The sequence below is a fragment of the Corynebacterium sp. genome (assembly GCF_030532965.1).
In the GTDB taxonomy this organism is placed as follows: domain Bacteria; phylum Actinomycetota; class Actinomycetes; order Mycobacteriales; family Mycobacteriaceae; genus Corynebacterium.
Genome location: NZ_JAUNKC010000014.1, coordinates 1 through 54,399 on the forward strand (window position 1 = coordinate 1; position 54,399 = coordinate 54,399).

The 54,399-nt window shown below is 56.3% G+C and carries 63 protein-coding genes, 3 tRNA genes and 1 pseudogene (1 of these 67 only partly in view); 26 read left to right on the forward strand and 41 right to left on the reverse strand.

Translation table 11 applies throughout. From position 1 onward, the window contains the following. The 3 genes and pseudogenes from Q4D85_RS07630 to Q4D85_RS07640 all read left to right on the forward strand — a co-directional run. Positions 1–353: pseudogene (locus Q4D85_RS07630) on the forward strand (hypothetical protein); the annotation flags it as partial. A gap of 72 nt (positions 354–425) precedes the next feature. Continuing rightward, entirely contained in the window at positions 426–923 is a 498-nt protein-coding gene (locus Q4D85_RS07635; protein WP_303199427.1) for a hypothetical protein, read from the forward strand. Between the two features lie 131 nt (positions 924–1,054). Further along, positions 1,055–1,495 (forward strand): hypothetical protein, encoded by a 441-nt coding sequence (locus tag Q4D85_RS07640; protein ID WP_303199429.1) that lies wholly within the window; start codon positions 1,055–1,057, stop codon positions 1,493–1,495. 28 nt (positions 1,496–1,523) lie between these two features. On the opposite strand, the gene cbiB is transcribed toward Q4D85_RS07640, so the two are convergent. The 3 genes from cbiB to Q4D85_RS07655 all read right to left on the reverse strand — a co-directional run bounded on the left by cbiB (position 1,524) and on the right by Q4D85_RS07655 (position 3,046). Beyond that, on the reverse strand, positions 1,524–2,432 hold the full coding sequence (gene cbiB, locus Q4D85_RS07645) for an adenosylcobinamide-phosphate synthase CbiB (RefSeq protein WP_303199430.1): 909 nt from the start codon (positions 2,430–2,432) through the stop codon (positions 1,524–1,526). 17 nt (positions 2,433–2,449) lie between these two features. After that, positions 2,450–2,522, reverse strand: a tRNA-Val gene (locus Q4D85_RS07650). A gap of 98 nt (positions 2,523–2,620) precedes the next feature. Next, on the reverse strand, positions 2,621–3,046 hold the full coding sequence (locus Q4D85_RS07655) for a DUF3052 domain-containing protein (protein WP_047262584.1): 426 nt from the start codon (positions 3,044–3,046) through the stop codon (positions 2,621–2,623). Positions 3,047–3,297: 251 nt separating this feature from the next. On the opposite strand from Q4D85_RS07655, the gene aceE reads away from it, so the two are divergent. Further along, positions 3,298–6,033, forward strand: a complete 2,736-nt coding sequence (gene aceE, locus Q4D85_RS07660) for a pyruvate dehydrogenase (acetyl-transferring), homodimeric type (protein WP_303199434.1) — start codon at positions 3,298–3,300, stop codon at positions 6,031–6,033. A 27-nt stretch (positions 6,034–6,060) separates the two neighbouring features. Here the strand turns inward: aceE and Q4D85_RS07665 are convergent, their stop codons facing one another. Further along, positions 6,061–6,300 (reverse strand): hypothetical protein, encoded by a 240-nt coding sequence (locus Q4D85_RS07665; protein WP_303199436.1) that lies wholly within the window; start codon positions 6,298–6,300, stop codon positions 6,061–6,063. Between the two features lie 11 nt (positions 6,301–6,311). Here Q4D85_RS07665 and Q4D85_RS07670 point away from each other — a divergent pair, with 11 nt between their 5' ends. Beyond that, the gene (locus Q4D85_RS07670; protein WP_303199437.1) at positions 6,312–6,686 is read left to right on the forward strand and encodes a hypothetical protein; all 375 of its coding nucleotides are present in this window, start codon (positions 6,312–6,314) and stop codon (positions 6,684–6,686) included. A 441-nt stretch (positions 6,687–7,127) separates the two neighbouring features. Here Q4D85_RS07670 and Q4D85_RS07675 read toward each other — a convergent pair whose 3' ends face one another. The 4 genes from Q4D85_RS07675 to Q4D85_RS07690 all read right to left on the reverse strand — a co-directional run bounded on the left by Q4D85_RS07675 (position 7,128) and on the right by Q4D85_RS07690 (position 9,494). Continuing rightward, complete coding sequence (locus Q4D85_RS07675) at positions 7,128–7,592, reverse strand: hypothetical protein (RefSeq protein WP_303199438.1); 465 nt, start codon at positions 7,590–7,592, stop codon at positions 7,128–7,130. Positions 7,593–7,650: 58 nt separating this feature from the next. Beyond that, the gene (locus tag Q4D85_RS07680) at positions 7,651–7,929 is read right to left on the reverse strand and encodes a hypothetical protein (RefSeq protein WP_303199440.1); all 279 of its coding nucleotides are present in this window, start codon (positions 7,927–7,929) and stop codon (positions 7,651–7,653) included. Positions 7,930–8,020: 91 nt separating this feature from the next. Next, on the reverse strand, positions 8,021–8,422 hold the full coding sequence (locus tag Q4D85_RS07685) for a DUF4259 domain-containing protein (RefSeq protein WP_303199442.1): 402 nt from the start codon (positions 8,420–8,422) through the stop codon (positions 8,021–8,023). Positions 8,423–8,546: 124 nt separating this feature from the next. Continuing rightward, positions 8,547–9,494 carry an alpha/beta fold hydrolase gene (locus Q4D85_RS07690; RefSeq protein ID WP_303199444.1) on the reverse strand — a complete coding sequence of 316 codons (948 nt, stop codon included), beginning with the start codon at positions 9,492–9,494 and terminating at the stop codon, positions 8,547–8,549. Positions 9,495–9,578: 84 nt separating this feature from the next. Between Q4D85_RS07690 and Q4D85_RS07695 the strand changes: the two genes are divergently transcribed. Further along, positions 9,579–9,878: an acyl carrier protein gene (locus Q4D85_RS07695; RefSeq protein ID WP_303199445.1), complete on the forward strand. Its 300-nt coding sequence runs from the start codon at positions 9,579–9,581 to the stop codon at positions 9,876–9,878. On the opposite strand, the gene Q4D85_RS07700 is transcribed toward Q4D85_RS07695, so the two are convergent. The 4 genes from Q4D85_RS07700 to Q4D85_RS07715 form a co-directional block, all read right to left on the reverse strand. After that, positions 9,867–10,241, reverse strand: coding sequence for a hypothetical protein (locus Q4D85_RS07700; RefSeq protein ID WP_303199446.1), 375 nt, complete (start codon positions 10,239–10,241; stop codon positions 9,867–9,869). The genes Q4D85_RS07695 and Q4D85_RS07700 overlap by 12 nt on opposite strands. Positions 10,242–10,368: 127 nt before the next feature. Further along, positions 10,369–11,187, reverse strand: a complete 819-nt coding sequence (locus Q4D85_RS07705; RefSeq protein WP_303199447.1) for a serine hydrolase — start codon at positions 11,185–11,187, stop codon at positions 10,369–10,371. A 1-nt stretch (position 11,188) separates the two neighbouring features. Continuing rightward, positions 11,189–11,938 (reverse strand): trimeric intracellular cation channel family protein, encoded by a 750-nt coding sequence (locus Q4D85_RS07710; RefSeq protein ID WP_303199448.1) that lies wholly within the window; start codon positions 11,936–11,938, stop codon positions 11,189–11,191. A gap of 106 nt (positions 11,939–12,044) precedes the next feature. After that, entirely contained in the window at positions 12,045–12,455 is a 411-nt protein-coding gene (locus tag Q4D85_RS07715; RefSeq protein ID WP_303199451.1) for a VOC family protein, read from the reverse strand. A 194-nt stretch (positions 12,456–12,649) separates the two neighbouring features. Between Q4D85_RS07715 and Q4D85_RS07720 the strand changes: the two genes are divergently transcribed. After that, the gene (locus Q4D85_RS07720) at positions 12,650–12,928 is read left to right on the forward strand and encodes a hypothetical protein (RefSeq protein WP_303199452.1); all 279 of its coding nucleotides are present in this window, start codon (positions 12,650–12,652) and stop codon (positions 12,926–12,928) included. A 3-nt stretch (positions 12,929–12,931) separates the two neighbouring features. Here the strand turns inward: Q4D85_RS07720 and Q4D85_RS07725 are convergent, their stop codons facing one another. The 3 genes from Q4D85_RS07725 to Q4D85_RS07735 all read right to left on the reverse strand — a co-directional run bounded on the left by Q4D85_RS07725 (position 12,932) and on the right by Q4D85_RS07735 (position 14,431). Continuing rightward, positions 12,932–13,696 (reverse strand): ATP-binding cassette domain-containing protein, encoded by a 765-nt coding sequence (locus Q4D85_RS07725; RefSeq protein WP_303199455.1) that lies wholly within the window; start codon positions 13,694–13,696, stop codon positions 12,932–12,934. A 111-nt stretch (positions 13,697–13,807) separates the two neighbouring features. After that, positions 13,808–14,080, reverse strand: coding sequence for a hypothetical protein (locus tag Q4D85_RS07730; RefSeq protein WP_303199457.1), 273 nt, complete (start codon positions 14,078–14,080; stop codon positions 13,808–13,810). A 277-nt stretch (positions 14,081–14,357) separates the two neighbouring features. After that, positions 14,358–14,431, reverse strand: a tRNA-Ile gene (locus Q4D85_RS07735). 204 nt (positions 14,432–14,635) lie between these two features. Between Q4D85_RS07735 and Q4D85_RS07740 the strand changes: the two genes are divergently transcribed. The 4 genes from Q4D85_RS07740 (at position 14,636) to Q4D85_RS07755 (ending at position 16,097) form a co-directional block, all read left to right on the forward strand. Next, positions 14,636–14,708 (forward strand) — tRNA-Asn (locus tag Q4D85_RS07740). Between the two features lie 120 nt (positions 14,709–14,828). Beyond that, complete coding sequence (locus Q4D85_RS07745; protein WP_303199458.1) at positions 14,829–15,077, forward strand: hypothetical protein; 249 nt, start codon at positions 14,829–14,831, stop codon at positions 15,075–15,077. A 99-nt stretch (positions 15,078–15,176) separates the two neighbouring features. Continuing rightward, complete coding sequence (locus Q4D85_RS07750) at positions 15,177–15,737, forward strand: neocarzinostatin apoprotein domain-containing protein (protein WP_303199459.1); 561 nt, start codon at positions 15,177–15,179, stop codon at positions 15,735–15,737. A 180-nt stretch (positions 15,738–15,917) separates the two neighbouring features. Further along, positions 15,918–16,097 carry a hypothetical protein gene (locus tag Q4D85_RS07755; RefSeq protein WP_303199461.1) on the forward strand — a complete coding sequence of 60 codons (180 nt, stop codon included), beginning with the start codon at positions 15,918–15,920 and terminating at the stop codon, positions 16,095–16,097. Positions 16,098–16,139: 42 nt separating this feature from the next. Here Q4D85_RS07755 and dnaG read toward each other — a convergent pair whose 3' ends face one another. Beyond that, positions 16,140–18,038, reverse strand: a complete 1,899-nt coding sequence (gene dnaG / locus Q4D85_RS07760; RefSeq protein WP_303199463.1) for a DNA primase — start codon at positions 18,036–18,038, stop codon at positions 16,140–16,142. 187 nt (positions 18,039–18,225) lie between these two features. Between dnaG and Q4D85_RS07765 the strand changes: the two genes are divergently transcribed. Further along, positions 18,226–19,263: a hypothetical protein gene (locus Q4D85_RS07765; protein WP_303199464.1), complete on the forward strand. Its 1,038-nt coding sequence runs from the start codon at positions 18,226–18,228 to the stop codon at positions 19,261–19,263. Between the two features lie 47 nt (positions 19,264–19,310). Then, positions 19,311–19,622, forward strand: a complete 312-nt coding sequence (locus Q4D85_RS07770; RefSeq protein ID WP_303199465.1) for a hypothetical protein — start codon at positions 19,311–19,313, stop codon at positions 19,620–19,622. Here the strand turns inward: Q4D85_RS07770 and glmS are convergent. Beyond that, the gene (gene glmS / locus Q4D85_RS07775) at positions 19,583–21,451 is read right to left on the reverse strand and encodes a glutamine--fructose-6-phosphate transaminase (isomerizing) (protein WP_303199466.1); all 1,869 of its coding nucleotides are present in this window, start codon (positions 21,449–21,451) and stop codon (positions 19,583–19,585) included. The two genes, Q4D85_RS07770 and glmS, sit on opposite strands and share 40 nt — an antisense overlap. A gap of 202 nt (positions 21,452–21,653) precedes the next feature. Between glmS and Q4D85_RS07780 the strand changes: the two genes are divergently transcribed. Continuing rightward, the gene (locus tag Q4D85_RS07780; protein ID WP_303199468.1) at positions 21,654–22,253 is read left to right on the forward strand and encodes a ribonuclease domain-containing protein; all 600 of its coding nucleotides are present in this window, start codon (positions 21,654–21,656) and stop codon (positions 22,251–22,253) included. A gap of 101 nt (positions 22,254–22,354) precedes the next feature. Here the strand turns inward: Q4D85_RS07780 and Q4D85_RS07785 are convergent, their stop codons facing one another. Together Q4D85_RS07785 and Q4D85_RS07790 are read right to left on the reverse strand one after the other, a co-directional pair. Beyond that, positions 22,355–23,635 carry a deoxyguanosinetriphosphate triphosphohydrolase gene (locus tag Q4D85_RS07785; RefSeq protein WP_303199564.1) on the reverse strand — a complete coding sequence of 427 codons (1,281 nt, stop codon included), beginning with the start codon at positions 23,633–23,635 and terminating at the stop codon, positions 22,355–22,357. A gap of 20 nt (positions 23,636–23,655) precedes the next feature. Then, a complete protein-coding gene (locus tag Q4D85_RS07790; RefSeq protein ID WP_303199469.1) occupies positions 23,656–24,333 on the reverse strand; it encodes a YdcF family protein in 678 nt (225 codons plus the stop codon). An 80-nt stretch (positions 24,334–24,413) separates the two neighbouring features. On the opposite strand from Q4D85_RS07790, the gene Q4D85_RS07795 reads away from it, so the two are divergent. Then, positions 24,414–26,507, forward strand: a complete 2,094-nt coding sequence (locus tag Q4D85_RS07795; protein WP_303199471.1) for a TPM domain-containing protein — start codon at positions 24,414–24,416, stop codon at positions 26,505–26,507. Here Q4D85_RS07795 and Q4D85_RS07800 read toward each other — a convergent pair. Genes Q4D85_RS07800 through Q4D85_RS07810 form a run of 3 tightly spaced genes read right to left on the reverse strand, consistent with a single transcriptional unit; the run spans position 26,504 to position 28,923 of the window. Beyond that, positions 26,504–26,971 (reverse strand): hypothetical protein, encoded by a 468-nt coding sequence (locus Q4D85_RS07800; RefSeq protein ID WP_303199472.1) that lies wholly within the window; start codon positions 26,969–26,971, stop codon positions 26,504–26,506. The two genes, Q4D85_RS07795 and Q4D85_RS07800, sit on opposite strands and share 4 nt — an antisense overlap. Positions 26,972–26,977: 6 nt before the next feature. Next, complete coding sequence (locus Q4D85_RS07805; protein WP_303199473.1) at positions 26,978–27,526, reverse strand: hypothetical protein; 549 nt, start codon at positions 27,524–27,526, stop codon at positions 26,978–26,980. 11 nt (positions 27,527–27,537) lie between these two features. After that, a complete protein-coding gene (locus Q4D85_RS07810; protein ID WP_303199474.1) occupies positions 27,538–28,923 on the reverse strand; it encodes a glycine--tRNA ligase in 1,386 nt (461 codons plus the stop codon). Between the two features lie 697 nt (positions 28,924–29,620). Here Q4D85_RS07810 and Q4D85_RS07815 point away from each other — a divergent pair. Beyond that, on the forward strand, positions 29,621–29,986 hold the full coding sequence (locus Q4D85_RS07815; protein ID WP_303199476.1) for a helix-turn-helix transcriptional regulator: 366 nt from the start codon (positions 29,621–29,623) through the stop codon (positions 29,984–29,986). A 525-nt stretch (positions 29,987–30,511) separates the two neighbouring features. Next, on the forward strand, positions 30,512–30,937 hold the full coding sequence (locus Q4D85_RS07820; protein ID WP_303199478.1) for a Fur family transcriptional regulator: 426 nt from the start codon (positions 30,512–30,514) through the stop codon (positions 30,935–30,937). Between the two features lie 66 nt (positions 30,938–31,003). Here Q4D85_RS07820 and Q4D85_RS07825 read toward each other — a convergent pair whose 3' ends face one another. From Q4D85_RS07825 to pdxY, 5 genes are all read right to left on the reverse strand, one after another. Then, a complete protein-coding gene (locus Q4D85_RS07825; RefSeq protein WP_303199481.1) occupies positions 31,004–32,113 on the reverse strand; it encodes a VIT1/CCC1 transporter family protein in 1,110 nt (369 codons plus the stop codon). 1 nt (position 32,114) lies between these two features. After that, the gene (locus Q4D85_RS07830; protein ID WP_303199483.1) at positions 32,115–32,852 is read right to left on the reverse strand and encodes an isoprenyl transferase; all 738 of its coding nucleotides are present in this window, start codon (positions 32,850–32,852) and stop codon (positions 32,115–32,117) included. A gap of 73 nt (positions 32,853–32,925) precedes the next feature. Beyond that, the gene (recO, locus tag Q4D85_RS07835; RefSeq protein WP_303199484.1) at positions 32,926–33,690 is read right to left on the reverse strand and encodes a DNA repair protein RecO; all 765 of its coding nucleotides are present in this window, start codon (positions 33,688–33,690) and stop codon (positions 32,926–32,928) included. Positions 33,691–33,728: 38 nt separating this feature from the next. Next, positions 33,729–34,658 carry a GTPase Era gene (gene era, locus Q4D85_RS07840; RefSeq protein WP_303199485.1) on the reverse strand — a complete coding sequence of 310 codons (930 nt, stop codon included), beginning with the start codon at positions 34,656–34,658 and terminating at the stop codon, positions 33,729–33,731. Positions 34,659–35,006: 348 nt separating this feature from the next. Beyond that, the gene (pdxY, locus tag Q4D85_RS07845) at positions 35,007–35,858 is read right to left on the reverse strand and encodes a pyridoxal kinase PdxY (protein ID WP_303199487.1); all 852 of its coding nucleotides are present in this window, start codon (positions 35,856–35,858) and stop codon (positions 35,007–35,009) included. A 193-nt stretch (positions 35,859–36,051) separates the two neighbouring features. Here pdxY and Q4D85_RS07850 point away from each other — a divergent pair, with 193 nt between their 5' ends. The 5 genes from Q4D85_RS07850 to Q4D85_RS07870 all read left to right on the forward strand — a co-directional run bounded on the left by Q4D85_RS07850 (position 36,052) and on the right by Q4D85_RS07870 (position 40,336). Continuing rightward, positions 36,052–37,248, forward strand: coding sequence for an ABC transporter substrate-binding protein (locus Q4D85_RS07850; RefSeq protein ID WP_303199489.1), 1,197 nt, complete (start codon positions 36,052–36,054; stop codon positions 37,246–37,248). 155 nt (positions 37,249–37,403) lie between these two features. After that, complete coding sequence (locus tag Q4D85_RS07855) at positions 37,404–38,432, forward strand: iron ABC transporter permease (protein WP_303199565.1); 1,029 nt, start codon at positions 37,404–37,406, stop codon at positions 38,430–38,432. Further along, complete coding sequence (locus Q4D85_RS07860) at positions 38,426–39,181, forward strand: ABC transporter ATP-binding protein (protein ID WP_303199490.1); 756 nt, start codon at positions 38,426–38,428, stop codon at positions 39,179–39,181. Before Q4D85_RS07855 ends, Q4D85_RS07860 begins: the two co-directional genes overlap by 7 nt. 21 nt (positions 39,182–39,202) lie before the next feature. Continuing rightward, positions 39,203–39,838, forward strand: coding sequence for a 5,6-dimethylbenzimidazole synthase (bluB, locus tag Q4D85_RS07865; protein ID WP_303199491.1), 636 nt, complete (start codon positions 39,203–39,205; stop codon positions 39,836–39,838). Between the two features lie 231 nt (positions 39,839–40,069). Further along, complete coding sequence (locus Q4D85_RS07870) at positions 40,070–40,336, forward strand: hypothetical protein (RefSeq protein WP_303199493.1); 267 nt, start codon at positions 40,070–40,072, stop codon at positions 40,334–40,336. Positions 40,337–40,510: 174 nt separating this feature from the next. On the opposite strand, the gene Q4D85_RS07875 is transcribed toward Q4D85_RS07870, so the two are convergent. Next, entirely contained in the window at positions 40,511–41,164 is a 654-nt protein-coding gene (locus tag Q4D85_RS07875; RefSeq protein ID WP_303199495.1) for a YceI family protein, read from the reverse strand. A 179-nt stretch (positions 41,165–41,343) separates the two neighbouring features. Here Q4D85_RS07875 and Q4D85_RS07880 point away from each other — a divergent pair, with 179 nt between their 5' ends. Then, positions 41,344–42,012: a suppressor of fused domain protein gene (locus tag Q4D85_RS07880; RefSeq protein ID WP_303199496.1), complete on the forward strand. Its 669-nt coding sequence runs from the start codon at positions 41,344–41,346 to the stop codon at positions 42,010–42,012. Positions 42,013–42,027: 15 nt separating this feature from the next. Here the strand turns inward: Q4D85_RS07880 and Q4D85_RS07885 are convergent, their stop codons facing one another. From Q4D85_RS07885 to Q4D85_RS07895, 3 genes are read right to left on the reverse strand one after another with little or no spacing between them, the layout of a single operon-like run. Then, complete coding sequence (locus Q4D85_RS07885) at positions 42,028–42,774, reverse strand: ABC transporter permease (RefSeq protein ID WP_303199498.1); 747 nt, start codon at positions 42,772–42,774, stop codon at positions 42,028–42,030. A 14-nt stretch (positions 42,775–42,788) separates the two neighbouring features. Further along, positions 42,789–43,502, reverse strand: a complete 714-nt coding sequence (locus tag Q4D85_RS07890; RefSeq protein WP_303199500.1) for an ABC transporter permease — start codon at positions 43,500–43,502, stop codon at positions 42,789–42,791. A gap of 5 nt (positions 43,503–43,507) precedes the next feature. Further along, the gene (locus Q4D85_RS07895) at positions 43,508–44,422 is read right to left on the reverse strand and encodes an ABC transporter ATP-binding protein (RefSeq protein WP_303199501.1); all 915 of its coding nucleotides are present in this window, start codon (positions 44,420–44,422) and stop codon (positions 43,508–43,510) included. A gap of 200 nt (positions 44,423–44,622) precedes the next feature. Between Q4D85_RS07895 and Q4D85_RS07900 the strand changes: the two genes are divergently transcribed. Beyond that, the gene (locus Q4D85_RS07900) at positions 44,623–44,811 is read left to right on the forward strand and encodes a hypothetical protein (RefSeq protein WP_303199502.1); all 189 of its coding nucleotides are present in this window, start codon (positions 44,623–44,625) and stop codon (positions 44,809–44,811) included. A gap of 149 nt (positions 44,812–44,960) precedes the next feature. On the opposite strand, the gene Q4D85_RS07905 is transcribed toward Q4D85_RS07900, so the two are convergent. After that, positions 44,961–45,173, reverse strand: a complete 213-nt coding sequence (locus Q4D85_RS07905) for a DUF2283 domain-containing protein (RefSeq protein ID WP_303199504.1) — start codon at positions 45,171–45,173, stop codon at positions 44,961–44,963. Positions 45,174–45,325: 152 nt separating this feature from the next. On the opposite strand from Q4D85_RS07905, the gene Q4D85_RS07910 reads away from it, so the two are divergent. Continuing rightward, the gene (locus Q4D85_RS07910; RefSeq protein WP_303199505.1) at positions 45,326–45,682 is read left to right on the forward strand and encodes a VOC family protein; all 357 of its coding nucleotides are present in this window, start codon (positions 45,326–45,328) and stop codon (positions 45,680–45,682) included. A 4-nt stretch (positions 45,683–45,686) separates the two neighbouring features. Further along, positions 45,687–46,097 (forward strand): SMI1/KNR4 family protein, encoded by a 411-nt coding sequence (locus Q4D85_RS07915; RefSeq protein WP_303199506.1) that lies wholly within the window; start codon positions 45,687–45,689, stop codon positions 46,095–46,097. On the opposite strand, the gene Q4D85_RS07920 is transcribed toward Q4D85_RS07915, so the two are convergent. From Q4D85_RS07920 to Q4D85_RS07960, 9 genes are all read right to left on the reverse strand, one after another. Continuing rightward, positions 46,094–47,434 (reverse strand): hemolysin family protein, encoded by a 1,341-nt coding sequence (locus Q4D85_RS07920; protein WP_303199507.1) that lies wholly within the window; start codon positions 47,432–47,434, stop codon positions 46,094–46,096. The two genes, Q4D85_RS07915 and Q4D85_RS07920, sit on opposite strands and share 4 nt — an antisense overlap. Then, the gene (ybeY, locus tag Q4D85_RS07925; RefSeq protein ID WP_303199508.1) at positions 47,435–48,043 is read right to left on the reverse strand and encodes an rRNA maturation RNase YbeY; all 609 of its coding nucleotides are present in this window, start codon (positions 48,041–48,043) and stop codon (positions 47,435–47,437) included. Beyond that, entirely contained in the window at positions 48,040–49,062 is a 1,023-nt protein-coding gene (locus Q4D85_RS07930; protein WP_303199510.1) for a PhoH family protein, read from the reverse strand. Before Q4D85_RS07930 ends, ybeY begins: the two co-directional genes overlap by 4 nt. A 57-nt stretch (positions 49,063–49,119) precedes the next feature. Further along, positions 49,120–49,899 (reverse strand): 16S rRNA (uracil(1498)-N(3))-methyltransferase, encoded by a 780-nt coding sequence (locus Q4D85_RS07935; RefSeq protein WP_303199512.1) that lies wholly within the window; start codon positions 49,897–49,899, stop codon positions 49,120–49,122. A gap of 8 nt (positions 49,900–49,907) precedes the next feature. Beyond that, the gene (dnaJ, locus tag Q4D85_RS07940) at positions 49,908–51,032 is read right to left on the reverse strand and encodes a molecular chaperone DnaJ (RefSeq protein WP_303199514.1); all 1,125 of its coding nucleotides are present in this window, start codon (positions 51,030–51,032) and stop codon (positions 49,908–49,910) included. A 218-nt stretch (positions 51,033–51,250) separates the two neighbouring features. After that, complete coding sequence (gene hrcA / locus Q4D85_RS07945) at positions 51,251–52,306, reverse strand: heat-inducible transcriptional repressor HrcA (RefSeq protein WP_303199517.1); 1,056 nt, start codon at positions 52,304–52,306, stop codon at positions 51,251–51,253. 48 nt (positions 52,307–52,354) lie between these two features. Further along, positions 52,355–53,560: a radical SAM family heme chaperone HemW gene (gene hemW / locus Q4D85_RS07950; RefSeq protein WP_303199519.1), complete on the reverse strand. Its 1,206-nt coding sequence runs from the start codon at positions 53,558–53,560 to the stop codon at positions 52,355–52,357. 59 nt (positions 53,561–53,619) lie between these two features. Beyond that, on the reverse strand, positions 53,620–54,042 hold the full coding sequence (locus Q4D85_RS07955) for an NUDIX domain-containing protein (RefSeq protein WP_303199535.1): 423 nt from the start codon (positions 54,040–54,042) through the stop codon (positions 53,620–53,622). A 99-nt stretch (positions 54,043–54,141) separates the two neighbouring features. Further along, positions 54,142–54,399, reverse strand: the 3' portion of a protein-coding gene (locus Q4D85_RS07960) for a hypothetical protein (protein ID WP_303199566.1). It continues 435 nt past the right edge of the window; 258 of the gene's 693 nt are visible here — the last part of the coding sequence; its start codon lies off the right edge, out of view; its stop codon occupies positions 54,142–54,144.

Here is a 54,399-nt window from a genome sequence, read left to right on the forward strand (position 1 = left end):
GAATAGCCGCAGCGCAACACATCGACGAAGTAGCACACCTCATCAAACCACTCGGGATGGTAGGCCATGTTGGAAACGTAGTCAGTTTTTATAATAGCTACGAGGATGCCAAAGCTACAGATCAACTTACCCCACTGATAGAAGCAGGCGGATCAATAGCAGGAGGTAGCTTGGGCGGAATGGCTGGCGGCGCCTTAGCAGAATCAGTCGTAGCAGGTCCTATCGGTGCGATAGTTGGTGGCGCAGTCGGCGGCATTGCAGGCTCAGAGCTAGGCAAAAAACTCGGACACGAAATCGGCGAAGCAATTGAGGATACTGCTGTTGGAAAATTTGCAACTGAACATCTACTTTAAAAGTCAATGAAAGATAAAGCCGGGGTTTAATTCAATATTGCCCACTTTGATGGAGGGAAATAGAAACGATAGATGGGCGCTTTCAACTATACTGCCTTAGTTTTTTTTCTGGGTTTTTTGCCTGCACTTTTTTATATTTTTACATTTTCCGATCAAAAAAAGCTGCAATTAAAATCCAACCATTTTGGAGGATGGTATTTCCTCTTTGAATTTTCTTTGTACTTTATTTCTGGCCTTTTCCCAGCTTTGTTGATCGATGCGTTTTTCTTCTCCGCCTCCATGTCTCCGATACGGAGACTCACGTTTTCCCTATCCGCATTTATTATAATTTACCTGTCTTTTACCTTATCTACATGGATTCGATTATCCGGATTTCATTACAAAACCCGTTTGCGCGATTTTCGGCCTTTTATGCGTGAAATTATGGGCAAAAACCCTTACCCAGATTCTGCCGTAGCTTCGGAAGTAGCGGAAACAAATTCCACCTGGCTATTTAAAGGCTGCGCGACATTGTTCTTTGCAATACCGGTCACGATAGTCGTGCTAACCCTCGTACTGAGACACCTTTAGACTGAGGTTTTCTCACCGAATAATTCTAGATATTTAGCCCACCAATAAAACTACTTTCAGCATTCTTAATTGGCGAAATGGACATACTTAAACCGGAAATTATCTTTTTGACTATTAGCATAATTCCGCCAATGATCTATGCTTTTCACCTCAGCATCAGCAGAGAAGATGAATTAAAGCAGATTCCTTTTGGCGGGTGGTATTTCATTTTTGAACTAACCTTATCTTTTATGATGGGATTAGTTCCCGCATCGTTATTGAGCCTAATTTTCTTCTACGATTTTTGGATCGTTGAAGAAAAAATACCTTTTTTAATAAAGCTGGCAGTGGGAACAACTTCTGTGGTGTTAGTACTTGAATGGTTCAGAATCAGTGGATATACGCTCCCATTTGGAAAAGGATCGTTCATGCCTTTTATCCGGGAGAATTTAGGTAAAAAACCGTATCCGGAAACTGATGAAGATGGAATTGAAAAAGTGCGGTTGAGTCCGCTTTTTATGGGGTGCGGAATCTCGTTTGTTAGTGCGTTGTCCATAATAATTTTCCTGTTATTAATATGGGCACATTCGTGAGGATTAATTAGCAAGATCGGCCAGCGTCTTAACGTAAACGCCGACGGGCGAAACTGACCGCTATTACTCCGGCGGCAACGATAAGCTGCGTGGTGCGCGATAGCCGGACGGCGTCGTGGATCGTCGAAAAGCTAGGGCTTGGGCCCTGCCCTAATATTGGGCGCTGCTCTATTCCGTGTGCGTAAGCCGTGGGCCCGCCTAATTGCACCCCGAGGGCTGCGGCGGCGGTCGCCTCCACCGGGCCCGCGTTCGGACTTGGATGGTGCGGCGCGTCCTTAACCCACGCGCGAATGGCCGCCCGGAACCGACCCTTCGTTGCAGCGATGGCAACGTGCGTGATGGCGGTTATCCGGGCGGGTATAAACGCCAACGCGTCATCGAGTGTCGCTGCGGCCCAGCCGAACTGGGCGTATTTGTCATTGCGGTAGCCAACCATCGCGTCCAGTGTGTTTACCGCCCGGTGCAATACCACCCCGGGTGCGCCGAAACTCGCCCACACCAGCGGCGCGATTGCCGCATCGGAGGTGTTCTCCGCCAGGGATTCGACCGCTGCCCGGGCCATGCCGGTTTCGTCTAATAGCTGAGGGGCACGCGAGCATAGCCACGGCACCAGCGCCCGCGCTGCTTCATTGTCGCCGCGTTCCAGGGCCGCTGCCATGGCGGTTCCGATCCGTTCCAATGTTGTCCCACCCAAGGCCCAGTACAGCGCCACCGCAGTCGACGCCTGCGGCCACCGCCGGTGCGCAACGATCGACGCCGCCACGGGTGGCATGACGCAGCCTGCGACGTAGAAGATCCCGGCGCGCCGGTTCGGTTGGTACATGTGGGTTTCCAGCCAGCTGGCGTATTTGCCAAACAATGCCACTGGGTGCCATTTCCCCCCAGGGTCCCCCAAAAGCCGATCGGCGGCTATGCCTAGGAAAATTCCTAACGACATAGCCGCCAACCTTTCTGTGCGCCCTGACGGGCTCGAACCGCCGACCTGCTGGGTGTAAACCAGCTGCTCTCCCAGCTGAGCTAAAGGCGCATGTGATGCTTAACTGCATCGCTGGTAGATAGTAACAGCAAAATCAAGCAACACACAAAACGTAAGGTGAGAGCGGATTTTTGCTTCTCGTAACCGGGTTACTTGTTTCCGCGTGGAACCAGGCAGCTGCCTTGCCAGTCGCCTAGGCGTTCTGCTTTGGTTTGCACCATTCCGGCCAATTGTGCAGATTCGGCGATCTCACCCGGCGCTAGGGCATTGGGTTTTCCGGCGCCTGGGGTAAGCAGCCACACCACACCGTTGTCGGCAAGTGGGCGAACTGCGTCTACGAGGCCGTCTACCAGGTCGCCGTCGTCAGCCCGCCACCAGAGCAGGACTACGTCGCAAATTTCGTCGGTGTCTTCGTCGAGAAGTTCCGACCCGATGATGTCTTCAATTGCTTCGCTTAACGACGAATCGCAATCATCATCCCAACCAACTTCTTGAACCGAAATTCCGTCCTTGATGCCTAACCGGGCGGCGAGGGCGGACACGGTGTTCTTCTCCTTAGAATCTTGAACGTTCATCAACGGCTAAGAATACAGGCAATCTGCCAGTTTCTCTCGTATAACACCAAAAATTCTTCTCACATTTTCCGCTGTTTCCCCAGTTCGCCCCTCAAACTTCCCCTATGAGATACCCCGTAATTATATGCGTAAAGAGCAAAAAAGGACCGGCACAACGTAAAGTAGAGGGGTATTGCCACATGAATAGCGCCACAAATGTGTATCACGTGGTTTTTCACCTAAAAATCAACTTACCCCTTTGGAGGTGTGGAATGGCAGACCCGAACTTCGGGAAGCCCATCGAGGACACGAACTTTGCGCTCATCCGCGATGGTGTCGCGTCCTATCTCAACGACGCTGATCCGGAAGAAACCCACGAGTGGATGGAATCCCTCGACGGGCTGCTGGAGCAATCCAGCCCAGATCGCGCCCGTTACCTCATGCTCCGCCTGTTGGAGCGCGCGTCGGCGAAGCGGGTTCCGCTGCCACCGATGACGTCCACCGATTACGTCAACACCATCCCCACCACGATGGAGCCGGAGTTCCCCGGCGACGAGGAAATTGAAAAGCGCTACCGCCGGTGGATTCGGTGGAACGCCGCCATCATGGTGCACCGCGCTCAGCGTCCCGGCATTGGGGTGGGTGGGCACATTTCCACCTACGCTGGTGCTGCCCCACTGTACGAAGTTGGTTTCAACCACTTCTTCCGGGGTAAGGATCACCCCGGTGGTGGCGACCACATCTTCTTCCAGGGCCACGCCTCCCCTGGCGTGTACGCACGTGCATTCATGGAAGGTCGGTTGACCGAGGATGATCTTGATGGTTTCCGTCAGGAAGTCTCCCGCCCGCAAGGCGGCCTGCCGTCCTATCCACACCCGCATGGAAAGCCGGACTTCTGGGAATTCCCCACCGTATCCATGGGCTTGGGCCCGATGGATGCCATCTACCAGGCACGCTTCAACCGCTACCTGCACAACCGTGGCATCAAAGACACCTCCGAACAGCACGTGTGGGCGTTCCTCGGTGACGGCGAAATGGACGAGCCGGAATCCCGCGGCTTGATTCAGATGGCTGCGCTGAACAACCTGGATAACCTCACCTTTGTTATCAACTGTAACTTGCAGCGTCTTGACGGCCCGGTTCGTGGTAACACCAAGATCATTCAGGAGCTGGAGTCCTTCTTCCGGGGTGCTGGCTGGTCGGTTATCAAGGTTGTGTGGGGCCGCGAATGGGATCAGCTGTTTGAGGCTGATAAGGACGGCGCTCTGGTTCACCTGATGAACACCACCCCCGACGGTGATTTCCAGACTTTCAAGGCCAACGATGGCGCATATGTCCGCGAGCACTTCTTCAACCGCGATCCACGCACCGCCAAGCTGGTGGAAGACTGGACCGACGAGGAGATTTGGAAGTTGCCGCGCGGTGGTCACGACTACCGCAAGATCTACGCCGCATACAAGCGCGCGTTGGAGATCAAGGACCGCCCAACCGTTATCCTCGCCCACACCATTAAGGGCTATGGTCTCGGCCATAACTTCGAGGGTCGGAACGCAACTCACCAGATGAAGAAGCTCACGCTGGATGATTTGAAGCAGTTCCGCGACAAGCAGGGCATTCCGATTTCCGATGAGGAGCTGGAGAAGGACCCGTATCTGCCGCCGTACTACCACCCAGGTGAGGACTCTCCGGAGATCAAGTACCTCCAGGAGCGTCGCCGCGAACTCGGCGGCTACGTGCCGGAGCGCCGCGAGAGCTACACCCCAATTGAGGTTCCTGGTATCGACAAGCTCCGCAGCCTGCGTAAGGGTTCCGGCAAGCAGGAAGTCGCTACCACCATGGCTGTGGTGCGTGGCTTCAAGGAGCTCATGCGTGACAAGGAACTGGGCAAGCGCTTCGTTCCGATCATCCCCGACGAGGCCCGTACCTTCGGCATGGACTCGTGGTTCCCAACCATGGGTATTTACAACCCACACGGCCAGAACTACGTGCCGGTGGACCACGACTTGATGCTGTCCTACAAGGAGGCTGTCGACGGCCAGATCATGCACGAAGGTATCAACGAGGCGGGTTCCACCGCAGCGTTCATCGCCGCAGGTACGTCGTATGCGACCCACGGCGAGCCAATGATCCCGCTGTACATCTTCTATTCGATGTTCGGTTTCCAGCGCACCGGCGATTCCTTCTGGGCAGCAGCCGACCAGATGGCACGTGGTTTCATCCTGGGCGCTACCGCTGGCCGCACCACCCTCACCGGTGAGGGCCTCCAGCACATGGACGGCCATTCCCAAATCCTGGCGTCGACCAACCCAGCAGTTGTGTCCTACGACCCGGCGTTCGCCTACGAGATTGCGCACTTGCTGCATGAAGGCATCGACCGCATGTACGGCCCTGGCCGCGGCGAGAACGTCATGTACTACCTGACCATCTACAATGAGCCGATTTCGCAACCTGCGGAGCCGGAGGATCTCGACGTTGCGGGTCTACACAAGGGTATTTACCTCTACGAGAAGGCCGAGGGTGGCGCGCACGAGGTTTCGTTGCTGGCGTCTGGTATCGGCATGCAGCAGGCACTGCGCGCCAAGCAGATGCTTGCCGACGAGTACAACGTCGCCGCAAACATCTTCTCCGTCACTTCCTGGGTTGAGCTGGCTCGCGAGGGCCAGGCTAAGGCGAAGGAACAGCTACGCCACCCTGAGCGCGAGGTTGAAGAAGCATTCGCTACCACCCAGCTGAAGAAGGCATCCGGCCCATACATCGCGGTTTCGGACTTCGCCACCGATTTGCAAGAGCAGATCCGGGCATTCGTTCCTGGCGATTACACCACCTTGGGTGCTGACGGTTTCGGGTTCTCCGACACCCGGCCTGCCGCCCGCCGCTTCTTCAATATTGATGCGGAATCCGTGGTTGTTGCCGCGCTTAGTGCTCTCGCACGGGAAGGCAAGATTGATCGTTCCGTCGCAGCTGAAGCTGCACAGAAGTACAATCTGACCGACCCAACCAAGGTCTAACGCTTAGCGCCACACAAGGTGGGATAATCAGGACACTGGTTGTCCCACCTTTTTGCTTGTCGACGCCACGCCGTCGCCGCGAAAAACCGCTATCATTAAGGTTGTAATGCCGCCCGTTACGACGGGATAGGAAGACCACTTTGGGACCCCAGCCGGACGACTGGACCCAAGGTGGTCGCTTTCATTGTCGTTTGAGGAGAAGCCATGGATCGCCCGCACTCCCCCCGATACGATTGTCGCGGAAGAATACGATTTCAGCCGACTCATCAGTTGCCACTGTGCGAATAGCGGTTCTGAACTCAATTTTTTGGTGTCGTTTTTGGGAACAGCGCGTCGATCCAACAGACGAATTCGATGAACTTTATTGGCATGAAACCGGCTTTATCCTGCGCGGCGTAACAGATGCCCTTACGGCTATCGCCTGGGAAAAAGAACACGCCGCCGGACGGCATTCAGCCACTTTCGTCCTTATACCAGCAGATCCTTATCCACTAATCGAGGACGAAACATTAGAAACGTCGACAAGCGGCACCCCACCACAACGCGACCAGGCGATCCACATACACAGCACAATTCCCGACGGGCGGATCCTCAACGATTCTAATTTCTTCGAATTTTGCATGTATGCAGATCCGGAAGCCTTGGAATCTTAACGTTAGTGCTGTAGTAGCCCACGTCGGATCACATTGATGCATTTCTGTTTCGTAAACTATTCTGGTCGCAGAAGCTCTTTAATCTGAAATCTGTACAGACATTCAAAAGTAATGCCCGGCGAACCGCTTGCACCCGCTCTAAGTAAAGAAGATAACACTCATTTTAGTTGTTGCTAAAAGACAGAAAAGCAGTTATCATGATCATAATGCCGCCTGTTACGATAGGAGTGGAAGACCGCATTAGAACCCCAGCCGGACGACTGGATCTAGTGCGGTCGTACTTATTTCCCATACAATAACTTTTCAACAGCGGTCACATTATTACCACCTATCAAATCACCGCCTCATAATAAAATTGTTACTTACTTGCTGCTAGGTGTGTTTTCTTCGACAAGTACCCTGTCCCTATCCCGGAATTTGAGAATATAGTCTTGATTTCCGTTACGATCGGCATTCACCGCCTCTCTTATGTTCTATATGCAATCCGACATAGCTGCCACGTTGTTGAAGATGGACTATGTGTCTTTTATCCTCTCGATCTTGAACTACCGAACGTGATTCCAGAATGAGATTGGTCACACCGTAATCAGTCAAATAGCTGTAGAGGAGCTTCAGGCATTCTTTACGAAAACGTTCTGTCTTATTTTGTGGGCTAGCTTTATGCGAGACCACGAACAAGATAGATTCAATACCAGAAACAAGTTCTACAATCTTTCGTCTACGTGATTCTTTTTCATCGGTCCAATGAAGTTTGATCTGCCCAGGTTCCTTCAAGGTCGATAATTCTGCCCTGATTTCTTCGGCGGCATCGGAAGCGATTAGAGCAGCACACATGAGATATTCCTGCTCAGTTCCGCTTCGCTTTACAGAAGATTCGTCAGCAAACGCGCAGTAGAGACCAGCCATAAAATTACTTTAACCAAATAAAGATCCTGCGTTTGCCACTTCGACTCAAAAGTGCTTTTCAATACGACGATTCTTCTAACCGGCATTCCCCCGCAACGAGCATGTGCTTGTTAACTGGGCAGAAACACGACTCGTACCAGCCGTAATGCGGATCATTATCGACCGCAAACTTAACGCTTCCGGCTACTCGTTTTCCGGCCGAGAAGTCTTTCTCCAAGGACCCGAAAACGGAACCGTGGGCGGGCCAATCCGCTTGGTAAGGCCCGTCTGAAAAGCTGTTTCCTGCTTGCAATTCTGCGCTAAGCACCCGTTGCAGTTCCGGGCAAAACTGAGCCATGAGGGTTATCCTTCTTCCCGTTTTTAGCAGCTACGTGGCACCATGCGCCAACGCGACGTCACTGCCCGTTGGCCGCCGTGGTATCTGGTGGCTAGGCCTCGTCTTGTTCGTCCCCGTAGAGACGCTGCGCCACGTTTGTGAGTTTGTCGATGTCGTTTCTAATCTCGGCGAAGAGTTCTTCGTCATCGTCCCACGTTTCCACGAAGGCTTTGTGGTATTCGTGGGTTGGATCGATAGTGTTTTCCAAAATCTCGATGATGCGTTTGATTAACCGCTCGTGCTCATCTGCCAACGGCTCGGGCATGATGTAGAAATTGTCGAAGAAACTTAACAGGTGGGCTGCGGCGCGAATGAATACGATGCCGTTTTCGTCATCGCTGTCAAATTCGTCGACAAGCGTGATTATTCCGGCGAAATCTGGGTTCTCCCAGAAATCCGCAAACCAGTCTGCGGCAGAGTCGTTTTCGTAGTATTTGTAGCCCCATGCGCCCATGTTTTCTCCTCACACTATAGGATCATTCAAACAGATGTCCTAATTGTAATACTGGGCGCGGTTGCGGGTTGTGGTTTTGAAATAAATTAATCCGAATCTGGACATTGGTCCGGATACAGGCAGCTTATTCAAAGAATTCCGGGTCGAGCATCAACCGGTTAATCGCGGCGGTCACCACTTTATGGCTTTCCAACGGCAACATGTGGCCGGCACCGGGGACGATTGTGAGTTTCGCTTCCGGCCAATTAGAGCTAATAAATTCCGCCTGCTCGACTGGGGTAAAGAGGTCCGCATCGCCGACGATGATTTCGCCGTTAATGCCGTGGAGGAATTCCAAGGCTTCTGTTTCGTCGTGGATTTCAAGGTCGTCCAAGAAACCAATGATCGACGTCAACGGCGTGTTATTGATCAGTTTCATATGCAGGTCCATCATTGCCCGGTCGGCTTTGTCCGAGAACGCTGAAGCCTTGACCACCGGGGCGACGATGTCCATGAGTTTGCCACGGAAGTCTTCGCTTTCTTCTGGCGCGGCTTCGGCGGCATCCCGAATGGAATTGACAAGCGGCAGCTTCAGTAGCTGAGCCATGCCGTCGGTAGCAAAAGGTTGGGCGGAGGTGGCTACCAGCACCACGCCCTTGCAGCTCACGCGGAACTGCGGGTAGCGGCGCAGCAGGTTAAGGACAACCATGCCGCCGAGCGAATGACCGACGAGAATGACCGGGCCGGTAATGTTCGCGTCGTCAAGCACCGTCATAACGTCGTCGGCAGCGCCATCAATCGTGCATTCCTCGACGGCGCAGGTATAGCTTTTTCCATGTCCGCGCAGGTCCATGGCGATGCAGCGGGCTTGTTCCGCGACGGTTGCGATTTGCAGGTGCCATGACGAGGCGGCGAGCGTATAGCCGTGGACGAAAACGACGGTTGCTACCGCTTCATCATCGCCTTCCGTGTAGTAACGCAAACCCCCGATGCGGTTACCTTGACTGAACTGAGCGGGCTTGAATTCTTGATCGCGGGTATTTCGCGCAATCCGCCATGCCCGATACTTTTTGGCTACGTGACGCAACACCATGTAACACAGAGTACCCCGCCCGGTGGGTGCTGTGAAAAATCGGCTGGCTGTGCCGTAAAGTGACAACAAGGAAAGGAAAAGTCAGTGTCATCACTTCAAGAACAGCTCGCCGCGCTGCAATCCCAGCCCGAAAAGGCGCAGCAGGATTCCTCCATCGCCACGCAACTTCGCGGGTTAGTAGCCAAAGTCACTGGTGGCGATGCGGAAAGCATCACCACCGAGTCATCGCTTGTCGACGACCTCCATGTCTCTTCCCTGGATTTCATCGAGATTGCGGTTCGATGTGAACAACAATTCGGGGTGAAAACCGAGGAAGAGGCCTACCGCGCGATGCGCACCTTCGGCGACCTGCTGGATTACTGCACGCCGGAATTAACCGACTAGTTCCAGACGGGCTTCAAAACCGTGCTCACCGGCCATCATGCCGAGCACGTCTTCAAAAGCGTTGAGCTCCCGACCGGTGCCACTGAGCACCTGTCGGCAATCCACCGCCCCCACCTTGGCACCAGAACGTTGCCATTTGGTGTACCAGCTGGCTTCAAGAACATCCACTCCAGGTGTCGTGCACATGGGTTCGGATGTGAGGACGTCTACCATAGCCTGTTCCACACGTGCTCGGCATACCCGCGGCATACCTTGGACGTGCATGACGGCAATGCGTTGCACTTCTTTTTCCACTGTAATAACCGTTTCTTCGCTTAGACGAGACGGAAAATAATCCGCCAAGACGAGGTTCGTCTTCCCCAACGGCCTTGTCTGAAAATGGTGCTATCCGAAGAACGTGGAATGTCACAGTTTTATAAACGCGATTCAACAGCACCATTAACAGACCATCAACTCTCAACTACTACTTTAACCCCCATTCCTTCAAGTACTAGTTGAGAGTTTCCCCAGCCCACACGGCGTCGTTAAGCTCCTGCCATACCGGCTTCGCCCAGTCCCCAAATGCCCGGTCAGTAAGCACAACCATGCCTCGTCGTGAAGCCCGGTGCAGCCACAAAAACGTGCCCGACTGCCCGAAATGCCCCACCACATCTTCCGGCATCGTTACCCCCGTCCAATGCGGCGATTTCGTTCCGCGAAGTTCAAAACCTAAACCCCACGGGCACGGCTTCTGCATGCCATATCCCGGAACGATACCGGCTAACCCCGGAAAGTGGTCACGACACGCCAGCGCCACCGTTTCGGGGGCCAGCAACGTCGGCTCCAAAACTTCGCCTACAAACGCAGTGAGATCCGCGACGGTCGAACGCGCCTCATGGCCGGGCGAACCCCACAACGTGGTGGCGGTCATCCCGAGCGGCTGGAAAACTGCCTCCGAAAGATATTCGCTAAACGGCATCTGTGCCTCTTCGGCTACCACGTCCGCCAAAATCTCAAAACCATAGGAGGAATACACCCGGCGCGTTTCGACCTCCCGGATCGGGTCGCCCTTTTTAAAACCCACCCCGCCTGCGTGCGCCAAAAGGTGGGCGACGGTCGCACCATTGTCCCCTACCGGCTGCTCAAGGTCGAAGACCCCCTCCTCAACGGCGATGAGGAAACCGTAGGCCGCCAGTAGTTTCGTCACCGAGGCTAACTCGTACACGCGGTGAATATCTCCGAAAGTGTCACCCGCCCGCGGCCCTCCGATAACCGCTGCGGAGACGTTTTCAACCGGCCAAGATTCTAAACCCACACTCATGGTGTTCATGCTACGGGGTTTCGCATTCTCCTTCGAACGGCGCGGCCGATTTCCGCCCCAACTTCCACCCCTTCGTCTCTGAACGGCCGATCAGTTCCCGCACCTGGTGCGCGGTCATATTCACCGGTGCCCATTCCCCGCTGCGGAAAAGCACCCAGCCTTTCCAGTACGACACGATGGCTAGCCCCGCCCCTAGGATCGGCGCGACCATCATGCCCGCCGCATCCAGCTCCCACCAGTGAAACAACACCATCGTTACCGCGCTCACCGTGGCGGGTACGGCGTATAGGGTTCCGCCGCCGAAGATGCTGGGGATCTGCCCGGTCACAACGTCGCGGATCATGCCGCCGCCGACCGCGGTGAGCACCCCCATAAACACGGCTGAGATCACAGGCATGTCGAAGGTTAATGCCTTCACGCAGCCGGTCACCGCCCATACGCCCAAAATGATCGCGTCGCCGTGGACCTTAAAAAGCTCCCAGGCGCGTCCTTTTAAGTGTGTGATGAGGGCGATAAAGGCACCGAAACACGCAAGAAGCAGGTATGTGGGATCGGCGATGGCTGCCGCCGTACCTTTCTGCATCAGGACGTCCCGCAGCATGCCTCCGCCGAGCGCGGAGAATAACGCCAGGAACACGAAACCCACGAAGTCGAAGTTGCGTTGGCGGGCGATCGTGCCGCCGATTATGCCGTTGAGCACCACTCCGATCAGATCGAAGGTTTGGTATAGGTTCCAAATCAAAGGATCAACATCAGCCACGACACGCCATACTAGAACGAAACTGTGGGCAAATCTAACAGCACACCGGCATTTCTATACAAACAGCACGGAATTTTCAAAAGAAATTTATGGCCTTTCGTTAAGGTCAGATCGTTATTTCAATCAGGATATTCTCAATTCCTTGCACACAACTTTCGTAATAACCGTCCCCGGTTGTGCGCGGCCCGCTTATCACCGGGTAGCCATCGTCGTGTAGCCGCCGCGATAGCTCATCCACGGCTTCTGTGCTGCCGACGCTGATTGCGATGTGGTGATACCCCAGGCGGTCGCCATCGCTAACACCTTCCGCGACATCCGGACGCTGCATGAGCTCAAGTCGTGCACCACGACAAGGATCACCTTCGGTTTGGGCATCATCGAAGCTAAGAAAATAGGAACGAAAATTCGTCACAGGGTTGTGGTACAGATCGTTAGCCGTCGCCCCGAAGTACGTGACGAAGAACTCGCGCACCGCTTCTAGATCAGCCACATACACTGCAAGGTGTTCAATTTTCATGGTTTCTCCTTGTCCATCGTTATGCCCAGCATATTCCTCGCGGGCTTGTGGTCACCTCATTCTATTCTTGCGAAATGACGCCGCGGGGTCAGTGACGGTGGTAGGAATGAGCCCGCGTCACTACCCTGGGGGTTAACCTCCCGTTTCCGCCAGCGGCTTGATGTATGGCCGTGAGAATATTAGTCGAGGTCGCCATGACTACTAACAGGATTCTGTTCTACTTAGGGATTATTGCCACGGTTTTTGCGGCGGCGATTGCCTACGTGGCCGATAATTACGTGGCCGCGACGGCAATTTTGTTCGGCTTATTGTGTTTCCTCATCTCGGAGGTAACCGCAAAAACCCCGCATGTGGACTTCGGCGGCGAAACCATCAATGTGGCCGAGGTTAAGCGGTATCGGCGCGCACACCCCGACGCTTCGCTTTTCGACGCCATACAGGCCGTCGCCGACCAAAAGCAGCAGCAGGACTAACTGTCATCGGGTGTCGCAACGATGCGCCCGGATCATGGCGATCCGCTGGCGCTCCCCACCGGATACCCCGCTATTGGCGGCCCCGACCTCCCGCCGCAATCCGGACTGACTCGCAAAGTCGGATAAGCCACACTGCCGCAGCAACTCAATTAGTTCAGAATCGGTTGGTGGCTCCGCAACTCCAAGTAAGAGGTTTTCTTTTAGGGTTCCGGGCAAAAGATTCGGTTCTTGTTCCACGTAGGCCACGGTGCCGCGCAAGTCAAACAGTGACTGGTCTGCGATGGTGGCGCCGTCGACAAGTATGGTGCCGGAGGTAGGTTCATAGAACCTAAGCAGCAAGGACAACATCGTGCTTTTGCCGGACCCAGATGGCCCCGTTAATGCGACTTTCTCCCCGGCACGCACATCAAAGCTCACGATGGTCGTGTCGCTGCTAATCCGGGTAACGAAACCACCAGCGCCGCGTTTTTCGTATTTAGCGACGGTCAGCGCCATCAAGTGGCGGCTGAGCTTCCGTCGCAATTCCCGCACAGCTTTATCCGCCGCCAACGACGAAACAAACATCGTGAGCCCGCTGAGTATTGCGCCCCCGACCAGAACACCGAGCAGCTTTATCAGCGGTGCTGTGATCCCACCGCTACCAGCGGCGGTGAGAAGCGTCCCAACATAAGCAGGTTGCAAAAGCGTGACCGCTGTCGTCAACAGCGAAAATACAACCGCAAGTGCAATGAGTTTGCGGTTGGTTTTAATAAGAAATGCGAAATTCAAACGTTTCTCCCATCGGAGTTAGTGTGAATGAAGCACTGGCACCCGGTTGGCGTTTTGGTTAGTCGTGCACGGCAAGAATCGGCTGCACCCGAAACCCTCCGTGGAATCGCGTTAGCGTGGTTTCTTCGGGATGGCCAAGCCGATGGCCATCCCCACACTTAATCCGATTGACGTGGACATCAGGCTCCACATGGACGCACCGGGGTTCCCGCCAGGTAACACGAACACCATCACAGCAGTACCGATGAGCATGCCAATAATCATTCCATCGCCCATGTAGGTACCGTTCGATTCTTTCTCCCCCGCATCAGTAGCATCGGCCAGAGAAGCATCGGTTTGCGCAGTTACATCACGAACATCACGGTTGTCAGCTTCGTTATTCATTTCGCTTTCCGTTTCACCTCACATCACAGGTCGTGGCTGCCAGGGTACCAAAGCTTCTTACGCCACCGAGCCGATGCTTGTGGTAGCCGCGGGCAGGAAACAGAATTGCCAGCGACCGTGGATAAAAACAGACCAGCCAATCGGTTAAACCACAACAATCACCACGTAACACGTGTCAGATACACGTATGAGGTATTTTTACGGGACTCCAGCATCCACCCCGTGGGAAATTATAGATAAAACCCCGGGTCAAACATGGTTTGACCTGGGGTTAAAGTGGGGCCACCGGGGCTCGAACCCGGGACCAACGGATTATGAGTCCGTAGCTCTAACCGACTGAGCTATAGCCCCACGCGCCGTTGGCGCACGTTTAGGAAGTATAGCCATGTCGGTGCGAAAAAGACTAGTCGAGGACTCACCCCAATCCCCCGCAACACAATTACACCGGCGGAAAACATGTTTCACCTGCCAATTTGCTTAGTTTCTTAGGGTGGATGTATAGTTTTCAACGTTGCCGCGAAGCACACAACATAACAGCTTCATGGTGATAGGTAATCCCCCATAGCTCAATTGGCAGAGCATTCGACTGTTAATCGAAGGGTTACTGGTTCGAGTCCAGTTGGGGGAGCTTAAATTTTTAGACCGCCATCGTTGGCGGTCTTTTTCGTTGTTTGCGGTGGTTTTTGCAGGTAAGGTTGGAATCCTCACCCTAAAGTTATTTTCCCAAGAAAGAGTGTCGACTTTTATCATGATCCAGTTCGTTATTGGTGCCGCTGCGGGATACGTTTTTGGAACCAAAGCTGGGCGCAAACGGTACGAACAAATCAAGAAGGGGTATCAAGCCGCCGTCCAGTCCCCAGTAACCAAGCAGGTACTCACCACCACCCGGCGGGTCATTGCTAATAAAATCGATCCGCAGCCCCGGATGAAGGAAGTAAAAAACGTCAAGAAAACCGGGTCTGAGGACATCACGATTTTCGAACCCGATTCAGATTAAAACCGGCTTTTGGCGGTTTTGTACCGCAATCATATTGATTCTTCCCATATAATCGCGGGGACTAGGTTCTCTCTTTTCATTTGAAAGGTTGCTGGAATAATGATTCGCAACTTCCGCCGTTCCCTTTTCACCGCCGCCGCAATCGCAGCAGTAGGTACCGGACTCGTGGCGTGCACCCCACCCAACCAAGTCGATTCGGACCAAAAGGTTGATACCGCCACTTCGGTTGCAGCAGCACCAATGTCCGCGGCACCGAGCGCTGCGGCGTCGTCAAGCGTCGCAAAGCCTGCCGCAGCACCCGTGGAGGTAAAGGTTTCCAAAACTGAAAACGTTATGGAAGGCGAAGCTCTGACCATCAATATCGCGGGCCTTAACCCGGCTCTCGGCTATTACGCCGCCATCTGCGCTGCTGAGAATCCGGCCGGGCCGCCAGCCTGCACCGGCACCCTGACCGACCCGAACACCGCGGCGTGGATCAACAGCAAGGGCACCGGAACCGTTGCTCTTAACGACGACGGCACCGCTGTCGTTGAGATCACCGCGGCCGCCACCGGTGATGGCGTGGATTGCACCGCCGACAAGTGCGTTGTCAAGGTCTTCGGCGACCACTCAGAGGGCTTCCGCGACGTCGCAGCTGTCCCAGTAACTTTCGCTTCTTAAACCACTGTTAAAGCCGGTAGGTGGAGTAACTCCCCTACCGGCTTTTCTTTTATTCTCATGAGCTTTAACGCGCTTATGCGGTTTTAGAGTACGTTAGGGGTTGAACGCTACCCCGGCATTCAACGGACAAACCATGAGCCACAGTTGGCGGCCGGAAAACCCGATTTTTAGGAGGCGATCATGGGAAACCGCAATCGTACCAGCACTGGTGTGGGGTGGATTCTTGTTGCACTTTTGGCGTTAATCTTTATTGGGGTTGCGGTAGTCGACGATGCGCATCAATCAACGTTTATCAGTTTCTCGATGATCGCGACTCTCGCGGCATTAGCGTTCGTGGGTTACCAGCAACGCGGAAACTAACGGACGACATTCGCCCGTTGTATGCCCGTTGGATGATCGAGGTTATTTAAACGCCCGCTCCAAAAGCTCCCGGCGCGCCTGCTCTAAGGCCACCAAATCCGCGAACATTGCGTTGTAGGCTTGTTCGTCTTCGCTTGGCCGCATGCGTTGCAGCTTGCTTTTGAGCAGGGCGATTTGATTACCCACCCGTTGTTCATGCAGCCGCGATAGGGTGCGGTCGGTGTGCTGCATGAGGTTATCGGAGTCAGATTGGATAGGTTCGACGATTAATTCCGAGACCAGGGACCGGCCGATAATGTCGTCGATTTCCGAGGCGACGCTAGCGACCCATTCCTGTTGGTTTTCAGCCGCGGCGCAGCCCCCAGCTTTGGCGATGGCTTGGCGTACCACGCGGTAGGTCTCAAAGCTGAACGCGTCGTCGGGCAGTCCGTCGAAATACGCACCGGCGGCATGTGGGAACTGTAGTGCGAGTTTGAGGCTTTCGCGTTCCGGCCATAGCCTAGGGTCGCGGCGATTAGGTTGCGGCAGCATCGCCTGGGTGGGGGTTTGGTTGTGAGAAGCTGCGGTATCGAAACGCTTGGCGCGGCGTGGTTCTTGCTTGCGTTTGGGTGTGCGTGCTTCTTCCCGTACTCGTTGCAAAACGTCGGCTTCGTTGTGCCAGCCGACCCAGCCGCAGAGTTGCCGGGCGTATTCGGTTTGTAAGGCTTTATCGTGAATGTCGGCGACGATCGGGATCGTGCGACGCAGCGCTTGCAGTCGGCCTTCGACCGAGTCAAGCGGATAGTCGGCGATGATGGTGCGGATGATGAATTCAAACATGGGCACCCGGGTTGCCACGAGGTCTCGTACCGCAGTGTCGCCTTTTTTCAGGCGCAGATCGCAGGGGTCCATCCCCTGCGGCGCCACCGCGACGAAGGACTGGCCGGTGAATTTTTGGTCACCTTCGAATGCCCGCATCGCGGCCTTTTGGCCAGCTTCGTCGCCGTCGAAGGTGTAGATGAGTTCGCCCCGAAAGTAGTTGTCGTCAAGCATGAGGCGGCGAATCATCTGGAGGTGTTCGTCGCCAAAAGCCGTGCCGCAGGAAGCTACGGCGGTGGTGATTCCGGCGGCGTGCATGGCCATAACGTCGGTGTAGCCTTCCACCACGACACATTGGTGGCGGGCGGCGATGTCCTTCTTGGCCATGTCTAGCCCGAAGAGCACTTTGGATTTCTTATACAACAGGGTTTCCGGGGTGTTCATGTATTTGCCCAGGTTGTCGTCGTCGAAAAGCTTGCGGGCGCCGAAGCCAATAACGTCGCCGGAGGTGTTTTTAATCGGCCATAACAGGCGGCGATGGAACCGATCGATCGGGCCGCGTTTGCCCATGGTGGATAGCCCGGCGGCTTCAAGTTCTTTGAAGCTGAACCGCTTGAGCAGGTGTTTGGTCAGGGTGTCCCAGCCTTCCGGCGCGTAGCCGCATTCGAATGCATAGATGTGTTCTTTGGAAAACCCCCGATCCAGTAGGAATTTCCGGGCGACAGCGGCTTGGGGGGTTTCTAATTGCTGCCGGTAGAACTGGTGGGCCGCCCGATTCGCCTCAATCAGGCGTTTACGGGTGCCAGGTTCGACGGCCGGTGCACCGGTGCTGCCGCCTTGGTAATTTATCCGGTAATTGATGCGCTCGGCGACCGCCTCGACGGCCTCGGGAAAGCTGAGATGTTCCACCTCCATGAGGAAGGTGAAAACGTCGCCGCCTTTGCCGGTAGAGAAACAGTGGAAATAACCGTGGTTGGGGCGGACGTGAAAGGACGGGGTTTTCTCGTCTTTGAAGGGACTTAAGCCCTTAAGGGAATCGGCACCGGCGGGTTTTAATTGAACATATTCCGACACGATGTCTTCGATCGCCACTTGTTCACGAATCGCTTGAATATCAGAATCGGGAATACGTCCTTTTGCCATGGTGTATAGATTACCCGCTGTGTCTAACTGGGCGGGTTTTCGCCTGCTTTTCGACGCCCCACAGGCGGCATTCACCCAGCTTATCCGTATCATTTCAGGGGATATACAGCTCCAGTGCACAAAGACCACAAGGATTTTTTACACGGATGTAACCTCACGTTAACCCCACCGGTTCACAGTGGTAGGTATGCGATTAAAAAACAGTGATACCCGACCCATTGGTCAATTCAACGCCAATGAGGCAGAGAAAATTCGACAGTACATCCGCACCGAAGGAGCAAAATTCCTCCAAGACCCGAACGTGACCTCCGTCGGCATCGGTTTTAAAACCACCGACGGTAAACCAACCGGCGAAGTGGCCATTCAGTTCACCGTGGCGAAAAAACTCAGCCCCCAGGAACTGGAAAATTCGGCATCCACCTTGCTGCCGGAATCCATCGAATTCGATCAGCTCGTTGTGCCGACCGACGTGGTGGAAGCCGATTTCGCGCCCAGTGTGGGCACCTCCACCACAAAGACCTTGGCACCGCAGCAAGTCTCCGACCCGGAACGCACGAAACGCCGCGACCCGGTTGTCCCCGGCATAAGCATCGGTAATCTCAACACCTCCGCTGGGACGCTGGGCGCAATCGTCTACGACAACACCACCAAGGCTGCGGTGGGGCTCAGTAATTGGCACGTACTGCACGGCCCGGATTCTGAAGTGGGAATCACCACCGTGCAGCCCGGCGTCCACGACGATCCGAATACGACGAAGAATACGTTGGGGCAATTGCTCCGTTCGCATTTGAGTGAGGCAGGCGACTGCGCAATCACCTCCATTGAGCAGCGTGCTTTCGACCCCACGGTGCTGCAGTTAGGGGTTATTCCCGACTCGATTGGCGATCCGGAATTGGGGGATAAAATAATCAAATCGGGCCGCACCACCGGGGTGACCGAGGGTGTAGTGCAACGCGTTGATGTGCTGACCCGGATCGATTTCGGCGGCACCGTCGGGGAGAAAAACGTGCTCGGCTTTGAAATTGCCCCAGCCAAGACCGGCGGCACCGTCAGCGAAGGCGGCGATTCCGGTTCAGTGTGGCTGTACCAAAACCCGGATGGCACCACCTCCACCACCCTGGTTGGCCTGCACTTCGCGGGCAGTATCGCAGGCCCGTCGGTGGGAATTGCGTGTTTACCGGAATCGGTTTTCGCGAAGCTCAATATCAGCATTAAACCGACATAGCGAGAAAACTACCGGTGCCAAGTTTTTAGGCACCGGGGCATGTGGCCGTGGGTTGGTTAACGAAGAATTACCTGTATAACTATTTCGATCCCTTGGCCTACTACTTCCCGCCAAAAACGACGCCAACCACGCCGAAAGCGGCGCGAACCACGCTGAACCGCGCCGACCGCCCGAACGGAAAACCGCTGTGCGGAAACCGATCGTGCGGAATTAGCCTGTCCGCGTTGCTTGTCGACGCGGCGGCTTCTCACGTTCTGGCGGCGGTTCGCCGCACGTTGAGTCCGCTTCCGGGCGGCGCGGTTTCGCTTGGGTGTCACCACTATTCGACGGTGACGGATTTAGCCAGGTTACGGGGCTGATCGACGTTGTACCCCTTAGCTTCGGCGACGGTGGCTGCAAAGATCTGGAGCGGAACCGTAGCCAACAGCGGTTGCATGAGGGTTGGGGCCTGAGGAATCCGAATCACGTGATTGGCGTATTGCTCAACCGCGTCGTCGCCTTCCTCAGCAATGACGATGGTGATGGCGCCTCGGGCACGCACCTCTTGGATATTCGAGACGACTTTGCCGTGCAAAGAATCCCGGCCGCGCGGCGACGGAACGATGATGAACACCGGCTGGCCTTCGTCGATAAGCGCGATGGGGCCGTGCTTCAATTCGCCCGCCGCGAAACCTTCGGCGTGGATATAAGCCAACTCTTTGAGCTTCAAGGCACCTTCCAAGGCAACCGGGAAGCCCACGTGGCGGCCTAGGAACAGCACCGACTCCACGTCCTTCATGCTGCGGCCCAATTCCTTGATCTGGTCTTCAGTGTCGATGACCGCCTGAATCTTATCCGGGATCGCCCGCAGGTCATCTAAGACCTTGAGTACTTCGTCGGCGAACATATTGCCGCGCAATTGCGCCAGATACAGCCCCAATACGTAAGAGGCGGTGATCTGCGCCAAAAACGCCTTCGTGGAGGCAACCGCGATTTCCGGCCCGGCGTGGGTATAAATATTCGCATCCGCCATGCGCGGGATCGACGAACCGTGCGTATTGCAGATCGCGATGACCTTCGCCCCTTGCTCCTTCGCGTGGCGCACCGCCATGAGCGTGTCCATGGTTTCACCCGACTGGGAAACCGCAACCACCAGGGTCTTTTCGTTCACGATCGGGTCGCGGTAGCGGAATTCGTGGGCCAGCTCCACCTCGGTAGGAATCCGGCACCAGTGCTCAATGGCGTACCGGGCAACCTGGCCGGAATAGGCGGCGGTGCCGCAGGCGATGACGATGATCTTGTCGATGGAGCGCAAAATAGCCTCGTCGATACGCAATTCGTCCAACGTCAACCGGCCTTTTTCATCCAGTCGACCGATGAGGGTATCCCGAACCGCAATCGGCTGGTCGTGGATTTCCTTTTCCATGAAGGAGTTAAAGCCGCCCTTTTCCGCAGCGGCCACATCCCACTCCACCGTAAACGGCGTGCCCTGGGCGGCATTGCCCGCGAAGTCGATGATCTGATACGAGTCGGCGGTGATGGTGACGATCTGGTCGTTATCCATCTCCACCGCGGACTTGGTGAAATCGATAAAGCCGGAGACATCCGAACCTAGAAAGTTCTCCCCCTCGCCCAGGCCGATCACCAGCGGCGAGTTCCGGCGGGCGGCTACAATCCGATCCGGGAAGTCCGCATGAACCGCCAATAAGGTGAATGCGCCTTCCAAGCGGTTACAGGTACGCCGCATCGCCTCGGTGAGATCGCCTGCCTCGGCAAGCTCGGCGGCCAATACAGTCGCTGCAACCTCAGTGTCAGTCTCGGACACAAATTCATAACCCGCCGCGACAAGCTCCGACTTGAGTTCCGCATAGTTTTCGATGATTCCGTTGTGCACCACCGCGAGTTTTCCGCCCGCAACCACATGCGGGTGCGCATTCACGTCGGTGGGGCCACCGTGAGTCGCCCATCGGGTATGCCCAATCCCAAGCAGTGCATCCGGCAGCGGCTGTTGGGCGATCTCCGCCTCTAGGGCCGCAACTTTTCCTGCTTTCTTTCGGTGCGCCACCGCCTGGTTGTGCACCACGGCGATCCCGGCGGAGTCGTAGCCCCGGTACTCCAACCGACGCAAACCTTCGAGTACCACATCTTCTGCATTATGGCTACGACCAGCGATTTCAGGATTTCCTACATATCCGACAATTCCACACATGCGGCAATCATAGCGTATTTCCAACTCATCGCTTTTATCGAAAACTCCAGAACACAAAAGGTCAGACGTCTTTATGAAAGCTTTCTCATATAGATAACCCTCGTTGGTGGTGGTTTTCTCCGCAATCCTGCAGCTGAATCTTTAGCACCAACAATGAGCAAGCACTCCCGCCCTGCGGCAGTTTCGTGCCACAATGTTGTCTATGTCCGTTCCGTGGAAAAAGATCATTCCGGCCATCATCATCGCAGTTGTTGTCATCGGCATTGCCATCGCAATTGGTAATTTCCAAGCCGCCGACTCATCAAAGCAGCAAACCGCCTCCTTCATGAGCACCCAGGAACGGTCGCAATCGGCGTCGAAAAGCACGCAGCCGCGCAAGGACATCACCAACCCCACCGAGAAACGCCCCGAGGCGAAGCCTGCCGAACCGCAACGCAACAACTCCGCCAAGCCCTATCCGTCGGAGAAAAACAGCGCGCCGAAGAAAGGCTTTGAGGACTTCCCCACCTGCGAAGTTTTGGATCTGCCGGTCGAGGCGGAGGAAACCATCGACGATATTTTGGCAGGCGGGCCGTATCTCTATCCGAACAACGACAATCGCAGGTTTGGTAATTACGAACAAGTACTGCCGAAGAACAATAAAAACTACTACCGGGAATACACGGTGGAAACCCCCGGGCTGCGGCATCGCGGCGAACGCCGCATCGTCACCGGCGGCGGCACCGAAACCGACCCCGAGGTGTGGCTTTATACCGACGATCACTACGAAAGTTTCTGTCTGATCCCCGACGCCGAATACTAGAACAACCAGGCGCGACATATCACGGTACATGTGCGACATATCGCGATACATGCGGGACAATCAGACATAAGCGAGACTGTCACGAACCTTGCGGTCGCTATCTAGCCCCAGAAGCTTGTTAATTCCGCCGATTGTTTAGCCAATCGCTCCAACCGCGATTCGGTCATCGACGCGATCTGGTCAACGATAACCCGCTGCCGGGCAGCAGGGGTTTCGGCCTCAAGCCACCAGTGCCGAAACATCGGGTCCAAAGCGCCGGGAGCGCCGGCGGTGAGATAATCCGCCACCCGGTAAATCCGGTCCCGCTGGAAACTTTGGCGCTCCATGTGGGTTTTCGTGTCCATGACGTAGAGCACCGCGATGGTTTTCAGCAGGGTCACTTCAGCCATCACCTGGTCAGGAATAACCAACCGACCGTAGGTGCGGCCAATCGCGCCGATGCGGACATTATCTGGATCGGCTTTGGTCGCTTCGATCACCGCGCCGACATATCTACCCACGAGTTCGGAGGTCATGGCCTTAAGTCCGATATGCCCCCGCAGGCTACCGTCGAATTCCGCTGCGCCGCGTACCACCGCCAGTTCGCGTAGGTGATCGGCCGCGTCCACCATAGCTTCCGGGGTTCCGCCGAAAGCATGGGCACCCTTGTCGGCGAGGTTGGCCAATTCCACGAAATCCCACAGCACCTTCAGGTCGATGCGCCCCGAGATGATCCCGTCCTCCACGTCGTGGACGGAATAGGCGATGTCGTCGGAAAAGTCCATCGTTTGGGCTTCCATCGCGGGGCTAATATCGTCATGCCCGGCCCGCAGCCAGTCGAGAATGTGCCGGTCTTCGTCGTAGCAGCCGTATTTCCGGTTGATGCTGCCATCCGGATTGGTTTTGGTCACCGGGTATTTGCAAGCCGCGTCCAGGGCGGCGCGGGTGAGATTCAACCCAACAGACGCACCGTCCGGGGTGAGTATCTTCGGCTCAAGTCGGGTGAGAATCCGCAGCGTCTGGGCGTTTCCTTCAAAACCGCCGCAGCTGTCGGCGACATCGTTGAGGGCGCGTTCGCCGTTATGCCCATACGGTGGGTGGCCGATGTCGTGGGTAAGCCCCGCCATTTCGCACAGATCCGGATCCAGCCCCAATCCGGTCCCGATGCCGCGCGCGATTTGCGCGACCTCAAGCGAATGGGTCAGCCGGGTGCGCGGGGTATCGCCGTCGCGGGGGCCAACCACCTGGGTTTTATCGGCTAGTCGGCGCAGCGCAGCCGAGTGCAGCACGCGCGCCCGGTCGCGGGCGAAGGGGCCGCGACCATCGGAGTGGTCGATTAATGAGCTGCCCTTTGATGGTTCGTCGTACATGCGGTCGACGTCGTGCGCGGAATAGTGGTACATGCCTGAAGGTGACGCTTTCATTATTGTGCGCGGAGTTTCTCGTGACGGGCTACCCGGGAAGGCCGAAGCAGCCCTTGGGCGTAGCGAAGCCAGTCCTCAACCACGGCTGCGGAGCGGCGGCCAAGAAGTGCGTGGATGGCGACAACGATAAGCCCGCCGAGTTCGTGGCTGAGGCTTAGAAACCACGACTTTGTGGGGAACGTTGTGGGACAGTACGGGGTCGGTGACGCTTGAGCATCGATACCGACCAGGCGGGCGAGTAATTCGGCGCGCAACGCGTGGTGCGGGTCGGTGACGATGAGCGCTTTGCCGACCACGTGTGGTTTCAACGCCACGTAGGATCCGAGGGTGTCGTTTCCCTCCGGCACTGCAATCATGCAGTCGGGATCGACTTTGGCTTTCAGCAGCGTGGTGCGCCCGACTTCGGCCTCGGTGAAAACGTCACCGGGGAGGTTTCCGCCAACCGTGATGATGGTTTGGGTTTCGTGTTGGTGCCATAATTCGGCGGCCCAGCGGAGCCGGGCAGCGAATTGCCGACCAGGGATACCGTTGTATTGCGCGGTTCCCAAAACGATGATGGTTCCGTATGCGGTGCGGGGTTTATTAGTTGGCCGGTAGTGGCCACGGCCGATGACACCGACCAGTGCTGCGCCGATAACGGCTAGTGTGGTGTTAAGAATCACCCGGAGCGCGTTCATAGTTGTAAATCGTAGTGGTTTTTGCCTGTTGCTGGCACTTTATGGCTGCCGTGTCGGTATGTGCGACTATCCTTATTGGCATGAATCCTTTTGCTTTTGCTTTTCGACGCTCAACCGTCCGCCGAATCGGCGCGGCAGTAGCCATCGCCGCCGCACCAGTTGTGGTCACTGCGCTGGGGAATCCGCTCGCTGCGGCACAGACAGTTATGGTTGTTGCCCAGAGTTCTTCGGTTTCGGTGACGGATGATTCGGGCCGGTTATCGGAATCCGACATCAGTGCCATTGAAGATGCCGCCACGGAATACTCCCGCCAAACCGGGGGTGCGGTGTCGATCACGTTTATTACTGATTCTTCCGGCAACGACCCGGTTGATTATGCGGAACAGCAACGCGACCGAATGGGGTCCGGGCGGTACGACATTGCTTTATCCGTCGCGGATAGCACGTATGGGGTGGCCTTCTCCGATCCGTTTAGTAGTTCCCAGGCCGTCCAAATCGAAAACGCCACCCAGGCGAAACTGGCCGATGGTGATTTCGCGGGAGCAGCCTTAACGTTTATTTCCACTTCTTCCGAGATCGCGAGCGGCAGTGGAAGCGGCGGTGGCGCTGGTTCGGCCGGTAGCGGGACGTCGACAAGCGATGGCCCCGGAGCCGGAGCGGTTATCGGCGGTGTCGGCGCGCTTGCTCTCGCTGGCGGTGGTATTGCCTATGCCACGAGACGCCGCCGGAAGCAGGAGCAGTCTTATACCGAGACCACCATCAAGCAGCTCGATCCGGCAGATTCCGATTCGGTGGCGCAATTGGATATTCGGACCTTAGAAAAACTCGCCGAGGAGGAATTGGTCAGCACCGATGAATCCATTCGGGCAGCTCGGGCGGAATTAGATTTGGCAGTGGCGGAGTTCGGGGCGGAACGCACCCGTAATTTCACCCGCGCTATGAACCACTCCACCACTACCCTGCAAAAGGCATTCGCCCTCAAGCAGCGGGTTGATACCCGCCAGTACGCCAACGACATTGAAAAACGCGCCCTGCTGGCAGAGATCGTCTCCAGCTGCGCCCAGGCAGATGACGCGTTGGATAAGGAAGCGGAATCCTTTGCCCAGATGCGGGATTTGTTGGTCAACGCTCCTGCGGCGCTGGATCGCCTGACCCAAACCACCATTGACCTGCGCACCCGGTTGCCGAAAGCCACCGAGCAATTGGCTGAGTTGAACCGCACCTACCCGCCGGAGACGTTAACGTCGATCGCAGGCAACGTCGATATTGCTGCCGCAGCAATCGACGAGGTGGAATCCAATGTGACCCAGGGGCGGGAACTGGCGGCCCGTCCGGCCGGTGAACAAGGCGGATTGGTCGATGTCATCCGCTATGCAGAAACCGCAGCGGATACCGCAAACCGCATGTTGGCGGGTGTAGAAAACGCCCAGTCGGATATTGCCGCGGCCAAGGTTGGTTTGCCAGCGATTATCAAAGAGGTGCGCGAGGAGATCGCCGAGGCGAAATCCATCAAGGCGCAAGGCACCGGGCAGGGCACTGAGCTTAATTGGGAAGCCGTGGACGGAACGGTAGCCAAGGCGGAAACCGCGCTGGAACAGGCTATGGGCATTCAGAATTCCGATCCGCTTTCCGCGTGGACGCAACTGACCGATATTGACTCCCAGTTGGACGAGATGCTTGACCAGATCCGCGCGGGCACCACCGATCACGCCCGCCTGCTTCAGGTATATGAGCAGCAGTTTGCCGCAGCCACGTCGGCGCTGCGGGCTGCCCAGGATTTCATTTCCACCCGTGGCAAATACGTCCAGGCGGGTGCCCGCACCAAACTTGCCGAGGCCGAACGGCTCTACGCCCAGGCCCAGCAGCTGCGCACCAGCCAGACCCGTACCGCCATCAACCATGCCCGCTCGGCTACATCCACCGCGCAGCAGGCATTGCGGGACGCTCAGCGCGATGTGAATTCCCACAACCGCTACAGCAGCGGCGGGGGTTCCAATACCGCTGGTTTCATCGCCGGTGTCGTCCTCAGCGAACTTCTCGATAGCCGAGGCAGCGGCGGTTTCGGTGGTGGATTCGGCGGCTTTGGTGGCGGTGGATTCAGCGGCGGGGGCGGCTTCTCCGGGGGCGGTAGTTTCGGCGGGGGCGGCGGAATCTCGCGCGGCGGTAGCTTCTAATACCGGAGGTTTTTGACGGCTGCGTCGATAAGCACGCAGCCGTAACTAAAAAACGCGAGGTCGACTATGGGCACCGAAGCGGCGTCGACAAGCGAAACTTGCACCACGCCCGAAATCTTCGTGCTGATTGTCCCCAAGCTCTCCCCCGTCTCCGAACGTATCGTTCGGGCGGTCCGCCACATTGAGTCGCGTTCCAGTGTGTATTTCCGATCCCCGCAGGTCACTTGCAACAACCGCACGGTCATCGATGCCTTACGCAACGTAAAGACGCTGCCGCAATCGCTGGTGGCGCGCAACCGGGCAACCCCCATGCCGGTTCCCACCGCAGATTCAAGCAATAGTCGGTGGCCGTCAACCACCAGTAAATCCGCAGTGACGTGGGCGATCACGCGGCCGTCTTCGGCTAGTAATTCGTCATCAACCCACGACAACGGCGAAAGTGAAGAATTCGTTGCAGTATCCATCACTTTCTAAAGTAGAGCAAAAACCACGATGGGGATGATAAGCAGCAGGCTCACCGTCAAAATAAGCGTGCTAATCCCCAGCTTCGCTTCAAGCGCGGTTCGGGTCACCCACGATAAAAACACCTGTTCATCGTGGCTGAGACCGGCGTCCGGCTCGAATTCCGTGATGGAACGCCGCACGCCATTATTTCCGCCGGAAAATTGCCCCAGCTTAGCGTCGGCGGAATCGACATAGACCCAATCGGCACCGCCTTCGTTTACGGCTGTAACGGCTTTGCCGCCCAAATCAATGTCGATGTGTTTAGCGCGGCTAAAGGATTTCCCACCGGTGTCCGCGCTGTAAACGGTGCCGTCCGGCAGCGTTGCGGCGATCAGATGTTTGTCCGTCTGGGTAAGCCGCCAGGTATCCGAACCTACCGTCGCCGAATGAGCGTCGGCATCGGTGGCAATTACTTGCGGAAACGTTGCGATCTCCGCGTCGGCTTCGTCGTGCAAATGCACGACGGCTTCGCCTTTTACTTTTCGACGATCACACCACGACGTGTAATTCATCATGTTCCTTTTCTCTAGCAACCAATCAGACGGGCAGCGAGATAAGCCTCAAGGTCGGCGATCTTCACCCGCTCCTGCTCCATCGTATCGCGCTCGCGCACGGTAACCGCCTGGTCTTCCAACGTATCGAAGTCGACCGTGACGCAAAACGGCGTACCGATTTCATCTTGGCGACGGTACCGACGGCCAATAGCGCCGGAGGTATCGTAATCAATATTCCACAGCTTCCGCAGTTCAGCGGCGATTTTCTCCGCGGTAGGGGTGAGGGTGTCTTTCTTCGACAGCGGCAAAACCGCGACCTTGATCGGCGCCAACCGGCGATCCAGGCGCAGAACCACGCGCTTATCCACCCCGCCCTTGGCGTTAGGGGCCTCGTCCTCATGGTATGCATCGCACAAAAACGCCATCATCGCACGAGTCAGACCGAAGGACGGTTCAATCACGTGAGGAACGTAGCGGGTGTCGGTATTCGGATCGAAATAGGTCAGATCTTCACCCGAATGCTCAATGTGGCAGCCCAGGTCGTAATCGGTGCGGTTAGCCACGCCCATCAGCTCGCCCCATTCGGATCCCTGGAAACCGAAGCGGTATTCAAAGTCGATGGTGCCTGCGGAATAGTGCGCGCGCTCGTCCTCTGGAACATCGAATTGGCGGATGTTATCTGGATTAATGCCAAGATCAATGAACCAATCCCAACACGCCTTCACCCACTCATCGAACTTCTCTTGTGCTTGCTCCGGCGGAACGAAGTATTCGATTTCCATTTGTTCAAATTCGCGGGTGCGGAAAATGAAGTTACCTGGGGTGATCTCATTGCGGAAAGCTTTACCGACCTGGCCGATGCCGAACGGCGGCTTCATGCGGGCGGTAGTCATGACGTTTTTGAAGTTAATGAAGATACCCTGTGCGGTTTCCGGGCGCATGTAGTGCAGGCCTTGCTCGTTATCGACTGGACCTAGGAAGGTCTTCATCAGGCCGGAGAACATCTGCGGCTCCGTCCAATTGCCGGGCTGGCCGGTTTCCGGGTCCGGCACGTCCGCCAAACCGTTTGCGGGCGGATGTCCATGCTTTGCCTCGTAAGCTTCAAGCAGGTGATCGGCCCGGTAGCGCTTATGGGTGTGCAGCGATTCCACCAATGGGTCGGTAAACGTAGCAACGTGCCCGGATGCCTCCCAAACTTGGCGCGGCAAAATGATGGATGAGTCCAAGCCGACCATATCCGCCCGCCCCTGGACGAAGGTGCGCCACCAGTGCTTTTTGATATTTTCCTTCAATTCCACACCCAGCGGACCGTAGTCCCACGCAGATCGGGTTCCGCCGTAGATTTCACCACAGGGATAAACCAATCCGCGACGCTTGCACAGATTGACGACGGTATCAATGACACTGTTTTCTGCCATGTGTGAAATCTCCTTGAACTCTACTTCTGGCCACCTTAGCCAGGTAACTTGATTACCTTCTCATACTGAAGGCGACCACCGGCGGTTATTGCCCGACACACGCTTTGCCGCGATCAGCTTTTTTACACTGCGCAACAGCTATGAATAAGCAACGGTACTTACTGTACTATTTTTGCCTCGGTTTTTCGCTTTCGCTTCGTGCTACAGCACCGCGACGGCGGTTCCTGCCATCACGAAAGACACCATTAAGTAGATGGGCGGCCAGGTTTCACCGCGCCCACACATTCCCTAAGAACCCATTGGCAATAAATTTGCTACTGATAACGCATTCAAATAATCTCACCGACGGAATATATGTAATAAAATCCATGTATTCACATAGACCCACCACCCACACTTTGGGGTGATTACTGCAATGATTCGCATACTTTTTGCAAAAGCTATGGCCTAGGACTTTTTGGCATAACCCCGCCAAGCTGGGAAGTTACAAATAGATAACAAGATACAACATTTGCATACTCATTTTATTAATAAAAGGGATATATTATTGGCTTCAAGAATGCTAAGCTGGCTTTAATCGCCAAAGGCACCCCCATCCCCTCTTGGCGGGGATTATTTTGGCACCACCTATAGCCTCCCTCCCGCCAATCGCCTTGAACCCCGATGACCACACAAACAACTAGGCAGGACGACGATCATGCGAAACGGTGACCAGCAGACCACGACCCGCACTACAACGACAAAACGCCCCAGCAAACCAGCCCTCCTTTCCGATCCGCAAAAACTCATCGACACCGCTAACCTTTTCAAGGCACTGGATTCATCCATTCGACTGCACATCATTGAACTTTTGGCGCAACGAGATCACTTTGTCTACGAATTGGTCGAAACCCTAGGCAGCAGCCAGCCGCTGATTAGCCAACATCTCCGAGTTCTGCGCAAAGCCCATATTGTCGATTGCCAGCGCAACGGACGGCTCATCACGTACAGCCTCAGCTGCCGTGACATTTTAAAGGTCATCAACCTCGCTGCGGTCACCTGCAAGAAGGCCCAAACCCAGTAGTTTGTCTACCCATTGCCATCCATCAGCGTGGCGGGCAACGACAACCAACGAAATGGCACGCAAACCAGATTGCAACTCTCGCAGGGGTTTTCTCCGTTTCATTTTTCAATAAAGCCCCAGCTGAACGCGAATACGGAAATATTATTTCGTTCAGCTGGATAAATACCCTTTGCTTAATTTTCAATACGCGCCTACTCTTGGAATAAGACTTGCACATGCAAAGTCCTTCGTGGTTAGTGCCGTCGCTCGCCACTCGGCTCAGTGATTCCCTCACCTGGATTGTTGCGCCTTCGCGGTAACGGTACTGACGCTTTGAGATGTTCATCGTTGCTTTACTTTTTGCGTCTGGGAAACCTCACACACTTCCCCTACCAGCCCAGCATCGAGGGGTATCTCAAGCCATTGCTTCTGGCATTGCTTTTGCTAGCTGCCGTTCTCACCGTTTCGAGACGAAGCTACCCCAAGCCAATGTTGGACCTTTAGTTAGTGCTACTCGTACAAGGGTTACCTTGTGAAAGGGACACCGTGAAAAAAGCCATGGAACACACTGTGCCGAAATTAGGTGTGCGCAGCACCCGGCAACGCACCGCAGTGGTGAATGTATTACGTGAATTAGAAAACTTCGCTTCCGCCAAAACTATCCACCAAGAACTGACAAACCGAGATCTCAAAGTTGGGTTAACAACCGTTTATCGCACCTTACAATCCCTATCGGAGGTTGATGCAGTAGACGTGTTACACATGGCTAATGGCGAGACGTTGTATCGTCATTGCCTCAATGGGGATCACCACCATCACCTGGTGTGCACCCAGTGCGGCCGTACCGTCGAAATCGACGGCGGCCCAGTAGAGGAATGGGCGAGCCAAATCGCAACAAAATTCGGTTTCCAGCTCACCGGCCACGACGCGGAGATTTACGGCCTGTGCTCAGGCTGCGCCGACGCACAATAACCATAGTTAAGGCTAACGGCCGGGGCAGGTTTCACTACCGCCCCGGCCGTTTCTCGTTATGCTTTTCTAGGTGATTGTCGCCCCAAAAAGGCTACCTAAGCCGTAGGTGATTCCGGCCGCGGCCATGCCGATCAATAATTGCCGAAGCGCACGCTTGAGCGGGCGCTTGCCGGATAGAATGCCCGTGATCGCGCCGGTGAACATCAGCGCGATACCGACCAAAACGATCGCCAGGACACTTGCCCACACCGACGGGAAGTCGAAGATATAGGGAATGACCGGTATCAACGCGCCCGTACCAAAGAACATGAAACTGGAACACGCCGCCGACCAGGCACCGCCGGAGGCGGAAGTTTCTTGTTGCGTCCCCTCCCAAATATCTTGCTCACCAGGCTGTTTGGTGTGGATGTGGGCGAAAACCCGGGCGGCTTTTTCGTCCGCTTCCGCAGCACTCATTCCCCGGGCCCGGTACACCAGCGCCAATTCATTGGCGTCGACATCAAGAAGCGTCACCGCTTTTCCGGCTTCCGGGTGTGGGTGCGACGCTTCAAGGAGCTCGTTTTGGGATTTCACGGAGATATATTCCCCGGCAGCCATCGATAACGCGCCCGAAAGCAGGCCGGAAATGCCGGTGAGCAAAATGATATTCGTATCGACACCGGAGGCCATCACCCCCAGTACCAACGCTAGATTGGATACTAATCCGTCGTTGGCACCAAAAACAGCGGCACGGAAATTCCCGCTCATCTGCTCCCGACCCCGGGCAGCTAAGCCTCGTACGATTTCCGCGTGGATGGCTTCGTCGGCTTTCATCTGCTCGGTCGCGTCGGCGTCGTCAAAATACGGGCTGCGCGATTCGGCGGTCTGCATCATCGCCAATGCGAAAACGGTGCCGAAGCGCCGCGCCAAAAAGGCCATGAACCGGGTGGAGAAATCTGGGGTACGGGGCATGCCTACTTCGTCGCCAAGCAAAGTGCGCCAGTGTTCCTCATGTCTAGCCTCGGCCTCGGCGACGGCTAGGAGAATGTCGCGTTCTTCTCCGTCTCGTTTGCGGGCTAGTTCCCGGTAGACGGCGGCTTCCGCACGTTCATTGGCGAGGTATTGCTGCCATCTGCGGATTTGTTTCGGCGTGGGGTTCGACACAGATGAATCTGTATGGAGCGGCTGCTGTGGCATGTTATTTCGTTCCCCCAAATCGCCGATCACGTTTCGCGTATTCGAGCACCGCATCGAAAAGGTCCTGCGGGGTGTAATCCGGGAAAAGCTTGTTTTGATACACCATTTCTGCATAAGCCGACTGCCACATCAGGAAGTTCGAGGTGCGCTTCTCCCCGGATGGGCGCAGGAACAAATCCACATCCGGCATGGACGGCTCGTCGAGGAATGACTGAAAGTTCTTTTCCGTGATGTCTTCGGGACGCAGTTTTCCTTCCTGCACCTGCTTGGCAATCGCCCGAACCCCATCAACGATCTCTGCGCGTCCGCCGTAGTTTACGCACATAAACAGTGTCATGCTGGTGTTGTTTTTGGTTAGTTCTTCGGCGGCTTCCAGCTCTTTAATCACGCTGCGCCACAACCGGGGTCGACGCCCAACCCACCGAACCCGCACATTGCGTTCGTGCAGCCATTCCCGCTGGCGTGCCAAAACGTCGCGGTTGAAGCCCATGAGGAAGCGGACCTCCTCGGCGGAGCGTCGCCAGTTTTCGGTGGAAAACGCATAGGCGGAAAGGTTTTTCACTCCGAGCGCCTGGCACGCCGCGACCATATCAAGTAGCACCGCTTCGCCCCGCCGATGCCCCTCTGTGCGTTTCAGTCCCCGTTGCTCGGCCCACCGGCCGTTTCCGTCCATCACCAGTGCGATGTGGTTTGGAATAAACTCCGCCGGAATGTGTGGCGGCACTAATTGATCAGTCACGCCTAACATTGTGCCATTTGTCCCCAATTTTTCAATGCGGGGCCATCAATTATTTCGCACAAATTTTCGCAGACTAGGCCTGGTCAAGCACGTTAAGGCTGTGGAGCTTGCGTTCCACATGCCATTGCAGATGGGTGCGGGTGAGGGTGTGAATGTGGTCGACAAACGTCTGCCCTAATCCGCGCTCAAATTGCTCGCCGATGATCTCCCAGGCCCGGGACCATTGGCCGTCGATAAGCAGCCACATGACGTGGAGGACTTCCGGATCAACATCAATGGCGCCCGGCAGGCGGCAGGCGGCGCACAGCGCGCCACCTGGTGCCGGGTGGAAGGAACCGTGCGGGCCGGGCGCGCCGCAGTTTCCGCAATAAAACAGGCTCGGTGCCCATCCGGCGAGCTCCATGGCTTGCAATAGGAATGCATCGAGCCGCAGCGTCGGCGTGCTGCTGCTTTGGAGATCCGCCAGGGTGGCAACCACTAGTTCGTAGAGCGAATCGTCGTCGCCGACGTGTGCCAATGCCAATCGTTCGGTGGCTTCTAAGACCGCACCGGCGGCGGAATAACGACCTAGGTCTTCGATAATTCCAGTGGCGAAAAACTGTACCGTGTCAGCCCCGGTGATGGATTCCAGGCTTCGCCCGGCATAGAACTGCACATCTAGTTCAATAAACGGTTGCAGCCGGGAACCGAACCGGCTCTTCGAGCGGCGCACCCCTTTGGCCACGCCCCGAACCAAACCGCGCCCTTTGGTCAAAAACACGATGATTCGGTCCGCTTCGCCGAGATCGTAGGTCCGGATCACCAATGCCCGTTCCCGATAGGACTGACTGCGTGCCATACCGCCCGCACCGCCTTAACTTGAATAACCCAAAGCCGCTAGAAGCCTAACCGGCCCAGTTGCTTGGGGTCGGACTGCCAGTTTTTCAGAACTTTAATCCGTAGGTCAAGGTACACATTTGTTCCGAGCAATTCGCAGATTTGTGGCCGGGCGTTGTGGATGATCCGCCCGATTCGGCGTCCGCCTTTACCGATGAGGATTTCCTTCTGGCCGGGCCGTTCCACGTAGATAACCACGTGGACGTCCATGACGCCGGGGCGATCCTCGTTCGGAATGATCTCATCGACTTCCACCGCCACGGAGTGCGGAAGTTCGTCCTTGAGCCCGGAGAGAGCTGCTTCGCGCACCAATTCAGCAATTCGGGTTTCGGTGTCGTCGTCGGTTACGTGATCGTCCGGGTAGAACTTCGGACCTTCGGGCAGCAGAGAGGTGATGACGTCGATAAGCACGTCGCGTTGTTCCCCGGTGACGGCGGAAACGGGCACGATTTCGCTATTTTCGCCAAGAAGTTCGTGGACAGCCATCAGCTGCGCCGCCACCTGGTCGCGGCTGACTTTGTCTACCTTGGTTACGATCCCCAGGATGGGGGTTTTGGGCGCTACCTTGCGGACGTTTTCCAGAATCCACCTGTCGCCGGGGCCGATCTTTTCGTCGGCGGGAATGGTCAGGCCGATCAGATCCATGTCGGCATAGGTATCTTTAACCACCTCGTTGAGCCGTTCGCCGAGGAGGGTGCGGGGCCGGTGCAGACCAGGGGTGTCAACCACGATGATTTGTGCGTTTTCGCGGTGGATGATGCCGCGAATGGGATGCCGGGTGGTTTCGGGCTGGTTGGCGGTAATGGCGATCTTCTGCCCTACCAGCGCGTTTGTCAGCGTTGATTTACCGGTATTGGGTCGGCCGACAAAACTGACGAATCCGGATCGGAATCCATCGGGGGTTGAACTAAACGAATCGGTGGCAGTCACCTGGCTCCTTATATTTTTAGGTTTATTGTTTTATCGCGGCTACAACCGCGCGGGTCATCGCGCTGGTTTTTAAGAACCAGTAACGAAAACTGATACTAAAAAACCAATGCTGGTCACCGACACCGCCAGACTAAGCATGAGCGATTTGCGGCATGTAACCGACGAAACGGCGGTGCTGGTGTCGTATCGGTTCTATTCTAGGACACCCGCCCCCAATCGACCCAGACCCCACCGCCACCCAAGCCTTGTACCGGAGATGCACCCTGGCCTTGCGCCAGCCCGGCACCCAAGCCTTGTGTCGGCCCAGCACCGCCGCCGCACGATATAGCGCTATCCGATAAGCCGTGCTTAGGCGATCTTTTCCACCTCGAATTGCAGCTGCGGTTCGGCGAAGCGATCCTGGGCGTCGATGAGCAGCAACTCGCGGGAATCGCGGGCGTGGGTTAAGTCGATGAGGTCGTAGACGGCAGAGGCGGTGCGAGCCAGCGCGTCGGCGGCGTCGTTGCTGCGAATGTAGTGGCCGGTAAACAGGGCCGCTGTTACGTCGCCGGAGCCATTGCGTTTGATGTCGATGAACGGGGTTTGGACTTTCCACGCGCCGGTGTCGTTGACGGCGATCATTTCGATCGTGTTCTCTGGGCGATCCGGTCGAAGCACGGAGGTCACCAAAACCGTGTGTGGCCCCATCGCTCGGGCTGCCTCGACGGCGGCGAGGGTGGTGTCGATGCTGGATGCTTCCACTCCGGTGAGGTAGGAAAGTTCGAATTGGTTTGGGGTGATGATGTCCGCAACTGGCACCACCTTATCGCGCAGCAGCGGCGGGATGAGGTCGGAGACGAAGCAGCCTGATTTCGCATTACCCATCACCGGGTCGCAGGCGTAGACAGCATGTGGATTTTCGGCTTTGACCTGGGCGACGGTGTCGATAATGACGTCGGCGATGTCGCTTCCGCCCTGGTAGCCGGACAGGATCGCCTCAACGTTTGCGAATGCGCCGCGCGCTTTGATTCCGTCAATGACGCTTTTGACCTGCGGTGCCGATATGAGTTCGCCACCCCACTCGCCGTAGCCGGTGTGATTGGAGAAGTTAACGGTGTGTACTGGCCACACTTCGTGCCCGATGCGTTGCAAGGGAAAGACGGCTGCGGAGTTTCCTACATGTCCGTATGACACGTGGGATTGGATGGAGAGAATAGTCATGGTTCTAATCATGACGGTTTTAGCTATAAATCACAAAGATTTACCCACGCTTTTCGACGTTTCCAGGCCGCAAAACCACAGACCGTCCCTAAAAAATAAGGTAACACTATCTTTAATTAGTGTTCGCTTGCTATAATGTGTCTCGGCCTGAAGTTTTACAACTTTAGTTTGATAAACATATAAAGGAGATTCAATGCGAAAGCTTCGTTTGCTGGGCGTGGGCGCACTCATGGCGCTTACTGTTTCCGCCTGTACCAATTCAGCTGACACCGGTTCCACCACGGCAGAGACGTCAAAAAGCACCGATGCGGCGATCACCGTAACCGACGTCAAAGGCCGCACCGTCACCTTCGACACCCCACCGGAACGCATCATTATGGGTGAGGGCCGAGGGCTCTTTGCCACCTCAATCCTCAATAAGGAAAATCCCATCGACAAAGTGGTCGCCCTGGGTTCCGACCTGACCACCGCCGCCCCATCGTTTAAAGAAAAACTGGTGGAGAAACTGCCCGCCGTTGCCGAACTTCCCGAAATCGGCGGCATTGCCAAGGGCGATGTCACCGTGGAGAACCTCATCGCCCACAACCCCGACGCCCTGGTTATGACTGCCGATCATTACGACGCGGCCGAAACCACCGGCATGTTGGAGAAAATCGACGCGGCCGGAATCAAATACATCGTGACCGACTTCCGGCAGCACCCGATGACAAACACCACCACCTCCATCACCGCACTGGGTGAGCTTTTCGGCAAAACCGAGGAAGCCAAGAAATTCAACACCGATTGGCAAGAAACTGTCGATCGGATCACCGAGCGCACCTCGAAGCTCAGCGACGAGGAACGCCCCAAGACCCTGCTGTGGCGGGCGGCTGGCCTCAAAGATTGCTGCGCGACGGTTAACAAGTCGAACTTAGGTGAGTTCGTCAACGCGGCTGGCGGCGATAATATGGGCGACCATATTCTTGACACCGAATCCGGCGACATCACCGCCGAGAAAGTCATCGCGGAAAATCCAGACGTCATCATCGCCACCGGCGGTTCCTGGGATCCGGAAAAAGCCGGTTCGAAAGACGAGGAAAAGAAGCAGGCTATCCCGCACGTCGAGTTGGGCTACTCCGCCACCAAAGAACGCGCCGCCGAAACACTGCGCGGACTGCTGCAAACCAATGGCTTCGACCAGCTTGACGCCCCGAAGCAAGAAAAGCTGTACGCAGTCTGGCACCAGTTCTACGATTCCCCGATGAACTACCTAGCCCTGGAGCAATTCGCAGTATGGCTACACCCAGAGTTGTTCTCCGACATTGATGTCAACGCCCACTGGGAGAAAGCCCACGAAGAATTCCAGGCGTTCCCCGCCAGCGGCATCTTCTTCACCGGCATGAACCCGTAGCAACTGCCACAAGGCGCCAGCCTTCCCGCAACCGACCACCCGCACTGCTAAGGACAACAGTGAGTACTTCCCCACACTCGGTCATCGACGTGGCTTCGACCGCGCCCGCGTCGCAACCACCCACATCCGCCGATTCGACGCAATCGGCAAACCAATTGGTTTCCACCCATCGGCGCACCACCCGTCGACGGTGGGCGATCATCGTCGCGCTCACAGCCATTGCGTTAATAGCGTTCGTTGTGGCCACGGTGGTCGGCCCCACACAATTGGGATTCGCCGGTGTTGTGCGGGGGCTTATCCAACCAGATTCACTCAGCCAGCAAGAACACACCGTGCTCTACACGCTGCGGCTGCCCATGTCAGTGATGGCGCTTTTGGTCGGCATTACTCTTTCGCTGGCGGGCGCGCAGATGCAAACCATCTTGTCCAATCCGCTGGCCGAACCCTACACCCTAGGCATCTCCGCCGCCGCTGCCTTCGGCGGTGCTGCAACCATCGTTTTAGGGTGGACGGCGATCAACCAGCCGCAGTTCAATCTGGCGGTTATTGCTTGGTTATCGTCCATGATCGCCACCGCCGTCATTGTTGGCGCGTCGATCTGGCGCGGTGCCAGTGCGGAAACGATGATCTTGTTGGGAATCGGTTTGGTCTTTCTGTTCCAAGCGCTGCTCGCCTTGATCCAATACCGCGCCTCCACCGAAGCCCTCCAACAAATTGTCTTCTGGTCGATGGGCTCCATGACGCGGGCGACCTGGGCTGGAAACCTCGTGTTGGCGTTGGTCTTGGCGGTCATCATTCCGATTTTTGGTGTCCTCTCCTGGCGGCTGACCGCCTTGAAACTGGGCGACGCCCGCGCCCAGGCCATGGGGGTCAATGTCGCCCGGCTCCGGGTTATCGTGCTGGTTCTCTGTTCGCTCCTGGCCGCGACCGCAGTGGCGTTCTCCGGGATTATCGGCTTTGTCGGCCTGGTCGGTCCGCATATCGCCCGAATGCTCGTTGGCGAGGACCAGCGCTATTTCATACCGGCGGCGGCCGCTGCCGGTGCGGTGATGCTCAGCGCCTCCCACGCGTTGAGCCTGGTTATCATACCCGGTGTCGCCGTTCCTATTGGAATTATTACCGCACTCGTCGGCGTACCGTTCTTTATCGGTCTTATCATCACCAGGAAGCGCAACCTATGGTAAACGAACTGACCATCAGTAACGTCTCGGTCGGCTATGGCAAAAACTCGGTCGTCTCCGACTTCACCGCCACCCCGCTGTCCGGCGGGACGATAACCGCATTGCTCGGGCCCAATGCGGCTGGCAAATCCACCCTCATCAAAGCCATTTCCGGGATCCTGCGGCACACCGGTGAAGTCGAATTCCGACGGGATTCTGAAACCTTCTCCGGCGGTTCTCTGCGCCGCCATATCGGCTACGTCCCGCAAGACCTCCCCAGTTCGGCGGCGCTTCACGCCTTCGAAACCGTGCTGATCGCCGCCCGGCGCGCCACAACAGACCCGGAGTGGAGTGCCGCGAAAACCATGACCTCGTTGGGGATCGCCGATCTTGGACACAGGTATCTTGGGGAATTATCCGGCGGGCAGCGGCAATTGGTGGGTGTGGCCCAAGCGTTGGTAACGTCTCCTTCGATTGTGGTTTTGGACGAGCCCACCAGCGCGTTGGATCTCAGACGGCAGCTTTTCCTCTTGGATTATGTGCGTCAGTGGGTGGCGGAGACTAATGCGATTGGGCTCATCGCCATCCATGACATCAATCTGGCCGCCCGGTTTGCCGATGAGGTGCTTGTGATGAAATCCGGTCGCCCCGTCGCCCAAGGCCACCCCACCGAGGTGTTGAACCCGGAGGTTATCAAGGATGTCTACGGGGTTCACGTGGACGTTTTCTCGCATAACGACATGCACATGGTCGCCCCGATTTCGGTTGCCTGATTGTGGCATAAAGTTAAAGGAATGACAGAAGAAACCGAAGCTGTTTACCGCACCATTTTCGCCCGGCGCGACGTTCGGGCGGAATACACCGGTGAGATCATCGCCGACGATACCTTAAATCGCATTCTTTCCGCCGGACATGCCGCCCCTTCGGTGGGCAATTCCCAGCCGTGGGATTTCGTTGTTATCCAGGATACGGACCGGCTGGCGGAATTTGCCGCCCATGTAGCTGAGCGCCGAAAAGCGTTTGCGGACGAGTTACCGGACGACCGCAAGGAAGTATTCAACCCAATCAAGATTGAGGGGATTAGGGAATCCGGCACCGGCATCGTGGTCACCTACGATCCGCGTCGGGGCGGGCCGAATATCCTTGGCCGGCACACCATTGATGACACTGGGCTTTTCAGCGTCACCTTGGCTATTCAGAACATGTGGTTGGCGGCCACCGCTGAGAATATTGGCATGGGGTGGGTCAGTTTCTATCAGGAGGAGTTCCTGCGCAGCTTTATCGGCTGCCCGGAGCCGGTTCGCCCTGTCGCCTGGTTGTGTATTGGCCCGGTCACTCATTTTGAAAAGGTCCCTGATCTGCAGCGTTTCGGGTGGCGCGCGGGTGCACCGCTGAGCGATGTCGTCCACCGTGAGGTGTATCGCAGTTAAAGGTTTTTCGCTTGTCGACGCCCCCGCCCGCCGCAGGGACGACTCGGGGATCCGCGTAACGACTACCGCATGGCTGAAAACCGCCACAACCGGGAGCTATACCACATTCGCTACAATGGGGTTTGAATTGTTGACGACCAATCTCCCCGGCGACAACCGCGAGGTTTGTGCGCGGCATAGTGGTGCACGATAGATGCGGTAAGACGACGAGAAATGGTGAGAGGAGTAACGATGCCGAACGAAACAACACATCCAGCTAGCTTCCAGTCACTGAAAACATGGTTTCGCATGTGGCTGGCGCTGACGATTGGTTCCTTCCTTGGGTATTCCGTCGTTCCCGCGTTATTCCACAAGTCACGAACTGGCAGCGATTGGAGCGCAGCCATCGACTACGGAATCCAGAGCTTATACGAAAGGTGGGTACCCACCGTTATCGGGTTCAGCGTGGTTGTTGGAATTATAGTGTTCATCGGTTGGAAGAAGGGGAAAATCCGATAGCCGTTACCTTTTCCAGTGCTACTGCCAGTGCTGTTGCCAGCGCTGGCAGAGGTACGGTTACCAACGCTTGAGCCCATTGTTGGGCATTAAAAATCGGGGATTCTGCCTCACCAGGCCCGGTTCGTCTGGTGAGGCGGAATCCCCGAAGTGTTGGGTTATTGAAGTGTTGTTTTATTACTGAGTGAGGTTGAGCTGGAATTCCAGGTCGCCGGTCTGGTCAACCACGGCGAATCCCTTGTCCGGGGCTACGACGCCGAAATCGCTCCAGGTCATCGGGACGGTGCCAGCAACTTCCAGAACGGAACCGTTCTTGGCGATTTCCAGCGTTGCGGTCACTGGCTTGGTCTGACCATTGAGCGTCAGGTCGCCAGTTACCTCGACTGCGCCCGCACCGGATTCAACCTTTGCCGGTTCGGAGACGACGAAGGTCGCGGTTGGGTTTTCATTGGTGTTGAGAATCTCCTCGCGGAATGCCTTATCGCGGGCGGCTTCGCCGGAATCAACCGTTGCGAGATCGACCTCGACGGTTGCGGCCAGCAGGGTGCCGTCGTTAAGCGTCGCATCGCCGGTGACCTTTTCGGTGCGGCCGACTACCACAAGATTTTCGCCGTTTAAGACCTTGCCCACCCGGTAACCAGCGAAGGAGCCGTCACCGACGGTCCAGGTTCCGGTGAGGTCTGCCGCGTCGGCTGGTTGTGCTTCGGTGGTAACACTTGGTGCCGCGACGTTACTGTTGTCGTATTTCGATGCGTAATATTTGGTGCCGAAAATAACGCCTGCCACGGCAATTGCGGCGATAACGCCGATAGCGATGAGTCCTTTTTTCATGAATCTTTCCTTAAATATGAATGTTGCCTACATTGGTATGTGAACTGTCCTTTGGGGCACAACGACGCCCAATCAGCAAATTTACAGCACAATTTCGTTGTGGGCGAATGTTGACCACAAATAGTGGACACGTACACAATCTTGCCAAATGTTTCCCGAAACAGCAATAGGACCACTCGATGAATACCGCTGAATTCCGCAACCGCGTCGCAGCAGATCCCACCTGGCATCCCGGATTCGACACAATCACAACCGAATTTCAACGGCTCTACCCCGGACAAGAACCCGAGTGGTATCACCACGCAATACCACCATCACTGGGCGGCGATTGCTACATCGAAGAATTCGCGAAATTCCAATCACCAGCCGGTTACCAGCACATCGTCACATTCGGCATGACGGAACTAGGAATCGAAGAAGAAGCACTCGGTGGCGAATTTAGCAGGTGGGGCTACGAAATGACGCTTAAACTTCCCGACACCTCCGCCGACTGGTGGTGGACTATCAACCTGTTGGAGTTTTTCGCCCGTTACACCTACGAATCCGGAAACTGGTTCAAACCCTACGCCACCATCAGGCTCAACGGCAGCCCGATCATCGAAGACGACGGGTGCACCATCACCGCATTCGTCACCGCGCCCGATACCGAGGCCCGCACACAGCACGGCATTTACGGCAAAACCGCATTCGTCCAGCTTGTCGGGGTCACCGAAACCGAAATACAACACCTCGACGGGCTACCAGAAGAAGAAGTCAAGGCATTCATCACAACAATGCAGGCCGATAACCCACACTTGGTTACCGACCTATTTCGCACAAAAGAGTATCTAGAATACCGTGCGGACTAAAACCTCACGCCCACGCTAGCTTTCATACATCCGAATCACCTTCGGGGCGAGCAGAATCAACACCGCACCCACCGCAAGAGCTGCCGCGACAATCGGAAGCGCACCCGCAAACGTAAAAGCATCCGAATCCCCCACCGCAGACGAACCGAGGTTAAGCATCCGAGTGACCAATGCCTGCGGAATGACATGCTTGCCGTACACCAGGGGCGGTTTGCTCGCCAGGACTCCAAAACCAGCAACACAGCCAGCGAAACACACCGCCACCGGCGCGGCAAAGGATTTCAAACGAGCTGAGAGCAGCAGCTGCATCACCACCAGCGGGAACGACGCAACCACCGCAAGCAGCCCAATGACCAGGTAATACAACGGCGGCATGGAGACGTCGTCAAGCACAATCAACCCGGAAATAAACGTGCCGCACACCAACACAAGCTGCATAACCGCCAACGGAATCGCAATGACAACGGTCTTGGCTAGAAGCAACGACACCGCGCTGGTGGAATTAGTACGTAGCAAATTCCAGTTTGTACCTTGGTGCTCCATACGCCACGCCGCAGCGCACATAAGCGCCACAGCCATCGAGAAATAAAACAACGAATAGAACAAGAACACCTGGCTAAAAAGCGACACCCAACCGCTATTGAGCATCTGTTTGTTCGACCAGTAGTTAATGCTGCCCGTAATAATTGCCAGCAGCGGCAAAATCACGACCACCACCCACAATTGCGAACGTTTCAACTTCAATAATTCCGCACGAAACATGGCATTCACCCTTCCTATCGTTCCAACCGATCAAACCAGCGCACCGCAACCACACCACCGACCAGCATCACGGCTACCAATCCGATAATCGACGCATAGGGCGGCTGAATATAGACAACTTTCTCTAATCCCCCGAATCCCACCGGCGAAATAAGCGCATAGCATCCCCACGGAATAAACCGCGTGATCGTATCCGGCAGAAGCAGCGAAAACACCGCGATGAAGGCGCCTAAAACACCGATCCCGATATTGACCAATTGATTATCAACCTTGGCGGCAATCACGACGTGGAACACCACGAACACAATATTGACCAACGCCAGCCAGCCAAAATACCCCCACCACGCTGAATTATTAACCGTCTCCGGGATAGCATCGCCAATGGCAACGGCGTATAACACGGTGCTTTCCACAATCACCGCGACCGTAATAATCGCACTAACCAGCAGGATTTTCAGCGCGCACAATCGACTGCGGCTAACGCCCGCCGCCGCCATCAAATGCCAGCCATTACCTTCATGTTCAACTTCCACCAACCGGGAAGCAATAATACTGACAAACACCGGCGACAACAGGGCCTGCGCCATCGTGACAGCGAGCAACAACCCCGCCATATCCACGCCGTCCGTGTCTCTAAACAGCGTCGTTGAACTCAAGGCAACCACCGCAACAACCAAGACCGCAACCAACCACGGTATTTTCAGCCGACGTAACTTTCGTAATTCCACCGCAATCATCGCAATTGTCCTGTCGCCGTGAGATCCATAAAAATTTCCTCCAACGATTGCTGCGCCCGCTTCGCCTCATACACAGGGACAGACTGCGCCGCCTCGGCAATCAGCTGCGCGGCTTGCGGTTGCGTGAGCCCCGGTACTGCAACGCTTGACGACGAATGCCGACGCGCGCCGGGAATACGCAGCAGATTGGCCACATACTGTTCGTCAGTGGTGACGATTAAATCTGGCACGCTGTGACCGTACAGCTCTTCCCTACTGCCCTGGAAAATCAAGGAACCGCGATCGATAATCCCCATCATCGTTGCGGTCTTATCCACCTCATCTAGCAGGTGGCTTGACACCATGATGGTAATCCCACGCGCCGCTAGGTCGATTATCAGCTCACGAATCTCCTCAATACCGGCCGGGTCCAGCCCATTAACCGGCTCATCCAAGATGAGCAGCTCCGGATTACGGGCAAGCGCCATCGCGATCCCCAACCGTTGCTTCATACCGAGGGAGTAGTTCTTCACCACCTTCTTGCGGTGCCCGCTTAGCCGAACCGTGTCCAAGGCTTCTTCAATCTGCCGAGTTTCCAAACCCAACATGGCCTGCACGATCTGCATGTTCTCCCAGCCACTGAGGTGACCGTAGCCGGGCGGTGCCTCAATCATCGACCCGACGGTGCGCAGCAGCGCCGCCCGACTGGCCGTTTCCAGCCGCTGCCCGAACAAGTGAATCTCCCCTGCTGTTGGGCGCATGAGCCCGAGCAGCATTTTCATTGTGGTGGATTTGCCGGATCCATTCGGCCCCAGGAAGCCATATATAGCACCTCCTGGAACACGAAGGTCCAACGCATTAACCACAACCTCCGAACCAAACTGTTTGGTGAGTCCACTGGTGTGGATCACATAATCACGTTGATGTTTCATACTTTCATCTTCGCCGCCCAGCCACTGAAAATCGTCAGCCCAGGGGCAGAAATCGCAGGTCATACCGGGGTTTGAAACTGCGATGCTCCAACTCATACCTATGGATAAAAGCGACAGCACTTTCTATCGCGTTAGGATTTATCAGGTGAAGCAGTTGAGAAACGAACAAGTCTGCGTCGAAAAGCGAAAAGGAGGAAGCCATGCCGGAACCAAAGCTACGCTGTCTTACCGTTGCACAAGCCGAAACGGAGCTGCACGAATTGGAATCAAACGTTGAAGGTGGGATCAAAGATTTTGAAGCGCGGGCGCACCTTCTTGACATTTCTTCAATCGAAGCCGGAATATGGGAACGGATTTCTGAGTTGCGATGGCTTCTCGGGCGCTCCTAAATGCTGTGATGAGGGCTCTACTTAGCAGGAAACAGCAGCATAACCACCATTCATCAGGACTCCTGATTGGTTACCAGGACAAAGGAATTTGTGACGCAACGTTCAATCATTACGTCCCAAATCTTCATTTCAGAAACCTCAACCGTTCACTATTCAGAATTCACTGTTTCCGAAATTTCGTTCAGCACATCAAGAATTTCAATGCCCACCAGTTTTCCCTCTTCGGAATAATCAAGGGCTCCGGCCAGATCGCCGTTTCTCCAATGGAGGGTTATTGATCCTTCGACTGCGGTCCCCGCGGCGAAATCCACATACACGTGCCCATCGATAAAAGTAGCTATAGCAGGAATTTTCTGATTCATGTCTCTCCTTTCACAACAGTTTCGATTAGCGTCGTTACTTGTTCATTATCCCCAATAACTGTGGCTGCGGGAACAAGGCGTAACGTGCTCTCCCCACGTTTGGACCACACTCTTCCCAACAACGCCGGAAGTTTTTCGCTATAATGTTCGATATGAGCACAACAATCACCCCAGGAATGATTACTGTTGATTGCCGTGATCCTCGCTCGTTGGCGCAGTTCTGGTCGCAGGCTACTGGCGCACCAATCCTTGCGGATTATGACGGCTTCTTTGTCATGGTTGACGGCAGCCCAAGGTTGGGTTTCCAATTGGTTCCAGACCCCACACCGGGTAAAAACCGGGTTCACGTGGATTTCCATGCCGATAATCGGGCAGAAACAATCGCGTGGCTGCAAACGCTTGGTGCCACTGTGGAGTCGGAGCAAACGCTTCCGGACGGCAGCTTTTCGTGGACGGTGCTCCACGATCCCGAAGGCAATGCGTTTTGCGTGAGCGACCAGGAGCACTAACGCGATGGATGTACTTGATTCCTTTGAAGCACAAACCGGTGCCACGTTACCAGCTGATTACCGCCGTCTTCTTTCCCAATTTGAGCAATTCATGACGTGGTTCCATGACGGAAAAGAAGTCGACCTGATCGCACGGGCACGGCTTCCGGAAGAATCCTCTAGGTTGCTGGATTTTGTCAGAACACCGGTACGTCGGCACGATGCCGAGGGCGAAATCCCCGTTGAGCGGCTGGAAAACTGCTTTATTTTCGGAAGCTATAGCGACGGGGTGTATCTCTACTTCGACCCGGAGGATAACATGTCAGTGTGGAAGGTATGGCTCGACGAGGGCACCGTGGGGAAGCTCTGCGATGATTTCGCGGAATTGGTTCCTGACGATGATGAGATCGACACTGAAAAGACCATCCTGGCCTAGCCCGTAGTAGCCTCGTCAGCGTCGGTTTCCGGCGCGGCAAGCACGGTCACGATGACCGACCGCACCCGCATCCGGCCACGCCGATCCCGGCCGCCTTCGGCGACAAGCCGTAACCCGCAGGTTTCCACGGTGGTGCCGGGTAAGGGCACGCGGCCTTTTTCAAATGCGATAAGGCCAGCAACGGTGTCCACCTGGTCGGTGATCTCATCGGAAAATTCGATGGTGACATCGTGGTCTTCGTTGATTTTCTCCGCCAGTTCTTCTAAAAGCAGGCGGCTGACCACCCGGTAGCTGCGGGGATCGTCCTCAAATTGTTCAATGGGCGCGATTTCCCGTTCGTCGTATTCGTCCGCGATTTCGCCGACGATTTCTTCCAAAATATCTTCGATGGAGATCAGCCCGGCAATACCGCCGAATTCATCGACCAGCATGGCGATATGGAAGCGGTTGGTTTGCATTTCGTGGAGCAGCGCATCGAGGTTTTTCGAGTCCGGAATGAAAGTGGCGGGCCGCATGACGTCGTCGACAAGCACGCTGTGACCACCGTCGGCGTCGTGGTAGGTGCGTTGCACCAGGTCTTTGAGATACACCACGCCCACAATGTCGTCGACGCTTTCGCCGATGACCGGGATGCGGGAATGCCCGGAGCGGACACACAGTGTGGTTGCTTGACCGGCGGTTTTTCCGGATTCGATCCACACCATTTCCGGCCGGGGCACCATGACTTCCCGGGCGATTCCGCTGGCGAGGTCGAAAACGTTTTGGATCATGCGCCGTTCTTCGACTTCCACCACGCCGTGCTCTTGGGCGATGTTCACCATTTCCCGCAATTCGACTTCGGTGGAATACGGCCCGTCGCTGAACCCAGAGCCGGGCGCGATGATATTGCCGATCTTGATTAGCAGTTTCGGAATCGGCCCCAAAATGGTGGCCACTGCATTGAGAATAAACGCCGAGCCGAGCGAAACGGAATAGGGGTTTTTGCGGCCCACGGTGCGGGAAAACACCCCGATGATGGTGAACGACACCAAGGTAACGCCGACGATCGCGGCGAACAACGCCCAGCTTTCGTGTTCCATGACTTCCAGCGCAAGCATCGCCGCGAAGACTGCGGCGGTGGTGTCAAGAAGGTATCTGCCCAGAACAAGGAGGTTGATATGTTCCGCGCGGCGGTCCAGTACTTTCAGCAGGGACCTGGCGGTAGCAGTTTCCTTTTCTTTGACAATGTTTTCCACCCGGGCGCGGGAGATGCAGCTTACGGCCGCCTCGACGGTGCCTACCAGTCCGGAGAACAGCAGGGCTACCAGCGTGACGGCCCCAAGTATCAGCGGGCTCACTTAGCTACCACCGTTTGTGGTTGTCGGCTCCCCAATAGGGGGAATACCGCCGCCGGGAACCAGTTTATCCAGCTCCGCACGGTCCGCCGCCGAGGGGAATGCCCCCGGTCCGGTGGGTTTCGGTTGGTAGCGAACGCCGCGTTTTTCACAGTCGCTGTACCAGTCGGACAGCAGTTCGTTTTGCAGCGCGAACATTTTTTGTTCCTCGGCAGGCACCACGTGGTCATAGCCTAATAGGTGGAGACACCCGTGGGTGGTCAAAAGGCACAGCTCGTGTCCTAAATCGTGACCTGCTTTCTCGGCCTGTTTCTCGGCAAATTCGGGGCACAAAATGATGTCGCCCAGCATCGCGGGCCCGAAATCAGGCGCGTCGGGTCGCCCCATGCCGGGCGTTAATTCGTCCATGGGAAAGCTCATGACATCGGTGGGGCCTTCTAAATCCATCCACCGGACGTGGAGATCGCTCATGGTAGGAATATCGACGATCGAGATCGTGACTTCCGCCTGGGGGTGGACGTCCATTTCGCCAAGGACGAAGGTGGCGACGTCGATAAGCGATTCCTCATTGACGCCGGGGTAGCCAGATTCGTTGATTACTTCGATCGTCATTCGGCATTCTCCTTCGCTTGTCGACGCTCGGCCCGCTGCAGTTCCAGTCGCTCTTCATAGTCGTCGTAGGCGGCGACTATCCGACCAACCAGTTTGTGGCGCACCACGTCTTCGGCCGTAAGCTCGCAAAACGCCACCCCATCGACATCGCGCAGAATGTGGCGTACCAGCCGCAGCCCCGATTTCTGGCCCCCAGGCAAATCCACCTGGGTAATGTCCCCGGTGACAACCATCTTCGAGCCGAAGCCCAAACGGGTGAGGAACATTTTCATTTGGGCCGGGGTGGTGTTTTGGGCTTCGTCCAAGATGACGAAGGCATCGTTAAGCGTGCGGCCGCGCATATACGCCAAGGGAGCCACTTCCACGATGCCTGCTTCCATGAGTTTCGGAATAACCTCAGGCTCCACCATATCCCGCAGCGCGTCGTGCAGCGGCCTTAGGTAGGGGTCGATTTTGTCATTGAGGGTACCTGGCAAGAACCCCAGCTTCTCCCCCGCTTCGACCGCGGGCCGGGTGAGGATAATCCGGGATACCTGTTTGGTCTGCAACGCCTGTACCGCTTTCGCCATCGCGAGATAGGTCTTACCGGAACCGGCGGGACCGAGCCCGAAGACAATCGTGTTGGTGTCGATAGCGTCGACGTATTCCTTCTGGCCGTAGGTCTTGGGCCCAATAGCCTTACCGCGCCGAACGATAATATCGCTAGCAAGCACTTTCGCCACCGATTGTGGCGGATTCACCGTAACGATCGAAATGGCGTTTTTGACAGAATCGGGGCTGATAACATGCCCGCGGCGTGCCAAGGATTGGAGCTCTTTGAGCACGTTGACCGCCCGGGCGACCTCATGGTCGAGCCCGGTGAGGGTGACGTTGGTTCCCCGCACGTGAATCTGGCAGTCCAATTGGTTCTCAAGGACTTTGAGGTTTTCGTCGTTGATTCCGAGAATCGTGTGGAGGTGGGCGTCGTCAAGCGACACGACGCGCGAAATCTGCTGCGCTGTTTGCACCTGGGTTGCCACTATGGTTAATCGACCTGCCTTGAAGTTTAAAAAAGTTTTTCTACTTGGGAATTAAGACTAGCAGTCTTTAGCAGCCCACCGGTTAGTGGTAGCACCAATCGCGGCGAGCGCTACCATTCCTGCCGTCGCGGTTCGAAGCACTTCCGGCCCCAATTTCACCGCTCGCGCGCCCGCCTGACACAAGGTTTCGGTTTCGCTGTCGCTGATGCCACCTTCGGGGCCGATAATCACAACGACGCTACCGGCGGCGGAAAGATCAATGCTGGTCAGCCCCGCAGTTGCGGCTTCGTGAAGTACTAACGCGTGATCGTATTCGCCCAGCCGTGCCGCCACCTGCGCCGTGTCGTGCAGCTGGTCGATGGTCGGAAGCCACGCCCGCCGGGATTGCTTCGTTGCCGATACTGCCATTGCCTGCCACTTGGCAACACCTTTGTCGCGTTTCGCGCCGGTCCATTTTGCCACGCACCTGTCGGCCTGCCACGGAATAATGTGATCCACCCCGGCTTGGGTAAGCAGATCGATTGCTAATTCAGACCGGTCTGATTTCGGCAACGCTTGCACCACAGTGATCTCCGGGCGCGGTCGAGGCTCGTGCCGCACCGCCATTACCTTGCCATGCAGGGTGTCTTTGCCGCTGAGCGCCACCACCTCAAGTTCGGCGCGGGTGCCATGGCCGTCGATAAGTTCGATGTGCTCCCCGACCGCGATTCGTTTCACCGAAACCGCATGTCGCCCTTCCGCACCGTTTACGCTTATCGACGCCCCCACCTGGCTAATTTCCGGGCAGTCGGTGGTGAATGCGGTATCGAGATTGGCAATGAAAACCGGCAATGACATGGAAAATCCTACTTGCGGAACCGATTACGGAACCGGCTAAACAACCCCGCGTCGGCATCGTCCTGGCTCAGCACCCCAACCTCATCGTTGCGGTAGTCACGGTAGGAAGAAAGCAGCTCCCGCGCCTTGTCGTCCAGGTTCTTCGGAATAACCACATTGACGTGGGCGATCATGTCGCCGAAACCTTCGCTGCGCACGTGAGGCATGCCTTTGCCTTCCACGATCAATCGATCGCCCGGCTGAGTGCCCGACGGAATGGTAAATGCAACCTTGTCGCCATCTAAACCTTTGACGTCAACCACGGATCCCAGCGCCGCATCCGCCATCGGAACGTTGACCGTTAGATGCAGGTTGTCGCCATCCCGGCTAAACACCGGGTGTTTGCGAACCGCAATCTCGACATACAGGTCGCCTGCCGGGCCGCCGCCGTGGCCGACTTCGCCCTGGCCAGCCATGCGCACCCGCATGCCCTCATCGATACCGGCGGGAATCCGCACTACTTTATCGCGGCGCGCCTTCATGCGGCCCTGACCATCGCATTTATCGCACGGATCGGGAATAACCTCGCCGAAACCATCGCAGACCGGACACGGCGCGGACGTCATCACATTTCCGAGGAAAGAACGCTGTACCTGCTGAATTTCACCGGCACCACCGCAGTGGCTACAGGTGACAGGGCGTTGCTTCGTCGCGGAACCAGAACCCTCACAGCGATCACAGATCACCGCAGTATCGATGGTGATCTCTTGTTCCACGCCGCTAAATGCTTCCTCCAACGTGATGGAGGTGCGCAGCAGCGCGTCGTGGCCGGGCTGCACCCGGCTGCGTGGCCCGCGGCGGCCACCGCCACCACCGAAGAACGCCTCGAAAATGTCGCCGAATCCGCCAAAGCCGCCCGGCGCGCCACCGCCGCCGTTTTCCATTGGGTCGCCACCCATATCGACGATGCGGCGTTTCTCGGGGTCAAGTAGCACTTCCTGCGCGATGGAAATCTCGCTAAACCGCTCTGCCGCTTCCGCAGTGTCGTTGACATCTGGGTGGTATTGGCGGGCCAATTTGCGGTACGCCTTCTTGATGTCGTTTTCGCTTGCGTTCTTGTCGAGGCCAAGAATGCCGTAATAATCACGTGCCACGGTGGTGGACAACTTCCTTTGCTCTGGTTAAAAACTTGTACTTCTTTTCACTCCGCCAGCCTGCGTGTTGTTCAAAAACTAACCGGCGGTGTGATGATTAAAAACTGCCAGTTATTGTAGGCGTTACCGGGGAAAATTTACGCATCGAGTGACCATATGTTCGCTACCGGCTTACGTGTTAGCTGATTAACACCCCACCAAACCGGGTACCGAGGCTTTTAGGAACGACCCAATACCTGGGTGACGTAATGGGCGACGGCGTGCACCTTGGACATCGTGTGGGAATAATCCATGTGGGTTGGCCCCACCACCCCTAAACCGCCGAGTGCTGCGCCATCGAGGCCGTAGCCCATAGCCACCACCGAAGCACCCCGGAGCCCGTCGTCTTGGGTTTCGTCCCCGATGACGACGCTGACGTGGCGTAAATCTTGCACATTCGCCAGCAGCTTCAAAATAACAACTTGTTCTTCCAAGGCTTCCAGCAGGGTGTGCAGCCCGGTGGGAAAGTCACGCGCGATGCGACTGAGGTTCGAAGCGCCGCTTAAGATCAGCCGGTCGGTGGGGTGTTCCACCAGGGTCTCTTTCAGCACTGTGACGCACCGGGTGATGTGGGAATGAAACACCACCTGATCGGGATCGGCTGTTTCCGGGTTCCCGGCCTGGTCGAGGATTTCCGCGAGTGTGGCGGAGGCTTCGGTAAGGGTTTTTCCGTCTAGCGCCTGATTAAGCAATTCCCGTAACCGCGACACATGTTCGGTGGTGCATTCGTGTTCTAATTCGACGTTGCGTTGCTCCACCCGGCCCGCGTCGGTGATAAGCACCAACAACACTCGCACCGGGGACAACAGCACCACCTCGCAGTGCCGTACCCGGGAAGCATTGAGGGTGGGCATTTGTACGACGGCCGCCTGCCGCGTTAATTGCGAAAGCAGCTGGACAGAGCGGCGCAGGACATCCTCAACATCCACGCCACCTTCGAGAAAGCTCACGATAGCGCTGCGTTCCGCCGGTGATAATGGTTTAAGCTCGTGTATGGAATCGACGAACGCCCGATAGGCTTTTTCGGTGGGAATCCGGCCGGAGCTTGCGTGTTGCTGGACGATTAACCCGGCGGCCTCCAACGCGGCCATGTCGTTGCGAATGGTGGCGGGTGATACGTTAAACCGATGCCGTTCGACCAGCGCTTTCGATCCGACTGGCTCGTGGGAGGCGATATAGTCGGCGACGATCGCCCGCAGCACTTGCTGCCGACGTTCCTGCGCGGCACCAGCCATGTCCCTGCCTTTCGATTGTGTGTGTTCGGATCTTTGCGTTCGCCTTTATTAGTCTAACGTCTCCCCCGCGACCAGAATGTCGGCGATCATGCCGTCGGCAAGCAACCGCCCGGCATCGGTCACCGCGATCCTGTCGCCGGAAACCACCAGCAGCCCCTGCCGAACGAAGTCGGTGGCGCGCCGCAGCTCGGTCGGTGTTAGTTCGGCCACATCGATGCCTTCTTTAAGTCGCAACCCGAGCATGAGTCGTTCCTCGTGCCGGGCATACACATCTAGTTCCTCCACTTCCGCCAGCGGCAATTCGCCTTCCGCTAATCGACGCCCATAGGTGGCCGGATGCTTGGCGTTGAAAAACCGGCGGTCGCCCATGTGTGAATGCGCGCCGGGACCGGCACCCCACCAATCGGCGTCGCGCCAATACCCGAGGTTGTGGCGGCATTCACCACCCGGTTTAGCCCAGTTCGATACCTCGTACCAGGAGAACCCGGCGTCGATAAGCGCCGTGTCGATCATGTGGAACCGATCGGCGTAGACGTCTTCGTCCGGCGGCGGCAACACCCCGGTGCGCACATTGCGGGCCATTCGGGTACCGTCCTCGACGATCAGCGAATAGGCGCTCACGTGGTCCACCCCGGTTTCTAGCACTCGGTCCAGGGTGTCGCGGACATCCGCATCGGTTTCGGTGGGCGTGCCATAGATCATATCAAGGTTGACGTGGGCAAACCCCGCCGCGATTGCCTCTTTTGCTGCGGCGAACGGGCGACCAGGGGTGTGCACCCGCTCCAGGATTTTCAGCACGGCGGGGCTTGCCGATTGCATCCCTAGCGAAATTCGGGTGAAACCGGCTTCCGTAAGACCATCGAAAAACTCCGGGCTTGTCGATTCCGGATTACATTCGGTTGTAATTTCCGCGCCCTCGGCAATGCCGCAGGTGTTTCTAATCCCCGTGAGAATCCGTCTGAGTCCCTCCGCCCCCAACAAAGACGGCGTACCACCGCCAATGAAAATGGTTTCTGCCGGTCGGGTGTCGCCGGCAGCTTCCCTCAGTGCGGCGGCTATTTCCAGTTCCGTTTCTAATGCCACCAGATACGATTCCGGCGAGGCGGCCGATCCTAATTCCCCTGGCGTATAGGTATTGAAATCGCAGTAGCCACACCGCGATTGGCAAAACGGCACGTGAACATACACACCAAACGGAACATATCCGGGGTATGCCAGCGTGAGGTCTGTGGAATCTAAAGATGCATTAGCCATAGGCGTTAAAGCCTACCCAAGGCCTAAGCGGGTAATGAAACTTAGAGCCGTGTTTTCCGTTATGAATCCAACTGAAGATAGTCCGCGATGAGCTGCTTATATGCGGGCAGGAGGTTATCGAATCCCAGCGCTTCTTCGGGGCTAACCAACGCCAACCGGGAGTGCTCGGCGCTTGCTGCAATTTCCGGGACAGGGCTATCGATAGTGGCGCCGTAGGCAACGATGGCAACTGGATTCTCCACTTTCGGGTCCCGCAGAATGAACGCATTAATCAGCCGTTGCGGAGTGATGGTTATAGCGGCTTCTTCGCGGACTTCCCGGATCGCCGTTTCTTCAAGCGAAGCATCTTCCTTATCCGGCCAGCCGCCTAGCAACTCCCAATCGCCGCGAGGATTGCGTCCCAGTAATACCTTCTCGCCAATAACCACGACTACTTTCACACTGAGGTGCATGAAGTACCAGCCGGTTACTGCGTCAATCATGGCAGACTTTCCCTTCACAACGCCGGTCGGATGGGTTGAGAAAAACCGCAACCTGCCCAGCCGTCGAAAAGCTCACAGATTGCGGATTCATCGAGTATCTCAGGAGACGTTGGCCCCGGCGGACTTGCCGCCACCCAATTTCTCTTTCACCCGGGCAACCACCGCGTCCACCCGGGCGCGTTCGTTCAAAAACGCCGGTGTGTTGGAACCACGCATGGTGCGGGTGTATGCCGGGTGATCGCCAGCGACCGCGACCAGCCACGCATCGGTTGCTGCGTAAACAGCCTCGGCGGTGCGCGCGTAGAGCAGCGGAAGCGACAACGCATCCGGGTCGCGGGCGGCGCGCTCCGTCTCGGC

Bases quoted from the DNA above. Each gene is read 5' to 3' on its own strand.
- Q4D85_RS07635 (WP_303199427.1), top strand. From the start codon at position 426: ATGGGCGCTTTCAACTATACTGCCTTAGTTTTTTTTCTGGGTTTTTTG.
- Q4D85_RS07640 (WP_303199429.1), top strand. From the start codon at position 1,055: ATGATCTATGCTTTTCACCTCAGCATCAGCAGAGAAGATGAATTAAAG.
- cbiB (WP_303199430.1), bottom strand. From the start codon at position 2,432: ATGTCGTTAGGAATTTTCCTAGGCATAGCCGCCGATCGGCTTTTGGGG.
- Q4D85_RS07655 (WP_047262584.1), bottom strand. From the start codon at position 3,046: ATGAACGTTCAAGATTCTAAGGAGAAGAACACCGTGTCCGCCCTCGCC.
- aceE (WP_303199434.1), top strand. From the start codon at position 3,298: ATGGCAGACCCGAACTTCGGGAAGCCCATCGAGGACACGAACTTTGCG.
- Q4D85_RS07665 (WP_303199436.1), bottom strand. From the start codon at position 6,300: ATGAGTCGGCTGAAATCGTATTCTTCCGCGACAATCGTATCGGGGGGA.
- Q4D85_RS07675 (WP_303199438.1), bottom strand. From the start codon at position 7,592: ATGGCTGGTCTCTACTGCGCGTTTGCTGACGAATCTTCTGTAAAGCGA.
- Q4D85_RS07680 (WP_303199440.1), bottom strand. From the start codon at position 7,929: ATGGCTCAGTTTTGCCCGGAACTGCAACGGGTGCTTAGCGCAGAATTG.
- Q4D85_RS07685 (WP_303199442.1), bottom strand. From the start codon at position 8,422: ATGGGCGCATGGGGCTACAAATACTACGAAAACGACTCTGCCGCAGAC.
- Q4D85_RS07690 (WP_303199444.1), bottom strand. From the start codon at position 9,494: ATGGTGTTGCGTCACGTAGCCAAAAAGTATCGGGCATGGCGGATTGCG.
- Q4D85_RS07705 (WP_303199447.1), bottom strand. From the start codon at position 11,187: ATGAACACCATGAGTGTGGGTTTAGAATCTTGGCCGGTTGAAAACGTC.
- Q4D85_RS07715 (WP_303199451.1), bottom strand. From the start codon at position 12,455: ATGAAAATTGAACACCTTGCAGTGTATGTGGCTGATCTAGAAGCGGTG.
- Q4D85_RS07720 (WP_303199452.1), top strand. From the start codon at position 12,650: ATGACTACTAACAGGATTCTGTTCTACTTAGGGATTATTGCCACGGTT.
- Q4D85_RS07730 (WP_303199457.1), bottom strand. From the start codon at position 14,080: ATGAATAACGAAGCTGACAACCGTGATGTTCGTGATGTAACTGCGCAA.
- Q4D85_RS07745 (WP_303199458.1), top strand. From the start codon at position 14,829: ATGATCCAGTTCGTTATTGGTGCCGCTGCGGGATACGTTTTTGGAACC.
- Q4D85_RS07750 (WP_303199459.1), top strand. From the start codon at position 15,177: ATGATTCGCAACTTCCGCCGTTCCCTTTTCACCGCCGCCGCAATCGCA.
- Q4D85_RS07755 (WP_303199461.1), top strand. From the start codon at position 15,918: ATGGGAAACCGCAATCGTACCAGCACTGGTGTGGGGTGGATTCTTGTT.
- dnaG (WP_303199463.1), bottom strand. From the start codon at position 18,038: ATGGCAAAAGGACGTATTCCCGATTCTGATATTCAAGCGATTCGTGAA.
- Q4D85_RS07765 (WP_303199464.1), top strand. From the start codon at position 18,226: ATGCGATTAAAAAACAGTGATACCCGACCCATTGGTCAATTCAACGCC.
- glmS (WP_303199466.1), bottom strand. From the start codon at position 21,451: ATGTGTGGAATTGTCGGATATGTAGGAAATCCTGAAATCGCTGGTCGT.
- Q4D85_RS07780 (WP_303199468.1), top strand. From the start codon at position 21,654: ATGTCCGTTCCGTGGAAAAAGATCATTCCGGCCATCATCATCGCAGTT.
- Q4D85_RS07785 (WP_303199564.1), bottom strand. From the start codon at position 23,635: ATGTACCACTATTCCGCGCACGACGTCGACCGCATGTACGACGAACCA.
- Q4D85_RS07790 (WP_303199469.1), bottom strand. From the start codon at position 24,333: ATGAACGCGCTCCGGGTGATTCTTAACACCACACTAGCCGTTATCGGC.
- Q4D85_RS07795 (WP_303199471.1), top strand. From the start codon at position 24,414: ATGAATCCTTTTGCTTTTGCTTTTCGACGCTCAACCGTCCGCCGAATC.
- Q4D85_RS07800 (WP_303199472.1), bottom strand. From the start codon at position 26,971: ATGGATACTGCAACGAATTCTTCACTTTCGCCGTTGTCGTGGGTTGAT.
- Q4D85_RS07805 (WP_303199473.1), bottom strand. From the start codon at position 27,526: ATGATGAATTACACGTCGTGGTGTGATCGTCGAAAAGTAAAAGGCGAA.
- Q4D85_RS07810 (WP_303199474.1), bottom strand. From the start codon at position 28,923: ATGGCAGAAAACAGTGTCATTGATACCGTCGTCAATCTGTGCAAGCGT.
- Q4D85_RS07815 (WP_303199476.1), top strand. From the start codon at position 29,621: ATGCGAAACGGTGACCAGCAGACCACGACCCGCACTACAACGACAAAA.
- Q4D85_RS07825 (WP_303199481.1), bottom strand. From the start codon at position 32,113: ATGCCACAGCAGCCGCTCCATACAGATTCATCTGTGTCGAACCCCACG.
- recO (WP_303199484.1), bottom strand. From the start codon at position 33,690: ATGGCACGCAGTCAGTCCTATCGGGAACGGGCATTGGTGATCCGGACC.
- pdxY (WP_303199487.1), bottom strand. From the start codon at position 35,858: ATGACTATTCTCTCCATCCAATCCCACGTGTCATACGGACATGTAGGA.
- Q4D85_RS07850 (WP_303199489.1), top strand. From the start codon at position 36,052: ATGCGAAAGCTTCGTTTGCTGGGCGTGGGCGCACTCATGGCGCTTACT.
- Q4D85_RS07860 (WP_303199490.1), top strand. From the start codon at position 38,426: ATGGTAAACGAACTGACCATCAGTAACGTCTCGGTCGGCTATGGCAAA.
- bluB (WP_303199491.1), top strand. From the start codon at position 39,203: ATGACAGAAGAAACCGAAGCTGTTTACCGCACCATTTTCGCCCGGCGC.
- Q4D85_RS07870 (WP_303199493.1), top strand. From the start codon at position 40,070: ATGCCGAACGAAACAACACATCCAGCTAGCTTCCAGTCACTGAAAACA.
- Q4D85_RS07875 (WP_303199495.1), bottom strand. From the start codon at position 41,164: ATGAAAAAAGGACTCATCGCTATCGGCGTTATCGCCGCAATTGCCGTG.
- Q4D85_RS07880 (WP_303199496.1), top strand. From the start codon at position 41,344: ATGAATACCGCTGAATTCCGCAACCGCGTCGCAGCAGATCCCACCTGG.
- Q4D85_RS07885 (WP_303199498.1), bottom strand. From the start codon at position 42,774: ATGTTTCGTGCGGAATTATTGAAGTTGAAACGTTCGCAATTGTGGGTG.
- Q4D85_RS07895 (WP_303199501.1), bottom strand. From the start codon at position 44,422: ATGAAACATCAACGTGATTATGTGATCCACACCAGTGGACTCACCAAA.
- Q4D85_RS07900 (WP_303199502.1), top strand. From the start codon at position 44,623: ATGCCGGAACCAAAGCTACGCTGTCTTACCGTTGCACAAGCCGAAACG.
- Q4D85_RS07905 (WP_303199504.1), bottom strand. From the start codon at position 45,173: ATGAATCAGAAAATTCCTGCTATAGCTACTTTTATCGATGGGCACGTG.
- Q4D85_RS07910 (WP_303199505.1), top strand. From the start codon at position 45,326: ATGAGCACAACAATCACCCCAGGAATGATTACTGTTGATTGCCGTGAT.
- Q4D85_RS07915 (WP_303199506.1), top strand. From the start codon at position 45,687: ATGGATGTACTTGATTCCTTTGAAGCACAAACCGGTGCCACGTTACCA.
- ybeY (WP_303199508.1), bottom strand. From the start codon at position 48,043: ATGACGATCGAAGTAATCAACGAATCTGGCTACCCCGGCGTCAATGAG.
- Q4D85_RS07935 (WP_303199512.1), bottom strand. From the start codon at position 49,899: ATGTCATTGCCGGTTTTCATTGCCAATCTCGATACCGCATTCACCACC.
- hrcA (WP_303199517.1), bottom strand. From the start codon at position 52,306: ATGGCTGGTGCCGCGCAGGAACGTCGGCAGCAAGTGCTGCGGGCGATC.
- hemW (WP_303199519.1), bottom strand. From the start codon at position 53,560: ATGGCTAATGCATCTTTAGATTCCACAGACCTCACGCTGGCATACCCC.
- Q4D85_RS07955 (WP_303199535.1), bottom strand. From the start codon at position 54,042: ATGATTGACGCAGTAACCGGCTGGTACTTCATGCACCTCAGTGTGAAA.